The 56,599-nt window shown below is 72.5% G+C and carries 51 protein-coding genes and 1 pseudogene (2 of these 52 only partly in view); 30 read left to right on the top strand and 22 right to left on the bottom strand.

The window, feature by feature from the left end:
* Positions 1-649, top strand: the 3' portion of a protein-coding gene (locus tag G3I77_RS10505; RefSeq protein ID WP_248502436.1) for a xanthine dehydrogenase family protein molybdopterin-binding subunit. Its footprint begins 1,451 nt before the window's first position; the window shows 649 of its 2,100 coding nt (coding positions 1,452-2,100); its start codon lies off the left edge, out of view; it ends in the stop codon at positions 647-649.
* A gap of 119 nt (positions 650-768) precedes the next feature.
* On the opposite strand, the gene G3I77_RS10500 is transcribed toward G3I77_RS10505, so the two are convergent.
* On the bottom strand, positions 769-2,427 hold the full coding sequence (locus G3I77_RS10500; RefSeq protein WP_248502434.1) for a hypothetical protein: 1,659 nt from the start codon (positions 2,425-2,427) through the stop codon (positions 769-771).
* 247 nt (positions 2,428-2,674) lie between these two features.
* On the opposite strand from G3I77_RS10500, the gene G3I77_RS10495 reads away from it, so the two are divergent.
* From G3I77_RS10495 to tgmB, 3 genes are all read left to right on the top strand, one after another.
* A complete protein-coding gene (locus tag G3I77_RS10495; protein ID WP_248502433.1) occupies positions 2,675-2,986 on the top strand; it encodes a YkvA family protein in 312 nt (103 codons plus the stop codon).
* 132 nt (positions 2,987-3,118) lie between these two features.
* Entirely contained in the window at positions 3,119-3,310 is a 192-nt protein-coding gene (tgmA, locus tag G3I77_RS10490; protein ID WP_033312495.1) for a putative ATP-grasp-modified RiPP, read from the top strand.
* 16 nt (positions 3,311-3,326) lie between these two features.
* A complete protein-coding gene (gene tgmB / locus G3I77_RS10485; RefSeq protein WP_248502432.1) occupies positions 3,327-4,310 on the top strand; it encodes an ATP-grasp ribosomal peptide maturase in 984 nt (327 codons plus the stop codon).
* Positions 4,311-4,361: 51 nt separating this feature from the next.
* On the opposite strand, the gene G3I77_RS10480 is transcribed toward tgmB, so the two are convergent.
* The 4 genes from G3I77_RS10480 to G3I77_RS10470 form a co-directional block, all read right to left on the bottom strand.
* Positions 4,362-4,565, bottom strand: coding sequence for a hypothetical protein (locus G3I77_RS10480; RefSeq protein WP_248502431.1), 204 nt, complete (start codon positions 4,563-4,565; stop codon positions 4,362-4,364).
* Between the two features lie 141 nt (positions 4,566-4,706).
* Positions 4,707-4,838 carry a hypothetical protein gene (locus tag G3I77_RS40630; protein WP_282572676.1) on the bottom strand — a complete coding sequence of 44 codons (132 nt, stop codon included), beginning with the start codon at positions 4,836-4,838 and terminating at the stop codon, positions 4,707-4,709.
* A gap of 107 nt (positions 4,839-4,945) precedes the next feature.
* Positions 4,946-5,197: a DUF5133 domain-containing protein gene (locus G3I77_RS10475; protein ID WP_248502430.1), complete on the bottom strand. Its 252-nt coding sequence runs from the start codon at positions 5,195-5,197 to the stop codon at positions 4,946-4,948.
* 326 nt (positions 5,198-5,523) lie between these two features.
* A complete protein-coding gene (locus G3I77_RS10470) occupies positions 5,524-6,381 on the bottom strand; it encodes an aldo/keto reductase (RefSeq protein ID WP_248502429.1) in 858 nt (285 codons plus the stop codon).
* A gap of 264 nt (positions 6,382-6,645) precedes the next feature.
* Between G3I77_RS10470 and G3I77_RS10465 the strand changes: the two genes are divergently transcribed.
* From G3I77_RS10465 to G3I77_RS10440, 6 genes are all read left to right on the top strand, one after another.
* The gene (locus tag G3I77_RS10465) at positions 6,646-8,208 is read left to right on the top strand and encodes an acyl-CoA carboxylase subunit beta (protein ID WP_248502427.1); all 1,563 of its coding nucleotides are present in this window, start codon (positions 6,646-6,648) and stop codon (positions 8,206-8,208) included.
* 60 nt (positions 8,209-8,268) lie between these two features.
* Positions 8,269-10,026, top strand: coding sequence for a fatty acyl-AMP ligase (locus G3I77_RS10460; protein WP_248502425.1), 1,758 nt, complete (start codon positions 8,269-8,271; stop codon positions 10,024-10,026).
* A complete protein-coding gene (locus tag G3I77_RS10455) occupies positions 10,023-13,988 on the top strand; it encodes a type I polyketide synthase (protein WP_248502423.1) in 3,966 nt (1,321 codons plus the stop codon). Before G3I77_RS10460 ends, G3I77_RS10455 begins: the two co-directional genes overlap by 4 nt.
* Positions 13,989-14,010: 22 nt before the next feature.
* A complete protein-coding gene (locus G3I77_RS10450; RefSeq protein WP_248502420.1) occupies positions 14,011-14,964 on the top strand; it encodes an alpha/beta hydrolase family protein in 954 nt (317 codons plus the stop codon).
* 122 nt (positions 14,965-15,086) lie between these two features.
* A complete protein-coding gene (locus tag G3I77_RS10445; protein ID WP_248502418.1) occupies positions 15,087-16,307 on the top strand; it encodes a CdaR family transcriptional regulator in 1,221 nt (406 codons plus the stop codon).
* Between the two features lie 151 nt (positions 16,308-16,458).
* Positions 16,459-17,100 carry a cutinase family protein gene (locus tag G3I77_RS10440; protein ID WP_248502416.1) on the top strand — a complete coding sequence of 214 codons (642 nt, stop codon included), beginning with the start codon at positions 16,459-16,461 and terminating at the stop codon, positions 17,098-17,100.
* A gap of 67 nt (positions 17,101-17,167) precedes the next feature.
* Here the strand turns inward: G3I77_RS10440 and G3I77_RS10435 are convergent, their stop codons facing one another.
* The gene (locus G3I77_RS10435) at positions 17,168-18,889 is read right to left on the bottom strand and encodes a hypothetical protein (protein ID WP_248502414.1); all 1,722 of its coding nucleotides are present in this window, start codon (positions 18,887-18,889) and stop codon (positions 17,168-17,170) included.
* A 172-nt stretch (positions 18,890-19,061) separates the two neighbouring features.
* Here G3I77_RS10435 and G3I77_RS10430 point away from each other — a divergent pair, with 172 nt between their 5' ends.
* Positions 19,062-19,292 carry a hypothetical protein gene (locus tag G3I77_RS10430; protein ID WP_031110190.1) on the top strand — a complete coding sequence of 77 codons (231 nt, stop codon included), beginning with the start codon at positions 19,062-19,064 and terminating at the stop codon, positions 19,290-19,292.
* A 24-nt stretch (positions 19,293-19,316) separates the two neighbouring features.
* Here G3I77_RS10430 and G3I77_RS10425 read toward each other — a convergent pair whose 3' ends face one another.
* A complete protein-coding gene (locus tag G3I77_RS10425; protein WP_248502412.1) occupies positions 19,317-20,168 on the bottom strand; it encodes an aldo/keto reductase in 852 nt (283 codons plus the stop codon).
* A gap of 174 nt (positions 20,169-20,342) precedes the next feature.
* Between G3I77_RS10425 and G3I77_RS10420 the strand changes: the two genes are divergently transcribed.
* Both G3I77_RS10420 and G3I77_RS10415 read left to right on the top strand, forming a co-directional pair.
* Positions 20,343-20,753 (top strand): VOC family protein, encoded by a 411-nt coding sequence (locus tag G3I77_RS10420; protein WP_248502411.1) that lies wholly within the window; start codon positions 20,343-20,345, stop codon positions 20,751-20,753.
* Between the two features lie 305 nt (positions 20,754-21,058).
* Complete coding sequence (locus tag G3I77_RS10415) at positions 21,059-22,060, top strand: substrate-binding domain-containing protein (protein ID WP_248502410.1); 1,002 nt, start codon at positions 21,059-21,061, stop codon at positions 22,058-22,060.
* Between the two features lie 27 nt (positions 22,061-22,087).
* Here the strand turns inward: G3I77_RS10415 and G3I77_RS10410 are convergent, their stop codons facing one another.
* Positions 22,088-23,095, bottom strand: coding sequence for a LacI family DNA-binding transcriptional regulator (locus G3I77_RS10410; protein ID WP_248502409.1), 1,008 nt, complete (start codon positions 23,093-23,095; stop codon positions 22,088-22,090).
* 254 nt (positions 23,096-23,349) lie between these two features.
* Here G3I77_RS10410 and G3I77_RS10405 point away from each other — a divergent pair, with 254 nt between their 5' ends.
* The 3 genes from G3I77_RS10405 to G3I77_RS10390 all read left to right on the top strand — a co-directional run bounded on the left by G3I77_RS10405 (position 23,350) and on the right by G3I77_RS10390 (position 26,507).
* Complete coding sequence (locus tag G3I77_RS10405) at positions 23,350-24,369, top strand: Gfo/Idh/MocA family protein (protein ID WP_248502408.1); 1,020 nt, start codon at positions 23,350-23,352, stop codon at positions 24,367-24,369.
* The gene (locus tag G3I77_RS10400; RefSeq protein WP_248502406.1) at positions 24,366-25,256 is read left to right on the top strand and encodes a sugar phosphate isomerase/epimerase; all 891 of its coding nucleotides are present in this window, start codon (positions 24,366-24,368) and stop codon (positions 25,254-25,256) included. Before G3I77_RS10405 ends, G3I77_RS10400 begins: the two co-directional genes overlap by 4 nt.
* A gap of 357 nt (positions 25,257-25,613) precedes the next feature.
* The gene (locus G3I77_RS10390; protein ID WP_248502404.1) at positions 25,614-26,507 is read left to right on the top strand and encodes a Gfo/Idh/MocA family protein; all 894 of its coding nucleotides are present in this window, start codon (positions 25,614-25,616) and stop codon (positions 26,505-26,507) included.
* Here G3I77_RS10390 and G3I77_RS10385 read toward each other — a convergent pair.
* Both G3I77_RS10385 and G3I77_RS10380 read right to left on the bottom strand, forming a co-directional pair.
* Positions 26,504-26,845: a hypothetical protein gene (locus tag G3I77_RS10385; protein WP_248502402.1), complete on the bottom strand. Its 342-nt coding sequence runs from the start codon at positions 26,843-26,845 to the stop codon at positions 26,504-26,506. The genes G3I77_RS10390 and G3I77_RS10385 overlap by 4 nt on opposite strands.
* 71 nt (positions 26,846-26,916) lie before the next feature.
* Entirely contained in the window at positions 26,917-27,804 is an 888-nt protein-coding gene (locus tag G3I77_RS10380) for a GNAT family N-acetyltransferase (RefSeq protein ID WP_248502400.1), read from the bottom strand.
* Positions 27,805-28,149: 345 nt separating this feature from the next.
* Here G3I77_RS10380 and G3I77_RS10375 point away from each other — a divergent pair.
* Together G3I77_RS10375 and G3I77_RS10370 are read left to right on the top strand one after the other, a co-directional pair.
* A pseudogene (locus G3I77_RS10375) lies at positions 28,150-28,490 on the top strand (beta-1,3-glucanase family protein); the annotation flags it as partial.
* A gap of 73 nt (positions 28,491-28,563) precedes the next feature.
* Complete coding sequence (locus tag G3I77_RS10370) at positions 28,564-29,673, top strand: PP2C family protein-serine/threonine phosphatase (RefSeq protein WP_248502398.1); 1,110 nt, start codon at positions 28,564-28,566, stop codon at positions 29,671-29,673.
* A 69-nt stretch (positions 29,674-29,742) separates the two neighbouring features.
* Here G3I77_RS10370 and G3I77_RS10365 read toward each other — a convergent pair whose 3' ends face one another.
* Entirely contained in the window at positions 29,743-29,979 is a 237-nt protein-coding gene (locus tag G3I77_RS10365) for a chaplin (RefSeq protein WP_248502396.1), read from the bottom strand.
* A 219-nt stretch (positions 29,980-30,198) separates the two neighbouring features.
* On the opposite strand from G3I77_RS10365, the gene G3I77_RS10360 reads away from it, so the two are divergent.
* Positions 30,199-30,405 (top strand): hypothetical protein, encoded by a 207-nt coding sequence (locus G3I77_RS10360; RefSeq protein WP_248502394.1) that lies wholly within the window; start codon positions 30,199-30,201, stop codon positions 30,403-30,405.
* A gap of 103 nt (positions 30,406-30,508) precedes the next feature.
* Here the strand turns inward: G3I77_RS10360 and G3I77_RS10355 are convergent, their stop codons facing one another.
* Positions 30,509-31,000, bottom strand: a complete 492-nt coding sequence (locus tag G3I77_RS10355) for a DUF5709 domain-containing protein (protein WP_248502650.1) — start codon at positions 30,998-31,000, stop codon at positions 30,509-30,511.
* Positions 31,001-31,403: 403 nt separating this feature from the next.
* Between G3I77_RS10355 and G3I77_RS10350 the strand changes: the two genes are divergently transcribed.
* Entirely contained in the window at positions 31,404-32,873 is a 1,470-nt protein-coding gene (locus G3I77_RS10350; protein WP_248502392.1) for an APC family permease, read from the top strand.
* 11 nt (positions 32,874-32,884) lie between these two features.
* Positions 32,885-33,856 carry a hypothetical protein gene (locus G3I77_RS10345; protein WP_248502391.1) on the top strand — a complete coding sequence of 324 codons (972 nt, stop codon included), beginning with the start codon at positions 32,885-32,887 and terminating at the stop codon, positions 33,854-33,856.
* A gap of 48 nt (positions 33,857-33,904) precedes the next feature.
* Here G3I77_RS10345 and G3I77_RS10340 read toward each other — a convergent pair whose 3' ends face one another.
* The 3 genes from G3I77_RS10340 to G3I77_RS10330 form a co-directional block, all read right to left on the bottom strand.
* Positions 33,905-35,383, bottom strand: a complete 1,479-nt coding sequence (locus G3I77_RS10340) for a hypothetical protein (protein WP_248502390.1) — start codon at positions 35,381-35,383, stop codon at positions 33,905-33,907.
* Between the two features lie 103 nt (positions 35,384-35,486).
* On the bottom strand, positions 35,487-37,841 hold the full coding sequence (locus G3I77_RS10335) for a glycoside hydrolase family 65 protein (protein WP_248502389.1): 2,355 nt from the start codon (positions 37,839-37,841) through the stop codon (positions 35,487-35,489).
* Entirely contained in the window at positions 37,838-38,575 is a 738-nt protein-coding gene (locus G3I77_RS10330; protein WP_248502388.1) for a beta-phosphoglucomutase family hydrolase, read from the bottom strand. Before G3I77_RS10330 ends, G3I77_RS10335 begins: the two co-directional genes overlap by 4 nt.
* 103 nt (positions 38,576-38,678) lie before the next feature.
* Between G3I77_RS10330 and G3I77_RS10325 the strand changes: the two genes are divergently transcribed.
* Together G3I77_RS10325 and G3I77_RS10320 are read left to right on the top strand one after the other, a co-directional pair.
* Positions 38,679-39,335, top strand: a complete 657-nt coding sequence (locus tag G3I77_RS10325) for a nucleoside/nucleotide kinase family protein (RefSeq protein ID WP_248502387.1) — start codon at positions 38,679-38,681, stop codon at positions 39,333-39,335.
* 1 nt (position 39,336) lies between these two features.
* A complete protein-coding gene (locus tag G3I77_RS10320; RefSeq protein WP_248502384.1) occupies positions 39,337-39,942 on the top strand; it encodes a hypothetical protein in 606 nt (201 codons plus the stop codon).
* 75 nt (positions 39,943-40,017) lie between these two features.
* Here the strand turns inward: G3I77_RS10320 and G3I77_RS10315 are convergent, their stop codons facing one another.
* The 5 genes from G3I77_RS10315 to G3I77_RS10295 all read right to left on the bottom strand — a co-directional run bounded on the left by G3I77_RS10315 (position 40,018) and on the right by G3I77_RS10295 (position 46,514).
* Positions 40,018-41,850, bottom strand: coding sequence for a hypothetical protein (locus G3I77_RS10315; protein WP_248502383.1), 1,833 nt, complete (start codon positions 41,848-41,850; stop codon positions 40,018-40,020).
* 2 nt (positions 41,851-41,852) lie between these two features.
* Positions 41,853-42,755, bottom strand: a complete 903-nt coding sequence (locus G3I77_RS10310) for a carbohydrate ABC transporter permease (RefSeq protein WP_248502382.1) — start codon at positions 42,753-42,755, stop codon at positions 41,853-41,855.
* Positions 42,752-43,663, bottom strand: a complete 912-nt coding sequence (locus G3I77_RS10305; protein WP_059421278.1) for a carbohydrate ABC transporter permease — start codon at positions 43,661-43,663, stop codon at positions 42,752-42,754. Before G3I77_RS10305 ends, G3I77_RS10310 begins: the two co-directional genes overlap by 4 nt.
* Positions 43,664-43,804: 141 nt before the next feature.
* The gene (locus tag G3I77_RS10300; RefSeq protein WP_248502381.1) at positions 43,805-45,118 is read right to left on the bottom strand and encodes an extracellular solute-binding protein; all 1,314 of its coding nucleotides are present in this window, start codon (positions 45,116-45,118) and stop codon (positions 43,805-43,807) included.
* Positions 45,119-45,392: 274 nt separating this feature from the next.
* Positions 45,393-46,514 carry an ROK family protein gene (locus tag G3I77_RS10295; protein WP_248502379.1) on the bottom strand — a complete coding sequence of 374 codons (1,122 nt, stop codon included), beginning with the start codon at positions 46,512-46,514 and terminating at the stop codon, positions 45,393-45,395.
* 238 nt (positions 46,515-46,752) lie between these two features.
* Here G3I77_RS10295 and G3I77_RS10290 point away from each other — a divergent pair, with 238 nt between their 5' ends.
* The 3 genes from G3I77_RS10290 to G3I77_RS10280 all read left to right on the top strand — a co-directional run bounded on the left by G3I77_RS10290 (position 46,753) and on the right by G3I77_RS10280 (position 51,498).
* Entirely contained in the window at positions 46,753-47,652 is a 900-nt protein-coding gene (locus G3I77_RS10290) for a BadF/BadG/BcrA/BcrD ATPase family protein (RefSeq protein ID WP_248502377.1), read from the top strand.
* Between the two features lie 222 nt (positions 47,653-47,874).
* Positions 47,875-49,791 carry a phosphatase PAP2 family protein gene (locus G3I77_RS10285; protein ID WP_248502376.1) on the top strand — a complete coding sequence of 639 codons (1,917 nt, stop codon included), beginning with the start codon at positions 47,875-47,877 and terminating at the stop codon, positions 49,789-49,791.
* A 36-nt stretch (positions 49,792-49,827) separates the two neighbouring features.
* On the top strand, positions 49,828-51,498 hold the full coding sequence (locus G3I77_RS10280) for a phospholipid carrier-dependent glycosyltransferase (RefSeq protein ID WP_374385375.1): 1,671 nt from the start codon (positions 49,828-49,830) through the stop codon (positions 51,496-51,498).
* A gap of 19 nt (positions 51,499-51,517) precedes the next feature.
* Here G3I77_RS10280 and G3I77_RS10275 read toward each other — a convergent pair whose 3' ends face one another.
* Both G3I77_RS10275 and G3I77_RS10270 read right to left on the bottom strand, forming a co-directional pair.
* Complete coding sequence (locus G3I77_RS10275; protein ID WP_248502374.1) at positions 51,518-51,919, bottom strand: DUF3662 domain-containing protein; 402 nt, start codon at positions 51,917-51,919, stop codon at positions 51,518-51,520.
* Positions 51,920-51,977: 58 nt separating this feature from the next.
* On the bottom strand, positions 51,978-52,139 hold the full coding sequence (locus tag G3I77_RS10270) for a hypothetical protein (protein WP_248502372.1): 162 nt from the start codon (positions 52,137-52,139) through the stop codon (positions 51,978-51,980).
* Between the two features lie 151 nt (positions 52,140-52,290).
* On the opposite strand from G3I77_RS10270, the gene G3I77_RS10265 reads away from it, so the two are divergent.
* From G3I77_RS10265 to G3I77_RS10250, 4 genes are all read left to right on the top strand, one after another.
* Positions 52,291-53,208 carry a MurR/RpiR family transcriptional regulator gene (locus G3I77_RS10265; protein ID WP_248502370.1) on the top strand — a complete coding sequence of 306 codons (918 nt, stop codon included), beginning with the start codon at positions 52,291-52,293 and terminating at the stop codon, positions 53,206-53,208.
* Positions 53,209-53,466: 258 nt separating this feature from the next.
* Complete coding sequence (locus G3I77_RS10260) at positions 53,467-53,847, top strand: hypothetical protein (protein ID WP_248502368.1); 381 nt, start codon at positions 53,467-53,469, stop codon at positions 53,845-53,847.
* 43 nt (positions 53,848-53,890) lie between these two features.
* Positions 53,891-54,457 carry an antibiotic biosynthesis monooxygenase gene (locus G3I77_RS10255; protein ID WP_248502367.1) on the top strand — a complete coding sequence of 189 codons (567 nt, stop codon included), beginning with the start codon at positions 53,891-53,893 and terminating at the stop codon, positions 54,455-54,457.
* A gap of 107 nt (positions 54,458-54,564) precedes the next feature.
* On the top strand, positions 54,565-56,599 hold the 5' portion of the coding sequence (locus tag G3I77_RS10250; RefSeq protein ID WP_248502365.1) for a SpoIIE family protein phosphatase. The gene runs 362 nt beyond the window's last position; the window shows 2,035 of its 2,397 coding nt (coding positions 1-2,035); the start codon lies at positions 54,565-54,567; its stop codon lies off the right edge, out of view.

Raw genomic sequence — 56,599 nt, 5'->3', positions numbered from 1 at the left:
CGGCAGCACGGAACTCCCGTCGGCGCCCCTGGCCGGCGGCTCGTCCGGCACCGCGTCCTGGGGCTGGGCCGTGCACGACGCCTGTGCCCGGCTGGCCCGGCGGCTGGCCGAGCACGCCGGGCCACTGCCCGAGCAGGGCCTCGACGCCCGCGCCGACACGCAAGGCGCGGCGGACGCCGAGAGCGACTTCGCGCGACACGCCTTCGGGGCGCACTTCGCCGAGGTCGCCGTGGACACGGTCACCGGCGAGGTCCGGGTCGGCCGGCTCCTGGGGGTGTACGCGGCGGGCCGTATCCTCAACGCCCGTACGGCGCGCTCCCAGTTCGTGGGCGGCATGACGATGGGCCTGGGCATGGCGCTGACCGAGGGCAGCACCATGGACGCCGCGTTCGGTGACTTCACCGAGTCGGATCTGGCGTCGTACCACGTGCCCGTGCACGCCGACGTCAAAGAGATCGAGGCGCACTGGCTGGACGAGGAGGACTCCCGCCTCAACCCCATGGGCAGCAAGGGGATCGGTGAGATCGGCATCGTCGGGACGGCCGCGGCGATCGGCAACGCGGTCCATCACGCCACGGGCGTCCGCCTGCGTGAACTCCCGCTCACGCCGGACCGGGTACTGACCGGATTGCTCGACCGCCGGGCCTGAAACGCGGCAGCACACTCGCCGCGAGCCGAGCTGCCCAATTGCCGAGTGGACCGGATCGGCAGGCGACAGTCAGGCGACAGCGCCTCGATCCGGTCCGACCGAAGGAAGCCCTCCGGGCCTCACTCCGCCACGCCGCGCGCCTCGGACGCCGGGGTGGCCTCCCACTGTCTGGCGGCGATGGGTGCCAGCACCCGGAAGACCAGCGCGACGAGGGCCAGCAGGGCCGCGCACCCGGCGACTCCGGCAGCGAGCCACGGCGGGGCGAGCGCCAGGTCGACGGCCCGGGACAGGGACGCCGACGGGAAGGAACTCCCGTACGCCTGGGCCCCGGCCAGCACCGTGGGCACCAGCACCGCCCCGGCCAGCACCAGCGCGACGGGGCGCAGCGCGAGCAGCAGCGCCAGCACCGTGCACAGCACCGACAGGCCGAGGGCGAACGCGTGCAGACGCAGGGACGCGTCGCCGCGCTCCAGCGGGAAGTGGGCCACCGCGCACACGGCGAGAGCCAGGGCGGCCAGCCAGCCCGACCAGGGCACGGAACGGGCGAACGGGTCCGTCGCACGCTCGCGCTCCGGAGGTGCGTCGTCGAGTGTGCGGTGGGTCTCGCGGGCCGGGCCCGGGCGTGCCGCGCGGCGCTTGCCCTGGCGGCCGGGCGTCTCGGGCTCACCCGTTCCGCCCTCGGGGCGCGAAGTCGCGTTCGGGCGACGGCCGTTGCGGTCCAGCCGTTCCAGGCCGAGGCGGTCGATCAGCTCGACCAGCTCCCCGACGGACCGGCCGGTGGCGGCCGCGCGGAGTGCCTCCTCGCGGACGTGGGGCTCCTGCGGCTCCTTGTGCAGCAGGGTGACCAGCCGGGTCACCTCCTCCACCGGCCGGTGGGCGGCCGCGGCCCGGATCGCCTCGTCCGCGCACTCGGCGTCGCGCGGGGGCTTCGTCAGCAGCGCGATCAGCCGGGACACGTCCTCCACGGACCGGCTCACCCCGGCGGTGCGGAGCGCGTCCACCCTCGCCTGCGTGTGGTCGGGCGACTCCTCCAGCGAGACGATGAGGTCGACGGCCTCCTCCAGCGGCCGGTCCGCCACGGCGGCGTGCACCAGGTCGCTGACGGCGTCGCCGTACGGTGCGCCGGATGCCGGTCCGGTGCCGGGCCGGAGCTCCACCGGGTTGTCGTCGAGCGACCGGATCACGAACGGCCGCGCGCCCGGCTGGTCGGCGTCGCCCGGCCCGGGCCCGGCGGGCGGCTCGGCCTCGTCCTCACCGCGCGCAGGGGGCTCAGCGCCCTCGTCCGTGCCGTCGGTGTCCACGTGGGCGGTCCGGGTGGGCTCGTCCGCGGGGTCCGCCCGGTCGAGGACGGGAGGGGCGGGCCGCGCCTCGGCGGGATCCAGCCAGTCCTGAACGGGCGGGGCCGGCTGCGCGGCGGCCCGGTCCTGGGCGTGGGCGGCGGACGTGTCCGTCTCGTCCGCGCCGGGGGCCACGGGCCAGGCGGCGCTCCGGTCCGGCTCGGGGGTCGACGGCTGCGTTCCCGCCCCGGCCGCCGGGTGGGAGCCGAGGGCGACGGGCTCGGCGGCCGCCCGGTCGGCCTGGTGGGGACCGGCGACGGCGGGTTCGGAGTGTCCCGCCCGGTACGTCTCGTACGGGCCGGCGTCGGGCTGCGCGCTCGTCTGCTCCACCGGATGCGTGCCGGTGGCGACGGTGGTCTCGGCGGACGGCTGGGCGGACCCGTTCGGCTCGTTGGGTATGGCAGGTTCGTTCGGGCGGGGTGATGAAGAGCAGGTGGTCATACTCGCCTCCATGGGGAAGAGTGCGGCCGCTCCTGCGCCCCCGTCGTCTGACGAGCGACGTTACGCTGACCATTACTAGGCGCCCCCGTCACCCCGTGCCACTCGGGTGAGCCACCGGGATGACCACCCGCACGGGAAAATCCGCCGACTCGCCGACATGTCGGGCCCCAGCCGCAATACAGCCGCCGGAAACGGGAATCCAGCTAAGGACACCCCGTGTCGCGGCATGCCAGGAGGAGGGCAACCCGTGGATACGACCACAAAGGTGATCATCCTGGCCGCGTCTCTCGCGGCCGTCGTCCTCGTCTTCGCCGTCGTCGTCCTCGTGCGGCTGGTCCGCACCCGGCGCGATCTGCGGCGCGCGGGACTCCCCACGGGCCCGCGCTGGGTCTTCTGGGGCGCGGTGCTCTATTTCCTGCTGCCCGTCGACCTGCTGCCCGACCCGGTGTACCTGGACGACATCGGCGTTCTGCTGCTCGCTCTGCGCACTGTCCGCGGCTCCCTCGGCGAACGGGAGCGCAGTACGACACACCGGCCGGACCGGCAACCGGCCCGATGACTACGGAAAGTAAGGAAACCAACCACCCGTTCGATTCGTATAAGTCTCTGGAAGCCGAAAACGGTCGGCGGTCCGGGCGGCTGCGCCCCCGGGCCGCCGCCTGATCGGCGCAGTACCGACGAGGGAGAGACGATGCAACCGTTCGCGCTCAACTACGCGCGCCCGGCAGTGGAGTTGGAAGCTGCCATTCCGTACGTGTACGACGCCGGTCTGCAATTGAACGTGCTCCGCGACGGACGGGTCGCGGCCTCCGACTTCGCCCTGTTGAGAGAGTTCGGCACCACGACGTCCACCGCCGGCTCCAAGACGCACTTCGACGACTGACTACGGGCCGCCGAAGATGACCGTACTGATCCTCACCTGCGAGGAGGACGTCACCGCGGACATGGTGGTCGTGCACCTGAACGCGACGGGGGTTCCGGTGGTCCGGGTCGATCCCGCGGACCTGACCGGTGGTGTCGCGCTGTCGGGGGAGTACGTGCACGGCCGGTTCCGCGGCCATCTGTCCGCCGGGGGGCGGCTGGTGAGCATCGGGGGGCTCCGGTCCGTGTGGGTGCGTCGGCCCGGTATCCCGGCCGCGCGGGCGGCCCAGCCGTCCGCATGGCTGACCGAGGAGGCCGCGCAGGCGCTCTACGGCATGCTGCGGGGCTCGGACGCACGCTGGATGAACCAACCCGATGCGGCGCGCCGGGCCCGGCACAAGCCGTGGCAACTGCGTCTCGCCCAGAGATGCGGCCTGCCCGTGCCCGCGACGCTGATCACGACCTTTCCACGTGCCGCCCGGGAGTTCGCGGAGCGCTACCCGGAGTTGGTGGTCAAGCCGGTGTCGGGCGCGCATCCGCAGGACCCGCCGCGAGCCGTGCCGACCAGCCGGGTCGCCCCGGACACGGACTTCTCCGCCGTCGCGTTCGGGCCGACGCTGCTGCAGCGGCGGATCACCAAGCGGGCCGACATCCGGCTCACCGTCGTGGGCGAGCGGATGCTGGCCGCCCGCAAGGCGACCGCCGAGGACGCGGACTCGGACGAGGTGGACGTGCGGTTCGCCGCGCCCGGCTCGCCGTGGCTCCCCGTCGAGGTGCCGTCCCGCATCGCGCCGGGTGTCCTGTCCTATCTGCGCGAGGCCGAACTGGCGTACGGGGCTTTCGACTTCGTGGAGGACTCCGACGGGACCTGGTGGTTCCTGGAGTGCAACCAGTCGGGGCAGTTCGGGTTCGTCGAGGTGGAGACGGGTCAGCCGATCGCCCGGACCATCGCCGAGTGGCTGGTCCGGCCCATTCCGGTCCAGCCGTCACATGTCAATGGCTCGAACACGACGGTCCGCTGAGTACCGGGCCCGGCGCAGACCGGGCCCGATCCCGGGCCCGCCGCCCGGATTTCACTGCGGGCGCGGGCCGGGGAGCATGCCCGCGCGCTGCCAGCCCGCGCCGGGGGAGTGCGGACGGTCGTAGCCGAGGGACTGTGAGGGCCGCATGACCAGCTCCAGTTCCCTGCTCACACGTTCGGCCTCGCGGCGCACCTGTGTGGGGATGTCACCGCGCTCCGCGATGAGCCGGTCGTAGATGGGGGAATCCTGGAACACCCGTCAACGTGCCTTTCTGCTCGTCGGCCCCGTGCGGGGGCGAGACTGCGAGTGTAGGCGGCGCGGTGTCCCGGAGTGTGAATTCCTTGGGATGACTTGACGCAGACCGGACATGCGTGACAGGCGAACGCCTGGCTTTCCTCAGACTCCCGTGGAACCCGGCCGGACGATCATCAGCACGGTGTCCCGGTGGTCGAGGGCCTGCTCGTCCTTCAGTTGGCCGAGAAGTTCCTCCTGGCGGGGCAGGCGGTTCCGCAAGGTGGTGGGCACCACGCCGTACGCCTACCGCACGGTGCTCCACGGGCGGACGAACGCCTCGGCGGCCCCTTCCTAGAGCCGCCGAGGCGCGGCGCCCGGTCGTGCCGGGCCTCATGAAACTCTCAGCCGACCAGCGTCAGGCCGTTCTCCCCGTCCGCGTCGGCGGCATCGGGCCGTCCCTCGGTGAGCAACAGGACGTCCGCCTTGGCGATGGCGTCGCTGATGTCGGACGTCCCCATCATCACGCACAGCGTGTAGCTGACGTCCTCCAGCTTGCGTGCCGCCGTCGGCACGTGCCTCTCCGACTGAGCGATCCTCAGCGACGCGTACCGCGTCAGCAACTCCCTGACGATCTTCCGGTCCGGTACAAGCACGTAGCGCCCCTCTCTGTTTTCGCTGCGTATGCCCGAACCACGCGGAAACATTCACACGCTTTTCTCACCTGGGGCGTATTTGACGAGAACTGATCGGATGTGACCGGTCTTAGGTCAACTGACCGCTGTGCAGTGCCGTGTAGGCCCCGCCCCGGCCCAGGAGCTCCTCGTGCGTGCCGTGCTCCCCGACCAGGGTGTCGAGCCCCCCTCGGGAGGCAGTCGACGAACTCCAACGCGTTGGCGTCCCGCAGCGCCGCCCGTACCGTGCTCGTCGGCAGCAGGAGACCCGGGGCGGCGTGCGGCCGTCCCCGGGTCTCGTGGTCTTCTCAGGCGGCGTCCAGCTCCGCCAGTTCCCCGGCCGTCAGGGCGAGGTCGGTGGCGGCGAGCGAGTCGCGGATGGTCTCGGGCCGGCTCGCGCCCGGGATCGGGACGACCACCGGCGACTTGGCGAGCATCCAGGCCAGGCACACGCGCTGCGGGCTCACGCCGTGTGCCTCGGCGATGCGGGCGAAGGGGGCGTGCCCGGAACCGAGTTCACCGGCCTTCGAGATCCCTCCGAGGGGGCTCCAGGGCAGGAACGCGATACCGAGCTCGTCACACAGGCGCAGTTCCGGCTCGCTGGAGCGGAAGGCCGGGGAGAACTGGTTCTGCACGGAGACCAGACGCCCTCCGAGGATCTCGCCGGCCTGCCGGATCTGCTCCGGGTTCGCGTTCGAGATGCCGGCCATGCGGATCTTGCCCGCGTCCAGCAGGTCCCGGATCGCGCCGACGGACTCGGCGTAGGGGACGCGCGGGTCGGGGCGGTGGAACTGGTAGAGGCCGATGGCCTCGACGCCGAGCCGGCGCAGGGACTCCTCGCAGGCCGCCTTGAGGTGGCCGGGGCTGCCGTCGAGCGTCCAGCTGCCGTCGCCGGGGCGGAGGTGGCCGCCCTTGGTGGCGACCAGGACGTCACCGCCGCGGTCGTGGGAAGCCAGGGCCTTGGCTATCAGGGACTCGTTGTGACCGACCTCGTCGGCGTCGCGGTGGTAGGCGTCCGCGGTGTCGATCAGGGTCACACCGGCGTCGAGGGCGGCGTGGAGGGTGGCGAGGGAGCGTTCCTCGTCCGGTCGTCCCTCGATGGACATGGGCATCGCGCCCAGGCCGATCGCGCTGACCTCGACGTCACCGATGCGGCGGGTGTGCATGGGTCGTGACCTCTTCCGGCTGTCGGGCGATGGTGCACTCCAGCCTGGACGGCGCGCGGCCGGGGGTCCAATAGAAGAAGGAGAACGCATTCAGCACTCGGGCCACTGAATCGTGCCCGTGCACTCGAAGGCCCCTTGTCACACCTGGATGAAACCCCGCGCCGGAGGACTCAATTCCCCCACACAGACCGGCGATCTGTACGGCACTCCCCCACCTCGCTGCCATATTCGAGGACCACTTCGGAGGTGGTTGTGAGCACAGAGGTGACAGCATCCGGTCCGGGGGAGACCGCCACGCACCCGCCCGGGAGCACCACGGAGCGCGTCGCTGGCCTGGAGCACCGCCGGGAGCGGGCGGTGGCCCCGGGCGGGCCGCGCAGACGCGGGGAGTTCTCGGCCCGGGAGCGGATCGAACGGCTCGTGGACAAGGACTCCTTCACCGAGACCGGCCTGTTCGTCCGGGCCCGGCCCGCCGGGCACGACGCCCGCCGTCCCTACGGCGACGGCGTGGTCACCGGGTACGGCACGGTCGACGGCCGCCCGGTGTGCGTGTTCGCGCAGGACTCCACGGTCTTCGGCGGCAGCATGGGCGAGGCCTTCGGTGAGAAGACCGTCGCCCTGATGGAGCTGGCCCTGAAGACGGGCTGCCCGGTGATCGGCCTGAACGACTCCGGCGGGGCCCGGATCCAGGAGGGTGTCGCCGCCCTCGCCCTCTACGCCGAACTGGTCCGGCGCAACGTCAAGGCGTCCGGGGTGATCCCGCAGCTCTCCGTCGTCCTGGGCCCGTGCGCGGGCGGCGCCGCGTACTCGCCGGCGATCACCGACTTCACGGTGATGGTGGACGGCGCCTCGCACATGTTCGTCACCGGCCCCGACGTCATCGAGACGGTCACCGGCGAGCGCACCACCGCCGAGGAGCTGGGCGGCGCCCGCACCAGCAACACCGTCAACGGCAACGCCCACTTCCTGGCCGCCGACGAGGAGGACGCTCTCGACACCGTGCGCGACCTGCTGTCGTACCTGCCGGCCAACAACCTGGAACGGCCCCCGGAGTACGCCCCCGGCCACGCCCCGTCCGGGGCCGGGCTCGACGAGGTCGTCCCGGACCGGCTCGGCGAGGCCTACGACATGCGGGACATCCTGCACGCGGTCGTCGACGACGGTGAACTGCTGCCGGTGCAGGAGCTGTTCGCGCCGAACATCATCTGCGCCCTGGCCCGCGTCGAGGGCCGCTCGGTGGGCGTCGTCGCCAACCAGCCGCTGCACGCCGCCGGGGTCCTGGACATCGACGCGTCCGAGAAGGCAGCGCGGTTCGTGCGGTTCTGCGACGCGTTCGGCATCCCGCTGCTGACCTTCGCCGACGTGCCCGGATATCTGTCCGGGGTGCGGCAGGAGCAGGCCGGGATCATCCGGCGCGGCGCGAAACTGCTGTACGCCTACGCCGAGGCGACCGTCCCCAAGGTCACGGTCGTGGTGCGCAAGGCGTACGGCGGCGGATACGCGGTGATGGGCTCCAAGCACCTGGGCGCCGACGTCAACCTCGCCTGGCCCACCGCCCGGATCGCCGTCATGGGCGCCGAGGGGGCCGTGGGCGTCCTGCACCGGCGCGAACTCGCCGCGTCCGGCGACCCGGAGGCGCTGCGCGCCCGTCTCCTCTCCGCGTACGAACACACCCACGGCACCCCGTACCTCGCCGCCGAGCGCGGCTATGTCGACGCCGTCATCGCGCCGCGCGAGACCCGGGAGCAGATCTGCCGCGCCCTGCGGGCGCTGCGCGGCAAACGCGCCCCGATGCCGGAACGCCGGCACGGCAACATCCCCCTCTAGCCGCCCCCTCCCCCTTTTTACGAACCGTAGGCCGATCCGCGCCGTGAGGAGCCCCGCCTGATGGACAGCCGCCGCCCCCCGCTCGCGCCCGCGTGTCCCACCCTGCCGGAGTACGTACGGCACTGGGCCGAAACCACCCCCGACCGCCGGGCCTTCACCTTCGTCGAGCACCCGGCACAGCACTCGCGCGGCGTGCACCGCACCCTGACCTGGCGCCGCCTGGACGTGCGGGTGCGGGCACTCGCCGCACGCCTCGCGGACGGGACGGGCCCCGGGGACCGGGTCGCGCTGCTGTGCCCTCAGGGCACGGAGTACGTGACGGCCTTCCTCGCGGCGCTGACCGCCGGACTGGTCGCCGTCCCGCTGTACACGCCAGGCCTGCCCGGGCACGCCGACCGGCTCGCGGGCGTCCTGGCCGACGCGCGTCCCACGGTGGTGGTGACCACGAGCCGGGCCCGGGACGAGGTGCGGGACTTCCTGGGGCCAGGCGGGCCGCGGATCGTCGTCGCGGACGAGGTGCCCGACGACGAGGGCCGGGACTTGCAACCGGTCGCCCCGGACGCCGGGGCGACCGCCTACCTCCAGTACACGTCCGGTTCGACCCGTGCCCCGGCCGGCGTGGAGATCAGCCACGGCAACGTCGTCGCAAACGCCCGCCAGGCACTGGCCGCCTACGGCCTCGACACCCGCCCGCTGACCTGCGTGGGCTGGCTGCCGCTCTACCACGACATGGGGCTGGTGCTCAGCGTCGCGGCCCCGGTGGCGCGGGGGGCACTGTCGGTGCTGATGGACCCGGCGGCGTTCCTGCACGAGCCGGTGCGCTGGCTGCGGCTGCTCGCCGCGCATCCGAACGCCGTGAGCGCCGCCCCCAACTTCGCCTACGACTACTGCGTCGCGACCGTCACCGCCGACCAGAAGGAGGGGCTGCGGCTGGACAAGGTGACCGCGCTGATCAACGGCAGTGAGCCGGTCCGCCCGGGCACGGCCGACCGATTCCACGCCGCGTTCGCGGGCCAGGGCCTGGCGCCCGGGACACACTGCCCGTCGTACGGGCTGGCCGAGGCCACGGTGTTCGTGTGCGCGGCCCGGCCGGGTGAGCCGCTCAGCCGGTTCGCGCTCGATCGCGACGCCCTGGCGGCCGGAAAGGCCCTGCCCGCCCGGCCCGACGACCCGAGGGCGGTGCTGCTGGCGGGGTGCGGCACTCCGGCGGGTCAGCGGGTGCGGGTCGCCGACCCGGTGTCACGGGCCCTGCTGTCGGAGGGGGAGGTCGGGGAGATCTGGGTGCAGGGGCCGAACGTGGGCCGCGGCTACTGGAACCGCGACTCGGAGGAGGCGTTCGGCGCGGAGTTCGCGGACGCGGCGGCCGGTCCGGGACGCTGGCTGCGCACGGGTGATCTGGGGACAGTGCTGGAGGGGCAGCTGGTCGTCACGGGACGGCTGAAGGACCTGATCATCGTCGACGGGCGCAACCACTATCCGCAGGACGTCGAGGTGACGGCCCAGGAGGCGCACGAGTCGGTGCGCCGGGACCGGCTCGCCGCCTTCGCCGTGCCGGGTGGCGCCGGTGGCGAGTGTGCGGTCGTCGTGGCGGAGCACGCGCGGACCGCTCGGCTCACCGAGCTGGACGTACCGGCCGTGACGCGTGCCGTGCGCGGTGCCGTCTCCGCCCGGCACGGGCTGCGGCTGGCGGATGTCGTCGTGGTGCCACCGGGCACGGTGCCGCGTACCTCCAGCGGCAAGGTGTCGCGGGCGCTGACGCGCGCCCGGTATCTGGAGGGTGCCTACGGCGGGCCTGCCCGGGCGGGTGCCGCGGGATGAGGCCTGTCGACGAGGCCGCGCTGCGCCGGCTGATCACGGAGCGGGTGGCCGCCTGGAACGGCATGTCCCCGCAGGACGTCCCGATGGACCGGCCGCTCACGGACCTCGGCATGGCCTCGCGCGATGCCGTCGCCCTGGCCGGTGAGCTGTCCCGCGCCACGGGCCGGGAGCTGCCGACGACGCTGCTGTGGGAGGCGCCCACCGGCCAGGCTCTGCTGGCGCGGCTGTGCGGTGCAGGGGGCCCGGGAGCCGAGGTGGCACCGGTGCCACGTGCCGCGGTGCCGGGCGGGACGGCCGAGCCGGTCGCGGTCGTCGGGGTCGGCTGCCGCCTGCCCGGCGGGGTGCACGGCCCGGACGGCTACTGGCGACTGCTCGGCGAGGGCGTCGACGCGATCCGCCGCGTCCCGGAGGACCGCTGGCGCGACTTCACGGCGTTCCCGCCGGCCGACGCGCATCCGTACGGCGGCTATCTCGACGACATCGCCGGTTTCGACGCGGACTTCTTCCGCATCACTCCGCGCGAGGCGGCGGTGATGGACCCCCAGCAGCGGATCCTGCTGGAGGTCGTCCACGAGGCACTCGACCATGCCGCCGTGCCCGCCGGGTCCCTGGCGGGCACGGCCGCCGGTGTGTTCGTCGGCATCTCCGCACCGGAGTACGGGCAGTTGACGGGCGCCGACCCGGCGGCCGTCGACCCCTGGGCTCCGGCCGGGGGCGCCCTCAGCGTCGCCGCCGGACGGCTCGCCTACGTCCTGGACACCCGGGGGCCGAGCCTCGCCGTCGACACGGCCTGCTCCTCCTCGCTGGTCGCCGTGCACCACGCCTGCGTCAGCCTGCGCACGGGCGAGAGCGACACGGCGATCGCGGCCGGGGTCAACCTGCTGTTGTCGCCGGCCGTCACGGTCGCGTTCCGGCGGGCGGGCGCCCTCGCTCCGGACGGGCGGTGCAAGCCGTTCTCGGCGGCGGCGGACGGCATCGGGCGCGGCGAGGGCTGCGCGGCCGTGATCCTCAAGCGGCTGTCCGACGCGGAGCGGGACGGCGACCGTGTGCTGGCCGTCGTCCGCGCCACCGCCGTCAACTCCGACGGCCGCTCGAACGGACTCATGGCGCCCAACCCGGCCGCCCAGCAGGCGTTGCTGGAACGGGCGTACGCGCAGGCCGGGCTCGCCGCGGAGCACGTCGACTACGTGGAGGCGCACGGCACCGGCACCCCGCTGGGCGACCCGATCGAGGCGGGCGCGCTCGGCGCGGTGCTGGGCGCGGGCCGGGACCCCGACCAGCCGCTGCTGCTGGGGTCCGCCAAGGGCAACCTCGGCCATCTGGAGTCCGCTGCGGGCATCGCGGGCCTGGTGAAGACCGTGCTGGCCCTGCACCACGACGGCATTCCGCCGTCCCTGCACTGCGAGCGGGGCAGTTCTCTCACCGATCCCCGGCTGCGGGTGGTGACCGAGCCCGAGCCCTGGCCCCGCTACGGCGGCACCGCCCTCGCGGGGGTCTCCGGGTTCGGCTTCGGCGGCACCAACGCCCATGTGGTGCTGGAGGAAGCACCGCCCGGCCTGGTCCCGGTGCGACCGGCCGAGGAACCGGCCGTGCGCCTGCACCTGCTCTCCGACCTCGACACCGAGCGCCTCCGTGACACGGCGGGCAGGCTCGCCGGCCGGCTGCGCGACAGCCCCGCGCACCCCGCCGACGTGGCCCGGACCCTGGCCGGGCGCACGGGCCGAGGTCCCGTGCGTGCCGCTGTGGTCGCCCCCGACCGGGCCGAACTGGCCGACGCGCTGGACGGGTTGGCGTCCGGGCGCCCGGACGCACGGGTGACGACCGGTGACCGCGACCGCGTGGGGCGCGGCACGGTGTGGGTCTTCTCCGGCTACGGCAGCCAGTGGCCCGGTATGGGGCGCCGGCTGCTGGCCGAGGAACCCGCGTTCGCCGCCGCCGTCGAGAAGCTCGACCCGCAACTCGCCCCGGAGTGCGGCCTGTCCCTGTACGACCACCTGGCCTCCGGTGACGGTCTCGACCGGCTGGAGGTCGCCCAACCGGTGCTTTTCGGCCTTCAGTTGGCGCTCGCCGAGCTGTGGCGTTCCTACGGCGTCGAGCCCGCCGCAGTGATCGGCCACTCCATGGGCGAGGTGGCGGCGGCCGTGTGTGCGGGCGCGCTGGACGTGGCGGACGGGGCGCGTGTCCTCGCCGTACGGGCCCGGCTGCTGAGCGGGCTGCGGGGCGGCGCGATGGCCGTGGTGGACCTGGACGACGCCGAACTGGGCTGGCTGGAGAGGGACTTCCCGGAGGTGCATGTCGCCGTGCACTCCTCTCCCCGGCAGAAGGTCGTCACGGGTGAGGAGGCGGCGGTGACCGGGCTCGTGCGCCGGCTGGAGGGGCAGGGCCGGGCTGCGAGGGCCATGCGGGTCGTCGGCGCCGGGCACTCGCCGCAGGTGGACGGGCTGTTGCCGGAGCTGGTGAACGCCCTGTCCGGCATCCGGGGACGGCGGCCGCGGGTCCCGGTCTACTCCACGGTCCTCGACGATCCGCGCGGAGACTGCCTCTTCGACGCCGCGCACTGGGCGGCCAACCTGCGCAGGCCCGTACGGCTGGACCGGGCGCTCGCGTCGGCCGCGGCCGACGGCCGCACGGCCTTCGTCGAGATCTCCCCCCACCCGGTGCTGACGGGAGCCGTCGCCGACACCGTGCCCGGCGCCCTCGCCCTGGCCACGCTGCGCCGGGACGCCGACGGGTCGGAGGCGTTCTCCGGGCAGCTGGGCGCCCTGTACGCCGCGGGACAGCGACTGCCGGTGCCGCCGGGGCGGGTCATCGACCTGCCGCTGCCCCGGTGGCGGCACGTACGGCACTGGTGGACGGACGGACGGGCGCGCACCGAGCCCGAGCCGGAGCGACCCCGCACCGAGGTGCCGGAACCCTCTTCGGTCCTGGCCCGCCTGACCCACCACATAGCCGCCGTCACCGGCCACTCCCCCGCCCGTATCATCCCGGGCACCGCGTGGGCCGACCTGGGACTGGACTCGCTGATGGCCGTCCGCGTCCGCACGGCGGTGGAGCGCGAGTTCGGCATCGAACTGCCCCTGCGCGACCTGTTCACCGCCGTCACCGTCGAGGACGCCGCCCTCCGCATCCAGCGGGCCCTGCCCCGCGACGACTCCCCGGTGCGGCCACTGCGCGCCACCGGCTCGCGGCCCCCGCTGTTCCTCGTCCACGCCGCGGGCGGCCCGGTCGGCGTCTACCGGACGCTCACCGAACGCCTCGGCGACGACCAGCCGGTGTACGGACTGGAGCGGATCGAGGAGGCCCGGACCGTGCCCGAGAAGGCGCGGCGCTACGCCGAGGCGATCAACGCCGTCCACCCCGACGGGCCCTGTGTGCTGGGCGGTTGGTCCTTCGGCGGCTTCGTCGCCCAGGAGACCGCACGGCACCTGACCGCCGCCGGGCGGGAGGTACGGCTGGTCGTGCTCATCGACTCCGTACGGCCTCTCCCGCGCCCGGGACTGACGCGGGCGGACCGGATCCGGGCGCACTTCGAGGGCTTCGCCCGCCACGTCGCCGACGCCTACGGCGTGCGGCTGGAGCTGCCGTACGACGAGCTCGTGGCCATGGACGACGACACGGCCCGGATCGACACCGTGCTGCGGGCCCTGCGCGAGGCCGCCGACGTGCCGCCCGCGGCACTGGAGCACCAGCGCGCCTCCTACCTGGACATGGGCATCGGCGAGTCGCACCGGCCCGGCGGCTACGCCGGGCCGGTGGTCCTCTACCGGGCCACCGAACCCGCACCGCACACCGTGCGCGACCCGGCCTACGAGCGGGACGACCCGGCGCTGGGCTGGGACGAGGTGTGCCCACGTCTTCAGGTGGTGCCGGTGCCCGGTCACCATCTGTCGCTGCTCGATCCGCCGCACGTCGACGAGATCGCCACCCATCTGAGCCGCCTGCTCGCCGAGCCGGCCCCCTGACCTTGGAACCCGAGGAGCCGTCATGCCCCACCTGCCGAACAAGCCCGCTGCCGGAGTGTCCCGGCGCACCGTCGCCAGAGCGACGGCCGCCGCCGGTCTCGCCGCTCTGTTCGGCGCCGCGACCGGCACGGCCCCGGCCCGGGCGGCCACCCGGCTCGGCCCGCGCACGCTGGACGTGTCCGTGCCCTCCGCCGCGCTCGGCCGCAGCGCACCCGTCCGGCTGATCCTGCCGTCGGACTTCGGTGCGCGCCCGGAGCGGAAGTACCCCGTGCTGTACCTGCTGCACGGCGCCCACGACGACTACACGTCCTGGACCCGCGAGACGGACATCGAGGCGTTCACCGCCGGCCGCGATCTGATCGTGGCGATGCCGGACGCGGGCCCCACCGGCATCCCCAGCGTCTGGCGCGGCGGCCCGGACTACGAGACGTTCCAGGTGAAGGAGGTGCCGGCGCTGCTCGCCCGGGACTACCGGGCCTCCGGCGTACGGGCGGTAGCCGGGGTCTCCACCGGCGGCTACGGGGCCATGGCGCACGCGGCCCGTCATCCTGGGGCGTTCGCCGCGGCGGCCTCCTACAGCGGCATCCTCGACACCACGGCCCCCGGTGTTCCCGCCATCATGGACGCGATCGTGGCCCGCGAGAACCTGCCGGCCGCGTCCCTGTGGGGCAATCCGGTGTTCAACCTCCTGACCTGGCGGGACTTCAACCCCCGGGCCCGCGCCACCGGGCTGCGCGGCACCGCCCTGTACGTGTCGCAGGGCAGCGGAGTGGGCGGCGGCGGCGATCCGCTGCCGGGGATTCTGGAGAGCGCCCTGTGGCCCTCGGCCCAGGGCTTCGCCCGCACGCTGGCCCTCATGGGGGTCCCGGCCACCACGCACTTCTACGGGGGCGGCGGGCACGACTGGGCACACTGGAAACCGGAGTTCACAGCCTCGTGGCCTATCCTCGCCCGTGCACTGGGTGTGCCCGAGTGACGGGGGTGCCGTCGGGGCACGGAACGGAGCGGAGGGGTCGTCCGTCCAACACAGGACTTCCCACTCGTCCCACAGGCATCAGCCCGCGGGTGAGCCGCTTCCGGTCGAAAGGAGGGTCCGTGATGGCTGTGCCCACCCCGCACGGCGTGCCGGACCGCCCCACCGCGCCGCAGGTCCCGCCCGAGCTCGCGGAGCTGCTGCGCGCCAATCTGGCCGCCGTCGCCGACGAGGTGGAGGAGGAGGTCCGCCGCCAGGTCCCCGAGTACGCGCGGCCCGCCGACGGCACCTACCGCCAGAACCTGCGGTCCGGGGTGGTGCAGGCGCTGACCCTGTTCGTCGACCACATCGCCGACCCGCGCGACGACGGGGGCGCGATCGCGGCGACGTATTACGAACTCGGGCGGGGTGAGGCCCTGGAGGGACGCAGCCTGGACGCCCTGCAGTCCGCGCTGCGGGTCGGCGGTATGCGAGCCTGGCGGCAGATGGGCCGCACCGCGGAGGAACTCGGGCTGGACTCCACGGTCGTGGCCGCCCTGGGGGAGCTGGCGTTCCGGACGGTGCACGAGGTCGCCCAGGCGGCCGCGTCCGGCTACGCGGAGGCCCAGCTGCGCAGCTCCGACGAGCTGGAGCGGCGCCGCAAGCGGCTGCTCGACCTGCTGCTGGAGGACGGGCCGGTGGCGCTGGAGGCCGTACAGGACTTGGCGCACAGCGCGCGCTGGCCGGTGCCCCGGACGGTCGCCGTCGTGGCGCTCGCGGCGGCGCCGGACCGGCGGGAGGAGGACCGGCCGCTGGCGGCATCGGGTGCGCTGGTGGACATGGGGTCCCGCCCGCCGCGCATGCTGGTGCCCGACCCGGACGGCTCGGGCGGCATCGGCGGCCGGGCGTTCACGCTCGCGCTGCGCGGCCGGCCCGCCGCGATCGGCCCGACGGTCGCGGTCACCGAGGCCGCGCAGTCGCTGCGCCTGGCCACCCGGGCGCTCGGGCTGATGGGCCGTGGGGTGCTCCCCCGCCAGGGCGTGGTGCGCTGCTCGGAGCATCTGTCGACGCTGCTGCTGCACGGCGACGAGCCGCTGCTGGAGCGCCTCCGGGCGCGGGTCCTCGCGCCCCTCGAGACGGCCTCGGCCGGGCAGCGCGACCGGCTCGCCGAGACACTGCTGGCCTGGCTGCTCAGCGGCAGCAACGTGCCGGACGTGGCCGCACGGCTGCACATCCACCCGCAGACGGTCCGCTACCGCCTGCGTCAGCTGGAGAAGCTCTTCGGTGACGCCCTGCACGACCCGGAGACCCGCCTCGACCTCATTCTCGCGTTGCGCGCGGAATCACTGCACACGCGGCAGAACTGACTCCCTGCATTCAGGCGGCGTACTCAATCCGCGACAAAAACCGGCGGGCTTTCCATAATCCCGTCCATAACAGCAGCCGAGAGAAAGCCCATACGTTCGGGGCGTCCTTTTTCGCAGGCGCTTAACGCGCCTCCCACGCGGAGGATCCCCCATGCGTATCCGTATGTGTCTCGCGGCGCTCTCGCTGACCGGCGGGGCCGGACTTGCCACCCTCGCGGCTCCCCCGGCCATGGCCGCGGCCTGCTCGGACGTCGAGGTCGTCGCGGCCCGCGGTACCTTCGAGCCGGGCACGCTCGGCTTCATCGTCGGCGACCCGGTGTTTTCCGCGCTGCAGAAGAAAGCAGCGGGCAAGAACCTCTCCAGCTACAAGGTGAACTACCCCGCCGACCTCTCCCCCACGTCCGCGGCACAGGGCAATCTGGATCTGGTGAACCATGTGAAGAGCCAGGCAGCTGCCTGTCCGAGTCAGAAGTTCGTTCTCGTCGGCTATTCGCAGGGCGCGAACGTGGTCGACAACTCGATCGGCATCAGCAGCGCCGGTGCGGTGGTCGGCAGCCCCATCGTGGCCACGCTGCCCGCGGCGGTCGAGCCGAAGGTCGCCGCGGTGCTGCTGTTCGGCAACCCGATCCGGGCGCTCGGCAAGAGCGTCACCGGCACCTACCAGAGCCGCACGCTCGACCTCTGCGCCCAGGGCGACCCCGTCTGCGAGAACGGCGGGGGCGACGTCGGGGCGCACCTGAGCTACCGGGACGACGCCGAGGAGGCGGCCACGTTCGCCGCGGGCAGGCTCTGAGCCCACGTCACGCGAAGGGGCCCGGGAGGATTTCCTCCCGGGCCCCGGGCGTGCGTACCGGCACGACCTAGCGCGGTGACCGCGCGAAGCCGGCGAGGCTGGTGGAGACGGGCTCCGGCCGGCCGTTGTTCTGCACGGGCGCGGCGGTCAGGACATCGAGGTGCTGGTAGCCGTCGGCGACCACCGGATGCAGTTCGGCCGGGACACGGCCGGCCAGCAGTCCCTCACCGGCGAGCACGGTGAGCACCGGGTTGGCCTTCAGCCCGTCGGGGTGGACGACGAGCTTCTTCACCTGCGGCGAGGTGGCCAGCTCAATGTCCGTGACCAGCTTGGTCGGGAAGTACTGCTCGGTGAAGTCCAGCGGCTGCTCGGCGAGGCTGCGGGCCAGTTGCCGCACATCGGTGACCTCCTCGCCGGCGCCGGTGAACGGGGTGCCGTCGGCCGACCGGTAGCCGGGGTCGTCGGGATCGCCGACGCGGTCGTAGTTGCGCCAGGTGTAGAGCGGGCCCTGCGGCCGGTCCGGGATGGCCTTGTACGCGGTGCCGTACAGCCCGGGTTGACCGTCACCGCCGTTGGCGGCGGGGAAGCTCTTGTCGGCGATCGGTCCGCCGTCGAAGAAGCCCACGCTGGTCTGGAGGAACGCCAGCGGTACGGAGTTGTCGTCCAGCAGCGCCCCGAGCACGGCCCCGTTGGTGAGCCGGAAGTCCTTCACCGAGGGCTTACCCGTGAGGAAGGTGGCGGTGTCCTTGGAGAACAGGAAACGGTTGGTGGCCTCGATGTTGAGGTTGGCGGGCAGGTAGCGGGGCAGGTCGGCCTCGCCGTCCAGGTCGTCGAGGGCGCCGAGACCGGCGATGCCGAGCAGGGTCATGGTCTCGGGGTTGAGCAGCACCGGCGCGGACAGCGTGCGCGGCAGCACCCCGCTGTCCAGACCGGCCTGCACGACGCCGTACCCGAGGCCGATGTCGGGCAGGTTGGTGTCGTCCGGGAGGCTGCCGCTGAGGTCGGCCAGTGACGTGGAGACGGTCGTGTCGAGAGCGAAGTAGCCGGCGCACTGGTTGTACCCGGCGTCCGCCGTGGTGGCGCGGTTGCCGTCGAAGTCGGCTGCGGCGAAGTACCCGGTGATCACACCGCCCAGCGAGTGCCCGCCGCACAGCACCTTCCGCTTGCGTTGCGCCTGGGAGGGCAACTCGGCGGTGAGCAGGTCGTACTGGTCGCGTACGGTCTGCTCAATCCCGAGCTTCGCCATCCAGCCCAGCTGCGCGTTGCCGGCGTAGCCGCCGAAGGTCCGGCCGCCGACCTGCTTGCCGCGGTAGTAGTAGTCGACGGCGGTGTGCTGGTCGCCGGAGGCGATGCCGGTGCGGTCCTCCAGGCAGTTGGAGCGCCGGTCCAGCGCCCAGAACTCGATGTGCAGCCCTTGTTCGGCGGCCCGTGTGACGGTGTTGCGGGCGACGCTGTCGAACGCCCCCGCGCCTTCCAGGATGCCGGGCTGGGCGATGAGGATCCGGTCGGCGTCGGCCGACGCGGCCGGCCCGTCGGCGGAGCGGTAGCGCAGGTACGACAGCCAGTCGCACGCCGCCGGACGAGGCCCGGCGGACTCCGGCAGCGGCACCTTCACCCGCACCGTCGACTCCGACACTCCGGTCACCGGCGATGTCGACTTCACGGGCGTCTCGGTGCGCGCACCCTCGGCACGGGCGCCCGGGGCGGCGGCCGTGAGTGTTCCGGCGGTCAGCAGCACCGCCAGCACGGCACCGCGCCACTTCCCTCTGCTCGTACGATTCATGTCCATGCCACGGACGCTAGGGCCGGGGCACCACCCCTCTCAGGGAGTGCTGATGAGAACTCAGCTTCCGGATCCCGGCTTGTCACCGGCGCACAGCGCGCCCGCCCCCTGGACGGGTCGTACCGCTTCTGGACGCCACCGAGCTGCGAAGCGGCCGTTTCGGGAGCATGGTGGGGCTATGGACGGTCAACCCCCTGTGGTCGTGCAGCCGCCCGCGACGGACGGCGGACGGCTGGTGACCATCCGCGGCGAGCGCATGGGCGTCGCCTACAGCCTCTTCGACGTGCTGGACCTGCTGCACCGCGAGGGCCTGCCCACCGCGGACACGGCCGTCGACGACACCGAGCTGATCGAGTGGCAGGGCGGCGGCCCGTACGACTGGAACAACGGGGCGTCCGACGAGGCGTGAGGCTTCGTACGCCGGCCCCGCTCCTCAGCCCGACGCGGCCTGTGCACCCTCGGCAAGCCGGTCGAGGCGGTCGCGCTGGGCGGGGGTCAGTCTCAAACCGGCCGCGGCGAGGTTCTCCTCCAGATGCCCGACCCGGGCCGTTCCCGGGATCGGCAGGACGACCGGCGCACGGTCGAGAAGCCAGGCCAGCGCGACCTGCGTGGGCGTGGCCCCGAGCTCGGCCGCCACAGCCGCGATCTCGCCCTCGGCTCCCGTCCGCCCCCAGGCCACGGGCCGCCAGGGCAGGAAGGCGATGCCGGCCGCCGTACAGGCGTCGAGCACCGGCTCGTGCTCCCGGTCGAGCAGGTTGTAGCGGTTCTGCACGCTCACGATGTCGACGAGCTCCCGCGCCCGCTCCAGCTCGTCGACGGTGACCTCCGACAGCCCGATCCGGCCGACCAGGCCCTCGGTCTGGAGCTCCCGCAGCGTGCCGAGCTGGTCGGCGAGCGGCGTGTCGGGGTCGATGCGATGCAGCTGGAGCAGTTCGATCCGCTCGGTCCGCAGCCGCCGCAGGGCTTGCCGGACCTGGTCGCGCAGGACCTCCGGCCGTCCGTCGAGCTTCCAGTCGCCGCCGGGGCCGGTGCGCGCGACACCGACCTTGGTGGTGATCAGCAGGCCTTCCGGGTAGGGGTGCAGGGCCTCGGCGAGGAGTTCCTCGTTGGCTCCGCCGCCGTACAGGTACGCCGTGTCGATCAGCGTGACGCCCAGCTCCACGGCCCGCCGGGCCACCGCGAGGGCGTTCTCCCGGACGGGGCCGGGCTCGGTGGGCAGATGCATGGCTCCGAACCCGAGCCGGCGTACGTCCAGATCCCCGCCGATGCGGAACGTCGATGCCATGAGCCGCTGTCTCCCCCTCCGCTCAAGGGGCAACGCTAGCAGCGCAGTCGGCGAGGGCACCGGCTTCGACGGCACCTCGTCCCGCCCAGGGCGCGGCACGCCCGACGAGCCGTTGTCGGTGCCTGGCTATACGCTGCGCGGAAAAGACCCTTTGCCCCCTTCTGGGAGGTTTTCATGGCCTCGCGCCTCAACCCGTACCTCAGATTCAACGGCGACGCCCGGCAGGCGATGGAGTTCTACAAGGACGTCTTCGGCGGCACCCTCAACCTCAACAGCTACGGAGATTTCGGGCAGGCCGACGCCCCGAACGCAGACAAGATCATGCACGGCATGCTGGAGACCCCCAGCGGCTTCACCCTGATGGGCGCCGACGACCCTCCGGGCATGGAGTCCGAGCAGGGCAGCCCCTACTCCGTGAGCCTGAGCGGCGATGACGACGCCGAGCTGCGCGGCTACTGGGAGAAGCTCTCCGAGGACGGTTCGGTGTCGGTGCCGCTGGAGAGGCAGATGTGGGGCGACGTGTTCGGCATGTGCACGGACCGCTTCGGCGTTCCCTGGATGGTCAACATCAGCACGGAGAACTGAGCGGAGCAGGACGGCCCAGGAGCGTCCGCCCGAGGCCGCCCGTACCCACCTTCACCACCGGTGCGTACGGGCGGCCTTCTTTTGTTGGTACGTCCTGACAAAGCTGTTGACATCCCCCGGGGGCGCCCGCATAGTACCTGCCACTAGAGCGCGCTAGTGACGCGCTCCAGTCCCGAGTACGCAGCGGTCCGCACCCAGGACCGCCGCATCTCCCATGACCGCCGCCGCCCCGGGCACCCACCCACCGCCCGCCTCCCCGACCGGGCGCGGCCCCCCTCGTCCCAGCACAGTGAGGTGCACCCGAGATGCGCAGACATCACAGAGCCGCCGCCCTGACCACCGCCGCCGTCGTCACCCTGCTCGCCGCGGGCTGCTCCAGTGGCTCCGGCGGGAAGAAGTCCGAGGACGGAGGCACCGACGCCGCCGCGGGCAAGGCCACCACCCCGCGGATGACCGTCGCCCTGGTCACCCACGCGGCGCCGGGCGACACGTTCTGGGACCTGATCCGCAAGGGCGCCCAGGCCGCCGCCGCGAAGGGCAACATCAAGCTCGTCTACTCCAGCGACCCCGTCGCCGGGAACCAGGCCAACCTCGTGCAGAACGCCGTCGACCAGAAGGTCGACGGCATCGCCCTCACCGCCGCCAAGCCGGACGCGATGAAGGGCGTGGTAGCGAAGGCCGAGGCGGCCGGTATCCCCGTCGTCGGCTTCAACTCCGGCCTGGACAACTGGAAGGAGCTCGGCATGCTCGAGTACTTCGGCCAGGACGAGAACATCGCGGGGCAGGCGTTCGGCGAGCGCCTCAACCAGCTCGGCGCCAAGCACGCCGTCTGCGTCATACAGGAGCAGGGCCAGGTCGCGTTGGAGGCCCGCTGCTCCGGGCTGAAGAAGGGCTTCGAGGGCACGACCGAGAACCTGTACGTCAACGGCACCGACATGCCCTCGGTGAAGTCGACGCTGACCGCCAAACTCCAGAAGGATTCCTCCATCGACCAGGTGGTCACGCTCGGCGCTCCGATCGCCCTGACCGCCGTGCAGTCGGTGAAGGACGCGGGCAGCAAGGCGAAGGTCGCCACGTTCGACCTCAACAAGGACCTCGTCGGAGCCATCCAGGACGGCAGCATCGGGTTCGCCGTCGACCAGCAGCCCTACCTCCAGGGCTACCTGGCCGTGGACGCGCTGTGGCTGTACAAGACCAACGGCAACGTCAGCGGTGGCGGCACCGCTCCCGTGCTCACCGGACCGGCCTTCGTCACGAAGGACAACGTCGACAGTGTCGCGGAGTTCGCCGCGAAGGGCACGCGCTGACGGAACCGGGCGGCGGGGTCATCCGCGTCAGGCCGGCCCCGGCTCCTTCGGGGCCGGCCCGCTCGTGCCCCGCACCACCAGCTGGGGATCCAGCACCGCCTCCCTCGGCTCCAGTTCCCGCTTCTCCAGCCGCTCGACGGCGAAGCGGACGGCGTGCTCGGCCATCAGGAGGGCGTCCTGGCGGACGGTGGTCAGGCCGATCGGCATCAGGTGGGAGAGGTGACTGTCGTCGTAGCCGACGACGGACAGGTCGCGAGGAACCTCCACGCCCGCCCGGGTCAGGGTCATCAACAGACCCATCGCGCAGCGGTCGTTGCCGGCGAGGACGGCCGTCGGCAACGGCCGCCCGCCGTCCCGCTCGGCCAGGAGCAGACGGCCGGACTCGATGCCGGACTCCTCGGTGTGATGACCGGGAATCACCCGTGCCCCGGCCGCCAGCCCGTGGCGGCGCATCGCGGCTCGGTAGGCACGCCGGCGCTCCGCCGAGCCGGGACCGCGTCCGCCGTCGATGTGCACGATCCGGCGGTGCCCCAGCTCCACCAGGTGGTCCATGGCCTGCCGGACGCCCTTGCCCTCGGCCGAGTGCACGGAGTCGACCCGGGCCCGGGGCGCACGGCGGCTGACCGAGACGGCGACCGTACGCTGCCCGAGTTCGTCCAGGAAGGCGGACTCGGCATCCGGGCCGAGCAGGATGACCGCCTCGCAGCGGTGGCTGAGCAGCGCCTCGACCGCCTTGGCCTCGCTGCGGCCGTGCGTCGCCCCGCTGAGAAGCACGTCGTAGCCGAGCCGTTCGGCCTCGGGGTAGATGCCCGTGATGAGGTCCGTGTGGAAGGTCTGCTGCACGGTGAACATGACGCCGAGCGTGCGACTGCGGCCACGGGCCAGCAGCCGGGCCGCGCTGTCGGGCCGGTAGCCGAGCTCGTCGGCCACGCGCAGGACCCGTTCCCGGGTCTCCTGGCCGGCTCCGGCCTGGTTGCGGAAGATGATCGAGACGAGCGCGCGGGAGACGCCCGCCTTCTCCGCGACGTCCGCCATCGTGGGCCGCTGCCTGCCCGATGCATCCACCTGTGAACCCACCCTCCGACGCCGCACACCCTACGGGGTGCCTGGTGCGGAACCCCTGAGGGGAATCCCGCGATCTCCCGCCACCAGCTATTGACATGACATTTGGACTGGGGTCATCGTACTCGCACTAGAGCGCGCTAGTAGCGCGCGACAGCCTGGTGGGTCCCCGAGACCAGGGGCCGCACGGGCGCGGTTCTCCTGATCACCTTTCGAGGAGTTGCACCATGACCGTACGTGTAGGCGTCATCGGCGCCGGAATGATCGGCCAGGACCACATCCGGCGGCTCACCGAGGTCGTCACCGGCGCCGCCGTCACGGCCGTGGCCGATGTGGACACCGAGCGCGCCGCCGAGGTGGCCGCCCGGCTCGGTGCCACCGCGCTGCCCACCGGCGCGGACCTGGTCGCCGCCCCCGACGTGGACGCCGTCCTCGTCACCTCCTGGGGCCCCGCCCACGCCGAACACGTGCTGAACGCGATCGCCGCCGGCAAGCCGGTGTTCTGCGAGAAGCCGCTGGCCACGACCGCCGAGGACGGTCTGCGGATCGTCGAGGCCGAGCGGGCGCACGGCCGCCGGCTGGTGCAGGTCGGCTTCATGCGCCGCTTCGACGCCGGCTACCGCCAGATGAAGGAGGTCCTGGCGACCGGTTCGCTCGGGGCTCCGCTGATCGTGCACTGCGCGCACCGCAACCCGACCGTGCCGGAGTCGTACCACTCGGCCATGGCCGCCCAGGACACGGCCGTGCACGAGATCGACGTGCTGCGCTGGCTGCTCGACGACGAGATCGTCTCTGCCCAGGTGGTCACCCCGCGCGCCACGAGCAAGCGGTTCGCACATCTGAAGGACCCCCAGATCATGATCTTCGAGACGGCATCGGGCGTCCGTATCGACCTGGAGGTCTTCGTCAACTGCCAGTACGGCTACGACATCCAGTGCGAGGTCGTCGGCGAGGACGGCCTGGTCCGGCTGCCCGACCCGGCGGCGGTCGGGATCCGCACCGCGGCCCGGCACCGCACGGGCGTGCCGCAGGACTGGAAGGACCGGTTCGCGGAGGCCTTCGACACCGAGTTCCGCGAGTGGGTCGCGGCCGTGGCGGCCGGCACCGAGCCCACCGGCCCGTCCTCCTGGGACGGGTACGCCGCCACCGTCATCACCGACGCCGCCGTCCGGTCCCTGGAGGCCGGCGGCGCGACCGTCACCACCGACATGAAGCCCCGCCCGGCGTTCTACGGAGGCGCCGCGTGAAGATCGCCCTCGACCCGTACATGCTCCGCTCCCTGCCGATCGACGACATGGTGCGCACGGTCGCCGAACTCGGCTACGAGTACATCGAGTTGTCGCCGCGCGAGGACTTCATGCCGTTCTTCCTGCACCCACGTGCGGACGACGCGCGAGTGCACGAGCTCAAGCAGTCGCTGCGTACGCACGGCGTGCGGTTGTCCTCGGTGCTTCCCCTGTACAGGTGGTCCTCGCCGGACGAGACCGAGCGGCAGGCCGCCGTCCGCCACTGGAAGCGGATGATCGAGATCACCGCAGAGCTCGAATGCCCCTTGATGAACTCGGAGTTCAACGGCCGCCCCGAGCGCGCCGCCGAGAGCGAGGCCGCGTTCTGGCGCTCGCTGGAGGAGCTGCTGCCGGTCTTCGAGCGGGAGGGCATCGCCCTCAACCTGGAGGCGCACCCGGACGACTTCTGCGAGGAGAACACCCCGGCCGTCGATCTCGTCCGCGCGATCAACAAGCCGTGGGTGAACTACCTGTACTGCGCGCCGCACACCTTTCACCTGTCGGGGGCCGATCCGACGGCGGACATCGCGGCGATGATGCGCTACGCCGGGGACAGGCTCCAGCACGTGCACATCGCGGACTCCTTCAACCACAAGGGTTCCAGCGGCCTGCGCTACATCCTCAACCCGCCGGGCACCCCGGCCCGGATCCACCAGCACCTCGACATCGGCCAGGGCGAGGTCGACTGGGACGCCTTCTTCGGCACTCTGCGCGAACTGGGCTTCGACGGGGTGGCGACGGCCTGTGTGTTCGCCTGGGAGGAGCGGGCCCGGGAGTCGTCGGCGTTCATGCTGGACCGCATCCGCAAGGAGCTCGCGGCCCAGGATGCGCCCGTCAGGGACTCGTGAGGACGACGAGTTGCCGCGTCGCGCGGGTCATCGCGACATAGCGGTCGACCGCTCCTTCGATGCCCGTGCCGAAGTCCTCCGGGTCGTCGAGGACGACCAGGTCGAACTCCAGCCCCTTGGACGGCTCCGGGGTCAGCGACCGGACGCGGGGCGAGGCACCCGGCGATCAACGCCGGGGCGGCCTTGTGCGCGAGGCGGTCGGGAAGATCGAACGCGCTCGTGGTCGCAGGGGTCACGTCATGCTCCGTTTCCGCAGGTGCAGGCCCTGGTCCGGACATTTTCCCTGCCTTTCTCGATGCCCGGCGGCCGTTTCCGTGTGGCACGCTCGTCGTCCCGACAGCGTGGAGAGGCGGCGGCATGCGCATAGGACTGCTCGGCACCGGACCCTGGGCGCAGATGGCCCACGCACCCGCGTTGAGCGGGCATGAGGAGCTGGACTTCGCGGGTGTGTGGGGCCGTCGCCCCGAAGCCGCGAAGGAGCTGGCCGAGCGGCACGGCGTCCGCGCCTACGACGACGCCGACGAGCTGTTCGCCGACGTGGACGCCGTCGCCGTGGCCCTGCCGCCCGAGGTGCAGGCCTCACTCGCCGCCCGGGCGGCGCGGGCCGGGTGCCATCTGCTGCTCGACAAGCCGCTCGCGCCGACGGTGGAGCAGGGGCGCGCCGTGGTCGAGGCCGCCGAGGAGGCCGGTGTCGCCTCGGTCGTGTTCTTCACGACGCGCTTCCAGCCCGAGCCGGCGGCGTGGATCGCCGAGCGGGCGGCGGTGCCGGGCTGGTTCACGGGGCGGGCCGAGTGGCTCGGGGCGGTGTTCACCAGCGAGAGTCCCTTCGCGACGCCGTGGCGGCGGGAGAAGGGCGCCCTGTGGGACGTCGGCCCGCACGCCCTGTCCGTGCTGCTGCCGGTCCTCGGCGACGTGCGGCGCGTGACGGCGGCGGCGTACGGGTCCGGTGACACGGCCCATGTCGTCCTCGATCACGCCGGTGGGGCGTCGAGCACCCTCACGCTGAGCCTGACGGCACCGCCCGCCGCGGCCGGTGCCGCCGTGGAGCTGCGGGGGGAGGCCGGGGTCGCGACGCTGCCGGACAGCTCCGACGGAGCGGTGCACGCGCTGAAGCGGGCTGCGGACGCGCTGCTCGACGCCGCCCGGACCGGCCACCCGCATGCCTGCGACGCGGCGTTCGGCCTCCGGGTGACCGAGATTCTCACGGCGGCCCAGGACCTGCTGAACGACAACTCCCAGTCCTCGTCCTAGTCCTCGTCCTGGTCCTCGTCGAAGGGCTCGTCGCTCCAGCGGAACCAGGCCCGGTCCTCCTCGATGTGCAGGAGGAACTCGGGGACGGGGCCGTCCGGGGAGGAGAGGGAGACGTGGCGCCTGATCTCGCCGTAGGCCCGCTCCCACTCCTCCCAGTGGCCCTCGTCGTCCCGTTCGGCCAGGGCGAGTTCGCGGGCGAACAGGTCCCGGACGGCGGCGAATCCCGGTCCTGGGGTGAAGCGGCCCGAGAGCCACGGGAAGTCGCTGTCGTCGATCAGGATCTCCCCCACCGGCTCCGCGGCCCCGCGCACCTGCCAGACCTCGCCCTCGAACCCCACGGCCCCTCCGTCTCCCGCTGCCGGTCACTGTCCCGGACAGCCTGCCACCCCGGCCGGGGACGACCCGGTCGTCACGCCGGGTCGAAGTTGAGCCGCTCCTTCACCACCGGGTATCCGGCCTTGGTGAAGTTCGCCGCCATGGGGAAGTTGCCCTGGTCCGTGGCCGCGGCGACGAACTCCGCCCCCTCTGCGACCAGGAAGTGCGTGCACTCGGCCAGAAGGTCGTAGGCGTAGCCGTGCCCGCGCTGGTCCGGCAGGACGCCGATGAAGCCGATGCAGGGGCCCGACGGATTGTGGGCCGGGATGTGGATGCCGGCCATGTCGCCCTGCGGCGTGTGGGCCACCTGCCACCACTCCCGCGGCGACGGGCACCAGTGGAAGAAGTCGAGTTCCTCCTGGGCCGCCCGGTCGAGTCCGCCCTGCTCGATGGCCTTGAGCGCATGGGCGTCCAGGGTGACGGAGTGGATGCGGCGCAGCGCGTCGAAGAACACGGCGTCGTCCGGTTCGGCGCGGAACTCGAGGCGCCCGGGCCGCTCGGGCAGGCCGCGGTCGGGGGTCCAGCGGTACACGAGGCGGTCGACCAGGAGGTCGTAGCCGGCCTTGCGGGCGGCGGTGAGGCAGGGCTGGGCGGCGGCGCGCAGGGCCGGGTCGTCGCGCCAGCCGACGGGCAGGTTCAGCTCCAGTTCGACCTGCCAGGGGGCGGAGCGCAGGAGTGCGGCGCCTGCTTCCTCCTCGCCTTCGGCCACGTCGAACCAGTTGACGTTGACGGGCTCGGTGGCGTCGGGGCCGCCCCACCAGGCGCCGCGGGCGACGACACGGCCGTCGCGCAGGGCCACCCGTTTCCAGTCCGGGCGGTGCCGGGTCTGCCGGTGGCCCTCACCGGCGCCCAGCGAGTCGGGCAGGGTGTCGAAAAGCTCGGCGTCGCTCGTGTCGAGCGCGCGGATGACCACATCGGTCATGGGGGGGGTCCTCCGGGACGATGCTGCTCAGAGCGCTCCCGGTCGGTCAGTCGAGGCACGCCGGGACAAGGGGGAGGGAGCGCGGGAACGGTGTGAACTGCACGGCTCTGCCCTCCTTCCGCAGGTCTCGGGGCGTGGCGCGCCACACGCTACGCGATCTCCCGCGGGCCGTCCATCGGTTTCCCGGCACGGGTCAAGGGCCCCTGAAGAGGTGGTCAAGCGACGCATGGCGCACCAAGTGGGGGCGGTGCCACGGGATTTCCGCGTGACGGACGGGTTGGCGGGGGCGGGGGCGGGGCCCGTCCGTAGCATCCGTGACGCGGTCAGCCCTGAGAACGCTCTCAGACCGACGCTCTCAGACCGGGCCACCCGGACTACGTCGCGCCCGCCGTCGACGAGGTGTGGAGCACGTGCACCGGCCGGGACCTGAAGGTGACCACCTACGCCGGTGCCGCGCTCCCGGGCGCCGGCTTCAACCGCTCGACGCTGCTGAGCTCCGCCGCCCAGCCGGCGACAGAGCGGCGTCCTTCTACCGGACCGGCGTCACCAACCACTATGCCAAGGCCATGCACGCGGCGGCCCGGGACGGCAAGGCGTACGGCTTCGCCTTCGACGACGTGGCCGACTTCGCCTCGTACCTCCAGGACACGCCCCCCACGGGCATCCGGCTGACGCTGACGCCCTTCCAGCCGGGCGCGCGGCCGCCCGCGGCGATGGGCCCGGCGTGCGGCGGCCGGTCGCGCGTAGCAGCGTGGTGGTGTGAGCAGTGTGCGCGGCCGGCTGGCGCGCAGGGACCCGGACCGGCGGGGCTGGCTGCGCGGCGCACCGCCGCCCGGCTGGGCCCGCGTGCTGCCGTCGGCACTGCTGGTGGGCGTGTGCGCGGCCGAGCTGATCAGCCCGGAGCCGCTCGACATCGGCTTCCTGCTGGGCGCCATCCCGCCGCTGGCCGTGCTGGCCCACGGGCCGGTGGTGACGGCGGTGCTCGGCGGGCTGGTGGTGGTCGTGCTGACCGTGCCCGTCTTCGGCCTCAACCATCCCGGCAGTACCGACCTTCTGACCGTGTGCTTCGTCTCGGTGCTGAGCGTGCTGCTGGCGTACGTCCGCTCCAGGCGGGACGCCCAGCTGGTCACCGAGCGGACCGTCGCCGAGGTCGCGCAGCGGGCCGTCGTGCCGCCGCTGCCGGAGCGGGTCGGGCCGGTGCGGTGCGCGGGCCTGTACCGGGCCGCGCAGCACGGGACGCTGGTCGGCGGTGACTTCTTCGACGTACGGGCGGGTCCCTACGGCGTACGGGCCGTGATGGGCGATGTGCAGGGCCACGGGCTGTCAGCCGTGGCCACGGTCGCGTCGCTGCTGGGGGCGTTCCGGGAGGCGGTGCTGGACCAGCCGGACCCGGAGGCGGTGGCGGCGCGGCTCGACCGGAGGCTGGCGGTGGACTCGGCCGGTGACCCGCACGCCGAGCTGTTCGCGACGGCGGTGCTGCTCGACTTCTCCGCCGACGCCCGGGTCGTGCGGATCGTGGCGTGCGGGCAGGCCGGACCGCTGCTGCTGCGTGACGGCCGGGCCGTCGAGCTGGACGTCGAGCCGTGCACGCCGCTCGGTCTCGGCCTCGCCGACGCCGCCCCGCCCCGGGTCGTCTCGGTGCCGCTGAGGGCCGGTGACCGGCTCTTCCTCGCCTCCGACGGCGTGACCGAGGCCAGGGACTCCGGCGGGGCCTTCTACCCCCTGGCCGAGCGGCTGCCGGGCTTCGCCGCCGAGGACCCCGTCGCGCTGGCCGAGCAGGTGTGGACCGACCTCGTCCGGCACTGCCCGGACGTCCAGGACGACGTCACGATGCTGGTGCTCGCGCCGCGTCCGCGGGACGGGCCCTGACCACAGCGACCGGCGGCGGCCCGCGATGTTTCGCGGGCCGCCGCCGGCGGGGCCGTACGACCGGGTACGTCAGTCCTTGATCTCGCACTCGTTGCCGAACGCGGGGTTGAGCAGCCCGATCACGTTGATCGAGTTGCCGCAGACGTTGGCGTTGACGTCGATGGGGATCTGGATGACGTTGCCGGAGAGAAAGCCGGGGCTGTCGGTGGCGATACCGACGGGGCCGTCGTTCGCGCTCGCCGTACCGGCGAAGGCCAGTACGGCGGCACAGGCCAGGCCGGCCGCGGCAGTCACATGTGTGCGCATGGGTAAAGCTCCCGTCAGGCGCAGGGACACGTGTCTCCACCGTCACCCGGGGTGCGCCGACGCGACATCGGTGAGCGTCCGAACGGGGTGCGCGCGGTCCGGCGGGTCCGGGTTCGCGCTCTCCGGATGCACGCCGCGCTCCCGCGGGGAATGGTGATAGCGGACCCGTTTTTCAGCACCGGGGCCGCACCAGCGATCCGGACCCTAGGAGCAGAGAACATGTCGACGTCAGAGCCCGCCGCATCCCGGCCGCCCGAGGACCGCACCACCCCGGACCGCCTGCTCCACACCAGCACCGGCACCGACGTGTCGCCGGAGGACCTCGTCCTCGCCTCGGGCAAGGACCTCAATCCGCACACCATCGAGTGGGCCAAGCGGAAGCTGGCGGCGGAGGGGCCCGCCGCCCTCGAGAAGCTGCTGCCCTGACCGAACCCCTTCGGCACATACGGGAGGCCACCGGCCCGGCGCGGGTGCGCCGGGGTGCGGTGGCCTCGCGCGTGCCCGGCGTGACCTCATGCCGGCGGGCGGGTCACGCCCTGCCGCCGTCCTCGGGCAGGGCGCTGTCGTCCTCCACCACGTGCACGGCGGCCTCCTCCGCGCCCGCGGCTCCGCCGTCGATACCGACGTCGGACGCGACGGTCTCCTTCGTGGTGTCGGCGTGGGCGCCCTCGTCCGGGGCGACCAGGCGGCCGGCGCGGGCGGTGCCCGCCTCGGGGTCCACCGGTTCGCCGTCGCCGTCCGGGGTGTCCCCCACGCCGTCCCCGCCGGGCTCGGCGGACACCTCGGGCACCTCCTGGGCCAGCCGTTCGTCGAGGGTCTCCCCCTCGTGCTGCTCGGCTGCGGTGGTGCCGCGCTTGGTGACGCCGAGGGGCTTCTCAGGCGGGGAGTAGCCCTCGTCGAGGGTGTCGTCGTACGTCCGTTCGTCGAGGGCGTCCTGCAGGTCCAGCGGCGCGGCGTCCTCCTGCTCCTCGTTGGTCCCGGTGGGCTGGTACACGTCGTCCGCCATCGGTTCGGGGCGCATCGGTTCCGTGCCCATCACTCCTGCCTTCCTGTCGCGCTGCTCGACTCGTTCGTCTCTGCTGTCCGTTCCGCGTTTCCCGTTACGCGGGCTCTAACCTCGGCGGACGTCCCCCGGCCTGGAGGGTGCCGGAGCGTCGGGCGGACCAACAGGAGCCAAAACCCTGGGCGGCCCCGGACATTACCAACCGGTCAATCTTGAAAGATCAAGGAGCCGGACTATCATCACTCGCACACACGGTGTGACCGGCTGCCGACGCGGCGGCAGCACGCTATCCACGACCCCTGTTTCATCGCCCCCGGGCCCGAGGCCACCCACCTCCGTCCGGCGGCGCGCTCCACCCCCCCCAACGCCGCCGGAACGGCCTGCCCGCCTCCGGTCGTGCACAAGTGAAAGCAGCGCATCCATGAGCTACAGCAGGGGCAGAGGGCTGCAGGCCAATGTCCTCAGCACGTTCGACACCGTGGTGATGGCGGTCGCCGGCAGCGCCCCGGCGTATTCGCTGGCCGCGACCACCGCCGTCCTGGTCGGCGCGGTGGGGCTGGCCAGTCCGGCCGCCCTGCTGTACTGCGCGATACCCATGCTCGGCATCGCGCTGGCGTTCAGCTACCTGGGCCGGATCGACGTCAACGCGGGCGCCAGCTACTCGTGGGTCGGGCGCACGCTCCACCCGTTCCTGGGCTTCATCAGCGGCTGGGCGCTGGTGATCTCGGCGACGATCTTCATGGTGGCCGGTTCGCTCCCCGCCGGGTCGATGACGCTCGCGCTCTTCGACGACGAACTCGCCGACAACACCGCGCTGTCCACGGTGGTCGGCGCGGCCTGGTTCCTCATCATGCTGTGCGTGGTGCTCGGCGGCGCCCGGCTCACGGTCCGGGCCCAGCTGATCATGTCCGGTGTCGAGCTGGTCATCCTGGCGCTGTTCGCGGTGCTCGCCTTCTTCCACACGGGCAACGCCCGCGCCTTCGACTGGTCCTGGCTCGGCTTCTCCCAGTTCGACGGCATGGCCGGCTTCGCGTCGGGCGCGCTCATCGCCGCGTTCTACTACTGGGGCTGGGACGTCACCAGCAACCTCAGCGAGGAGACCCGCAACAGCCGCCGTACGACGGGCCTCGCGGGCCTGATCGGGGTGGGCATCGTCTTCCTGCTGTTCGAGGTGTTCACCATCGCGGTGAACGTGATCCTGTCCTCGAAGCAGATCGAGGAGAACGACGCGAACGTGCTGGCGGTGCTCGGCGAGGAGATCTGGCCGGGCTGGGGCGGCAAGCTGCTGATCGTGGCCGTGATGCTCTCCACCATCGCCACGCTGGAGACGACGCTGATCCAGGTCACGCGCTCGCTGTTCGCGATGGGCCGGGACCGTACGATGCCGTCGGCGCTGGGCCGGGTGCACCGCCGGTGGAACACGCCCTGGGTGGCGATCGTGGTGGTCGGCTCGGTGGCGCTGGTGATGTTCATCGCCTCCAACGCCCTGGGCTCGGTGGGCGACATCCTCTCCGACGCCATCTCGGCGATCGGCCTGCAGATCGCGGTCTACTACGGTCTCGCGGGACTCGCGGTGGTCGTCGCGTACCGGAAGATGCTGCTGAAGTCCCCGGCCAACTTCCTCTTCGGCGGCCTGTGGCCGCTGTGCGGCGCCCTGTTCATGTTCTGGGTGTTCGTGGAGTCGCTGGGCGAACTGAGCGGCACCGCGGTCGCGATCGGCATCGGCGGACTCGCGGTCGGGCTGATCCCGATGCTCTGGTACTGGAGGCAGGGCAGCGACTACTACCGGCCCGCGAAACTGGACGCCTCCCGCGCCGTCGAGACGGACTACGTCCCCGACGAACAGGACGCGCGCGCCCTGGTCCACCAGGGTCTCTCCACCGACTTCTGAGGAGAACCCCGATGGCACGAGGCAGTCTCAGACGTGGTTTCACTCCCGACTTCGACCCCGACTGCGGGGACACCGACCTCACCTCCGCTCGCCAGGACGTCGTGATCGGCCGCTGGCAGGGGCTGCGGGACCTGCTGGGCGCCACCGGCCGCGACTGGGCCGCCCGGGGGCACCGGATCCGGCAGCTCGCGCAGGTGTGCGCGGGCAGTTCGACGGTGGAGTCCTGGCTTTCGGCGGACGCCCACAGCGCCGACGCACTGGTGCTGCGGGCGGCGACGGAGACGGTCCGTACCTTCAACGTGGCGATCGCGGCGGGGCGGGGCGTGCCGATCGACCAACGCCGCGTGGACGCCGCGGTGCTGGCCTGCCTGACGGCGGCGGAGGCGTACCCGGAGGATCCGACGCCGTGGGTGTCGCTGATCTCGGTGGCGCGCCTGTACCCGTCGGGGGTGCGCCGGCAGGAACTGGGGCGCTGGTGGGACGAGTTGCACGGGCGCGACCCGTACAGCGTCGAGGGGCACCTGCAGGTGCTGCACTACTACTCGGCGCGCTGGCACGGCACGCACGGCCTGATGTACGACTTCGCCCGGGACGCGGCCGGGGTGGCACCGCCCGGCTGTCCGCTGCCGGTGCTGGCCCAGTACGCCCGGGTCGAGGAGTACCGCTTCGCCCTGGACGCGGCACGGGGCAGGCACTCCGCCGTGGGGCTCTCGCAGCACTGGAACCACGATGGTGCGGCGAGCGACCTGCGGCGGACCTGGCAGCGCTGGGTCATGGGCCGGACGGAGAGCTCGATCGCGCCCGCCGAACTCCGCGACTTCAACTACCTGGCCCACGCGGCCTGTTCCGCCGGCGCCAAGGACATCGCGGGCATCCTGCTGGGCATGCTGGGACCCCGCGCGACCCGGACGCCGTGGTCGTACACGGGCGACGCGGAGAAGCAGATCGTCAAGTGGCGCGAGGAGCTGCGGCCGGAGGCATGAGCAGCCGGCCGCAGCCTCCCTGCCGGGAGGGTGTCGCCGCATGAGGTGTCAGGGGCCCGGTGCGACGCGGACGTCCAGGTCCGAGATCCGGTGGACGGGCCAGGAGCGGGCGTAGCGGGGCGGGGTGCCGCCGGCCGGTGCGAGGTGGGCGACCGGGATACGGTCCGCGGTGCGCAGGATGCCGGCCACGGTGATGTTCTCGTTGTTTCCGGAGGTCGCGCCCGAGGAGCAACCGGTGTAGTAGCCGATGGGGATGGCCTCGTGACCGGTGAGCAGACAGGGCGGGCGGACACCGAACCGGTGCAGGGCGCCGGCGGTGCGGTCCCAGTCGCGTCGGCTCTCGGTGTTGCGGGACACGGCACCGTGCAGAACGGCGAACTGCGCCGCGAGATGCCCGGCCAGGGCGAGCGCGACGAGGGGGGCGGCCACCGGGCGCCATGCTCCGCGCGGGCCTCTGACCAAGTGCCACAGGGCGTCGGCGACCGGGATCGCGAGCAGCGCGTAGGCCGGCTGGAGGAAGCGCGGCGCCGCGTAGCCGATCATGAAGAGGTACGGCAGCGCGGCCGTGGTGGCGCAGGCCAGCGGGATCAAGGTCCGTCCCAGGCGCCCGGCCCCGGCCGCGACGACCAGCCCGAGACCGGCCAGGACGGGCAGGGCGAACCACCAGAGGGTGACCAGTGGGGTGGGCATCGGCCCGGTGCACGGCCGGCACAGTGCCCGTCCGCCCAGGCTGCGCAGCTGGTCGTCGACGGCGATCTGCCAGCCCAGTCCGCCCTGGATCCGGGACGCCTCCGCGAGCCGCGCCCCCAGGCCGCCGTGGCCCACGTACGCCTCGATCACCCACGGCACGGCGCCCGCCGCGAGGCCCGCGGCGAGCACGAGGAGGAGCCGCCAGTGGCGGCGCACCAGGGCGAGAACGAGCAACGGCACGGCCACGTAAACCGCGTCGGTCGGACGCATCCACGCCATGAGCGCGGCACCCGCCGCGAGACCCCACAGAACCGCCGAGGCGGAACGTTTCGCCCGGGCCCTCAGGAAGCAACCGACGCTGATCAGGGCGCCGATCGCGACCCAGTAGTTGGGCATGGCCTGCGGACCGTAGAAGAGGGTCATCCACAGGGATGCGAAGAGGGCCCCGCCGACGACCAGGACGCGGGTCGGGAAGAGGCCCCGCCAGGCGCGCAGGGCGAGGTAGAGGGCGAGGCCGGACAGCAGGGCGAGGTAGACGCGCAGCAGCGGGACGGACGACGACCAGGACGCGACGGGCGCGACCAGCAGTGAGACGCCGCGGGAGCGGGGAGCGCTGAAGAAGGCCGCGGGGTGGTGGGAGGTGACCTGGCTGACGTAGACGATCTCGTCCCAGCCGAGGCCCAGGACGGGCCGGACGAGGGCGAGCTGCGCGAGGGTGAAGACGGCTGCCAGGGCGGCGAGGGGCAGGTCGCCGCGCGGCCCGCGGATGGTACGCGGCCCGGCCGCCTGTTCGCGTTTTCGCCGTCGCGTGAGGATGGCGTTCGCGCCATTGGCCATGTTCCGCCCCTAACCCCGTTGGTCGAGAACACGATCAAGCTAACCCGCGGGGCGGGGGTGTGCAGGGCGGAACTCGGCCAAGTGCCTGACCCGGGAGTGTGGGTCAGCGGGCGTTCGGGGCGCGGTGCGGGGGCTGGCTCGGGGCCGGGCGGTGGGTCAGCTCGGGAATGGACCGGGAGACGGGCGCGTCCTCGCTCACCGTGAGCTCGGTGCCGTGGTGCCGGATGGTCAGGGGCAAGCCGGAGTTCAGGGTGTACGTAGCCCGGTCGGCGGTCAGTTCCACGCGCAGGCACCGGTCGAGGAAGCCCACCGTGAAGGCGAGCCGGCTGTAGCGCTCGGGCAGGCGGGGTGCGAACCGCAGGGTGCCGTCGCTGCACCGCATGCCGCCGAAGCCGGCGACCAGCGCCATCCAGGTACCGGCCAGCGAGGCGATGTGCAGTCCGTCGCGGGTGTTGTGCTCCAGGTCGCCGAGGTCCATCAGCGCGGCCTCGGCCGTGTAGTCGACGGCCAGGCCGAGATGGCCGGCCCGGGCGGCCATGACGGCCTGGACGCAGGCGGACAGGGAGGAGTCGCGGACGGTCAGCGGCTCGTAGTAGGCGAAGTTGCGGGCGATCTGCTCCTCGTCGAAGTACTCCTCGAAGAAGCTGCCGCCGGTGTACATCGCCAGCACCAGGTCGGCCTGCTTGATGACCTGCTTGCGGTACAGGTCGAAGTAGGGGAAGTGGAGCATCAAGGGGTACTGGTCCGGGCCGGTGCGGTCGAAGTCCCAGCGCTGGCAGCGGGTGAAGCCGGCGTGCTGCTCGTGCACGCCGAGTTCCTCGTTGTAGGGGATGTTCATGGCCTCGGCGGCGTCCCGCCAGGCGGCCCGCTCCTCCTCGTCGGCGCCGAGCCGCGCGGCCTCGTCGGGATGACGTTTGCAGGCGTCGGCGGCGGCCAGCAGGTTCGCCCGGGCCATGAGGTTGGTGTACGTGTTGTCGTCGGCGATGGCGCTGTACTCGTCCGGTCCGGTGACGCCGTCGATGTGGAAGGTGCCCCGGTCGTCGTGGTGGCCGAGGGAGCGCCACAGGCGGGCGGTCTCCACCAGCAGCTCCACGCCGACCTCGCGTTCGAAGGTCTCGTCGCCGGTGACGGCCACGTACCGCACGACGGCGTCGGCTATGTCGGCGCCCACGTGGAAGGCCGCGGTGCCGGCCGGCCAGTACGCGGAGCCCTCCGAGCCCTCGATGGTGCGCCAGGGGAACGCGGCGCCCCGCAGGCCGAGTTGGACGGCGCGTTCCCTGGCGGCCGGCAGGGTGGCCAGGCGCCAGCGCAGGGCCTCGGCGGCGGACTTCGGCGCGGTGTGGGTCAGCAGCGGCAGCACGAACGCCTCGGTGTCCCAGAAGGCGTGGCCGTCATAGCCGGAGCCGGTGAGTCCCTTGGCGGGGATGGCGCGCTGCTCGGCGCGGGCGCCGGCCTGCAAGACGTGGAACAGGGCGAAGCGGACGGCCTGCTGGATCTCCCCGTCGCCGTCGATCTCGACGTCCGCGCGCGCCCAGAAGTCGTCGAGGTAGGCCCGCTGGTCCTCCAGAAGCCCCTGCCAGCCGCTGTGCCCGGCCGCAGCGAGGGCCGCCTCGACCTGGTCGCTCATCGCGGGCCGGGAGCGGACGCCGGACCAGCCGTGCGCGACCAGCTTCTCCACGCGCAGCCGCTCCCCCGGTTCCAGGACGGAGGTGATGGTCAGCCGGGCCACGTCCACGTTGCTCTCGCTGCTCGTGGTGGTCCGTTCGGGGCCGGTGACCATGTGGTCGGCGGCCACGGCGACCCTGAGGCCGCTGCGGCGGGTGCGGTGGACCAGGCGCAGCCGGCTGCCCGAGGCGAGGTCCTCCTCCGGCTCCAGCGGTGACTTCAGCGCCCTGGCGGCACGCGGGTCGCCGTCCGGCTCGGGCAGGCTCTCGTTGGTGACGAGTTCCGACTGGACGACCACGCGGGTCCGGCTGTCGACGGGCTCCACCTCGTACGCCACGGCGGCTATCGCCCGCTGGGTGAGGGACACCAGCCGTGTGGAGCGCACCCGGACGGTCGAGCCGGCCGGGGAGGTCCATTCGCAGACCCGCTCCAGGACTCCCCGCCGCAGGTCGAGGGTCCGCTCGTGGGTGACGAGCCGCCCGTAGCGCAGGTCGAACGGCTCGTCGTCGACCAGGAGCCGCAGCACCTTGCCGTTGGTGACGTTGATGGAGGTCTGGCCGGACTCCGGGTAGCCGTAGCCGGCCTCGGCGTAGGGCAGCGGGTGCAGTTCGTGGACTCCGTTGAGGTAGGAGCCGGGCAGGCCGTGCGGTTCGCCCTCGTCGAGGTTGCCGCGCCAGCCGACGTGGCCGTTGGACAGGGCGAAGACGGACTCGCTCTGCGCCAGGACGTCGAGGTTGAGTTCCGACTCGCGTACGGTCCAGGGCTCGACGCTGTAGGCCCGCTGTGTGATCACTCCGTGTCCCCCAGTTCGGCGAGGTCCTGCACCACGATGTCGGCGCCGTGCCGGTAGAGCGCGTCGGTCTGTCCGACCCGGTCGACTCCGACGACGTACCCGAAGCGGCCGGCGCGGCCCGCGTCCACGCCGGCCAGGGCGTCCTCGAAGACGGCCGCTTCGGACGGCTCGACACCGAGGTCCTCGGCGGCGGCCAGGAACGTGTCGGGGTGCGGCTTGCCGGGGAGCTTGCGCTCGGCGGCGACGACGCCGTCGATGCGGACGTCGAAGAAGTGCTCGGCGCCGATCGAGCGGAGCACGTCACGGCAGTTGGCGCTGGAGGAGACGATCGCGGTGCTGAGTCCGTGGGCGCGGACGGCCTCCAGATAGCGCAGGGTGCCCTCGTAGGCCTCGACGCCGTCGGTGCGGATCTTCTCGAGGACCAGCTCGTTCTTGCGGTTGCCGAGTCCGTGCACGGTGTCGGCTCCCGGTGGGTCGTCCGGGTCGCCGTCGGGCAGGTCGATGCCGCGGGAGGCGAGGAAGGAGCGCACCCCGTCGGCGCGTGGCAGCCCGTCGACGTACTCGTCGTAGTCCGCCGCGTCGAACGGCCGGTAGTCCGCGCCGTCGCGCTCGCGCAGGAAGGCGTCGAACATCTCCTTCCAGGCGGCCGCGTGCACGACGGCCGTCTTGGTGACGACGCCGTCGAGGTCGAACAGACAGGCGTGGATGGCATCGGGAAGACCGAGCTGCGTCATACAGGACCGGTTCCCCACCCGGAGATGTTCCAGTGAGTGGCGCACGCCACATGGGCCCGGACGCGTGAGTTCACACCCGGGCGCGGGTGACACACTCTCCACTGTGCCGCTCACCTTCGACGACCTCGTCCTGCGCGCCCGCGCCCTCCCCCGGGGCGGACGGCGCGCGATCCTCGGCATCGCGGGCAGCCCCGGCGCGGGGAAGTCGACCCTCGCCGAGCACCTGGTGCGGGAGTTGAACGGCACCGGTGCCCCCTGGGTCGCGCACGTCCCCATGGACGGCTTCCACCTCGCGGACGCCGAACTGGAGCGCCTCGGCCGGCGGGACCGCAAGGGCGCGCCCGACACGTTCGACGCGGCCGGGTACGCGGCGCTGCTGGGGCGGCTGCGCGAGGAGACACACGACGACGTCGTGTACGCCCCCGGCTTCGAACGCGTCCTGGAGCAGCCGCTCGCGGGAGCGATCCCGGTGCCTCCCACGGCCCGTCTGGTCATCACCGAGGGCAACTACCTCCTCCTGACCACCGGCGCCTGGCCCCGCCTGCGCCCTCTCCTCGACGAGGTGTGGTTCTGCGAGGTGCCCGAGCGCGAGCGCGTCCGCCGACTGGTCGCCCGCCACGAGGAGTTCGGCAAGACGCACCAGCAGGCGGTGGCCTGGGTGTCACGCTCGGACGAGCGCAACGCGGAACTGGTCGCGACGACCCGGGGGCAGGCCGACCTGGTGGTGCCGGAGCCGGCCCTGCCGCGCGCCGAGGCGTGACATGGGGTTGGACATCACGGTGCTGGCGGTCGACTGGGAGCGGCTCGGAAGGACGCCGTTCGAGGAGCGGTACGCGCTGCTGCTGGATGCCGCGGCCCCTGAGGACGAGCTCGACGGGGACGCCGAGCGGCAGGAGGGCTGGTTGTGGCCGGCCGCGTCGCACGTCCCGTGGTGCGGCAGGTACGAGTTCCACAGCACCAGTGGCTCCTACAAGCCGCACTTCTGGGCAGGGCAGGCCTGGGAGGACGTACGGGGGCACGTCGGCCGGGAGACGCGCGACCACCTGGACTCGTTCCTGCGGGGACTGATCGGGGACGGAGGCACCGAGGGCGATACGGACTCCGGCCTGTTCGCCGGGGACCCCACCCCCTGGCGCCCCCGGCTGTTGCTCGCCTGCACACCTCCTGCCGTCTCGGCCCTGGCCGGCCGCTGGGCACGAGTCGAGCCCCTGCTGGAGAGCCTGCGTGAGCCCTTCGGCGCGCATCCCACGCGCCCCGGGCGGTGGATCGAGGACTTCGACGCGTTCTCCGTACTCCTGCGGGAGTGGGGTGTGGTGGTGACCGGGGCGGAACGACGCGGTTGGGGACTGGTCGGCCTGCCCCTGTGACGCCCGGGCCCCGGTCTCGGGCCGTGGCCGACCCACCCGCCGCAGACCCCTGGGTGACGGGTACGGAAGGCCATCTCACGCGGACAGCGTGAGCTCCGGTTCCCCCGCGGCGTCGCCCGCCGGATCCCCGATGACGGCCGTGAACGCCTCGGTGCGGACCCTCAGGGCCGTACCGTCGCGTTCGCATGCCGGCGTGAAGGCGCTGTCGTGCGGGCCGTAGCGGACCGCGAAGACGTGCAGGTCCTCGGGGGCGCCGGGGGCCGGTCCGGCCTCCAGGGCCGTCGAGGCGACCAGGTGGCGCCAGCCCTCGTCGGGGTTGCCGTAGCCGCGTGGGTCGGCGGCCAGGGCGAAGGCGGCCTGCTCCTGCGTGAGGTCCCCGCGGGCGTCGAAGTGGTGCGGGTCGTCCGGGGCCGGGTGGGTCAGGCGCAGGTCACCGGCCGACGTCACCCGGGGTTCGGCGGTCCTGCGGACCCGGTCCCCGTCGTCGGCGGCGTACGGCAGGCCGGCCAGCAGGTACGGCGTGCCCGGGAGGCGTTCCACCGCGACCGTCGTCCACAGGGTCGTGCCGTCGGTGACGTACAGGGACCGGACGTGGCGCAGCACGTGGTCGCGGCCGACGACCGGCTTGGTGACCAGCTTCGCCCGCAGACCCTCCGCTGCCACGTCCCGGACACGGACCTCACCCATCGGGCGGCACATCAGGAAGCCGTCGGTGACCGGGCCGAAGCCGTGCTGGCGGTTCACCGCGGCCGGCAGGTAGTACGTGCCCGCGGCCTCGACGAGGGACGGGGTCATGCGGCTGTCGAAGGCCACCGACACCGAGCCCGCGCGGAGTTGGTGACGGGCCGGAGCCGCTGACGGGGTGCGGTGCCAGCGCGTGGTGTCCTGGATCTGCCAGACCAGCATCCACGCGAAGTGGCCGTCGACCCCGCCGTCGGCCTTGCACGCGTGCCGGGCCCAGCGGCTGTCACCCCGGTAGCGGCCCAGGTCGGAGCCGATGCGGGCACCGAAGTAGCGCAGGCCCAGCACCGACTCGAAGGCGGAGTGCTGCTCGCTGTAGCGGGGGCCGCCGTTGTCGAAACCGCCGCCCGTGAGGCGGGCGTCGAGGTAGCGGGCGAGAGCGTCGCCGTCCTCGGCGAAGATCTCCTCGCCGCTGACCCGGTGGGCCTGGGCGAGGAAGGACAGGGAGATCGGGCCGTAGTTGTTGTCGTAGGCGCCGCCGTGCTCGGGCGGCAGGAGGGCGCCGCGGTCGGCGACCCGGTGGGCGCGGATCTCGTCCTCGTACAGCCGCAGGGCCTCCCGCCGCACCCGGTCGCCCTCGGCGGGCGGCAGGTGGCGGGCCAGCATCAGGCCGCCGACGACGCAGCCGATGGCCTGGTTGCCGGCCTCCTGCGGGTTGAAGAACGTCACCTCCGTCAGCCAGCGCCAGTAGCCGTGCGCCACCTCGACGAGCCGCGTGCGCTGTGCGTCGTCGACGAGGCCGTCCGCCGCGTCCAGGACGTTGACCGCCTGGAGCAGCGCCCACACCGTGCTCGGCCAGTCGCCGATGGGGTGCGCGCCGGCCGCCAGGGTGTAACGGGCGTACGGGAGGCGGGAGTTGCGCACCCGGAGGTTGGGGTAGCCGGGGTTGTCCTCGGTGTACACCCGCTCGTCCAGGTGGAAGGCGAGGCTGCGGCGCACCGCGTCGGGCAGCCGTGGGTCCTTGCCCCGCTGCCAGGCGAGGGCCAGCAGTGAGGTGACGCCGAGGGACGTGTCACCGATGTCGTCGACGCAGTCGGGGTGTTCGAGGTTGCCCTCCGGCGTCATGCGGGCCAGGGCCTGCTCGGTGACGTCGGCGAGGACGGCGTCGTACGCCTCCGGGGTGTCCGGGAGGTCGTGCAGCGGACCGCGCTGGTGAGGGAGGTGCACGGTCAGTCCTTCAGTCCGGCGTTGATGTCGGCGTTCATGACGTAACGCTGGAACACCAGGAAGACGACGATCAGAGGGATCATGGAGATGACCGATCCGCCGAGCACCACCGACCAGTTGATGTTCTGCGCCCCGACGAGGCTCTGGATGCCGATCTGCACGGTGAACTTTTCGGGGTCGTTGAGCATCAGCAGCGGCCAGATGTAGTCGTTCCACCGCCACTGGAACGACAGGATGGCGAGCGTCAGCATGATGGGCCGGGAGATCGGCACCATGATCCGCAGGAAGATCGACAGTTCGCGGGCGCCGTCGATGCGGGCGGCCTCGATGAGCTCGTCGGGGACCGTCAGGAAGAACTGGCGGAACATGAAGCACCCGGTCGCGGTGAGCACGGCCGGGAGGATGATGCCGGCGAGCGAGTTGTAGAGGCCTAGGTCGCGGACCACCAGGAACTGCGGGGCGAGCATGACCTCGGACGGCAGCATCGTGGTGGCCAGGATGCCGACGAAGAAGACCTTGAGCCACTTGTTGTCGTACTTGGCCAGCGCGTACCCCGTGCAGCAGCTGACTCCCACCGTGAGGAGCGTCGCGATCACACACACGATGGTCGTGTTGATGAAGTACTGGGAGAAGTTGGCGCTTTCCCACGCCGCCTTGTAACCCGAAACGGTGGGGTCTTCCGGAAACAGCGTCAGCGGAAGGGAGAACAGGTCTCCCGCCGGCTTGAAGGAGCTGAGGACGAACCACAGCACCGGCAGCCCGTAGAGGGCCGCCAGGACCCAGAGCAGTGTCGTCGCGGGCACCGCGCGCCGGAACCCACCACTGGCCGCGCCGCCGAGCCGCTTCTTGGGAACAGCCCGCCCGGACCCGGCGTCGACCTTGCGTGGCATGTCTGTGGTTGTCATCGGTTCTCCACCCGCCGGTTGACGATCAGCTGCATGAACGCGACGGCCATCAGGATGAGCATGAGCACGAACGACGCGGCGCTCGCGTAGCCGATCTGGCCCGACTTGAAGCCGGTCTGGTAGATGTACTGGACAAGCAGGTTGTTCGACGTTCCGGGTCCGCCGTTGTTGAGGGAGGCGAACAGCGGGTATTCCTTCATCCCGTGGATCGTGTTGAGCAGGATGACGATGAAGGACGTCGGCGCGATGCTCGGCAGGGTGATGCTGAAGAACTGGCGCCACGGACCGGCGCCGTCGAGCGCGGCCGCCTCGTAGTACGACGTGGGTACGTTCTTGATCGCCGCGATGAACAGCAGCATCGAGAAGCCCGTCCAGGCCCAGGATGCCGCCACCACGACCACGATCAGTGACAGGTCCGCGTTCGACTGCCACGGAACGGCGCTTCCGCCGACCTTCTCGATGAGGTAGTTGACCAGTCCGAAGTTCTCACCGAACAGCCACCGCCACAGGACACCCACGACGATGGGCGACAGCAGCCACGGGATGAAGAAGAAGACGCGGGCGACCGACACGCCCTTGGCGTGCTTGCTCACCAGCACGTTGGCGATGAGCAGCGAGAACACGAAGTTCAGTGGAACGAAGAGCACGGTGTACAGCAGCGTCCGGGTCAGCGCGTCGAAGAAGGTGGAGTCACCGAACAGGTTGCTGTAGTTGTCCAGTCCGACGAACTGGAACGCCCCTACGCCCGTGTAGTTCGTGAAGGAGTAGACGAGCCCGATCACCGCCGGCCAGAGGAAGAACAGCGCGAAGAGCACGACATTGGCCGCGATGAGGACGAGCGGCGCAAGGGTGTACTTACTGCGGCTCCTGGGCGGGCTCGCGGACACGTCCGGGGCGCGTTTGGTCATCTTCCTGACTCCGTGCTGGTGGAATGGGTTCCTACAGGGCTCAGGCCATGAGCCCGGCATCGCGTGGGTCTCGATGCGTCAGACAGGCCCTGGGCCGGGCGGCGGTGTCTCGACCCCGCCGCCCGGCCTGTCGGCCTGCGCTCAGCCGCCGACCTGCTGGTTGTAGCCGGCCACGATGTTGTCCAGCGCCTTGTCGGCCGACTGCTGGCCGTTGATCGCCTTGCCGAGCTCCGTCTTGGTCGGGTCCTCGGTGAGGCTCTTGCCCTTCAGCACCCAGTTCGTCTGCGCGGTGTTGAAGTAGCCGGAGATCGGGTCGTAGAGCGGGATCGACTCGTTGTACAGCTTGAACGCCGCCTGCGCCGCCTCGGACTTGAAGGGGTACTTCGGGGTCAGACCGCTCTCGACCGGCAGGAATCCGGACGCCTCGCACAGCGCCTGGTAGTGGGCCGGCTCGTACAGCCAGGACAGGAACTTCGTCGCGGCGGCGGCCGCGTCGCCGTTGTTGTTGAAGCCCACCGTCATGCCGCCGCTGTTGACGTCGCTGGCCTGCACCGGCTCGGCGGGAGTCGGGACGCTCGCCCAGTCGAACTTCTTGATGCTCTCCGCGAAGGCGGGCACCTGCCACACGCCGGACCAGTAGGCGACCACGTCACCGCTCTGGAACATGGCCGACGGGTCGGCACCGCTGGTCCACACCGACTTCGGCATGGTCTTGTCGTCGTTCATCTCGACGAAGCGCTTCACGGCCTTCTTGGTCGCGGCGTCCACCGAGAACTTGCCGGAGGAGTCGGCGTGGACGTACTTCCCGCCGAGCTCGTACACCATGGCGCGGAGCCGGGAGGGCGACTGGTCGAACGTGAGGGAGTACTTGGCGCCGGTCTTCTCCCGGACCTTGTCCGCCGCCTTGACGAATTCGGTCCAGGTCCAGGTCTTCTGGGGCGAGGCCGGGACGGAGACGCCGGCCTTCTTGAACAGCGTCTCGTTGATGAACAGGCCGGAGGCGGTGATGTCCGAGGGGATGGACAGCACCTTCCCGGACGAGTCCTTGGCGATGAAGTTCTTGTTGATCTTGTTGCTCTTCTTGTTGGCGATGGAGCCGAGGTCGATCAGCTTGTTCGCCCAGATCGGGTCCAGCTTCGGCACTGCCGCCACGTCGGGCAGGGAGTTCGCCTGCGCGGCGTTGCGCAGCTTCGCGTCGTAGCCGTCGTAGGGGATGTTGACGAGGTTGACCTTGACGCCGGTTTCCTTCTTGTACTGCGCCACCATCTTCTTCCAGCCCGCGTCCTGCCCCGGAACCGTGGAGATCCAGAACGTCAGCGACTTGGAGGTCCCGCCCGAGTCGCCACCCGACCCACAGGCGGAGAGGAGGAGGGCAGCTGCCGTGGCCACGGCCGCGAGAGGAACTACGCGGCGTATGCCGCTGCGGCGGGAGCGCCGCACACCCAGACTGGTCATCTTCAATCCCTTTTCGTCGTAGCGGAAGAAGCACGGCGCCAGCCGAGGCGGCACGGGTGCATTTTGCAGGAGATTTCGCTTTCCGGGGGCACGGCCTCGCCCGGCCGCGTCGCCCTGACGGGTGGCGTCCCCGGCCATGACGGCCGGCACCGCACAAGCACGCCCTCGTGCGGCTGCCGTACTTCACGTACGGGCGGGAGGCTCACCCGGAGTCGGCGTCCCGGCCGACTCAGAAAGCGCTTGTCCGGACATTGGCAGACCGATGGCGCAGCCGTCAATGCTTCGCCCGCACAGCTCCGGTCACGGTTTGAATTCCATGGGCGACCGCGAGCCTGCTGGCGCCCGCCACCGTGCCGGCGTCCCCCACCACGCTGCTGACCACCTCGGTGGGCCAGCTCAGCCGGTCCAGCTCGGCCCGCACCCCGGGCAGGAGCTGCGGATCCGCTCCGGTACCGCCCCCCAGGACGATCAGGCCGGGGTCCAGTACGGCGGCGACGGCGGCGGCGAGCCGGCCCACATCGGCGGCGTGCTCGTCGATCACGGACCGGGCCGTGACATGCCCCTGCCCGGAGAGGGCGAGGAGCCGCTCGGCGGTGCGCGGGCGGGGGCCGTCGGTGTCCCGCCAGGCCTCGGCCGCCCGGCGCAGCAGCGTGCGCGACCCCATGCGCTGCTCCAGGCCCTCGTGGCGCGGGGCGCGGCTCTCGTCCCAGGGGTAGGGCAGCCGGGCCACCTCACCGGCGGCGCCGTTCGCGCCGCGCAGCACCCGGCCGCCGATGACGACGGCGAGACCGATGCCGACGCCGATGCGCAGGTAGCCGAAGGTCTCGCGGCCGACGGCGGCGCCTTCGTGCAGTTCGGCGAGGGCGGCGCAGTTGACGTTGTTCTCCAGGTGAACGGGGACGCCCTCGGGCAGCGCGACGGCCATGGCGTCGAAGACGGGACCGGCCTTGGCGGTCGCGGGGCGTTCCCCGGCGCCCTCGCGGTCCCGGGTGGTGACGTCGCCGACGGCGACGACGACGGCCCGCAGCGGGGCCCCGGCGGGCAGCGCGTCGAGGACCTTGCGGACGGTGCCGGCGGCCTCCGGCCGGGACCCGGTGCCCTCGGCGAGCAGTGTGCCGTCCAGGGCGCAACCGCGCACCCGGGTCCTGGCGGGGCCCAGGTCGACGGCGAGCACCGCGCCGGAGGCCGGGCCGAGCCGGTAGACGGCGGCGCTGCGGCCGGTGCCGCCGGAGGCCCGCCCGGAGTGGGCGGCGAGCTCGACGGCCTCGAGTTCCGCCACGGCGGTGGAGACGGTCGGCTTGGAAAGGCCCGCACCGGCCGCCAGCTGGGGGCGGGTGGCCGTGCCCGACCCGGCCAGTACGTCGAACACCACACGGGCACTCTCACTCAGGTGCATGGTCTCCCCAGGTCGTGCTGCGGCCGAGCGGGACGGCCGCAAGGGTCGCGCGGCATCGGGAATTCCGTGCCTCTTGACGCACCCTACTTCGTTAGTTAACTTCCTAACGAACTTCACGGTACTCGCCTGCCGTGTTCCGCAGAAGCCCGTCCCGGGGCTTCCCTACCTCTTCAACTGCCGTGGTACGACGGGCGGTTCGCCTGCCGTCGCCGTGCCGCGCAACGACGAAAGAGGACCCGTGCAGGACTCCACGCCTTACGCGGTCGGTATCGACGTGGGCGGCACCAAGACGCAGCTGCGCGCTGTCGCGGGCGACGAGGACACCGTCGACCGTGTGCGCAGCAGTACGGGATGGCGACCGCACGACCCCGGGGCCGCCGCCGACTGGCTGGCCGCCCTGGTCGCCGACGCCCTGCCGTCTCACGCACGACCGTCCGCGCTCGCCGTGGGCGGTCACGCCTGCGAGACGCCACGCCAGTGCGCGGGCATCCGGGCCGCCCTTCAGGAGCGGCTCGGGGTGCCCGCGCTCGTCGTGGGCGATGCCGAACTGCTCGTACCGGCCGCGGGGCTGGACAAGGGTGTCGGTCTGGTCGCCGGTACCGGTTCGGTCGCGGTGGGGCGGCTGCCCGACGGTGCCGCGGTCCAGGTCGGCGGCTGGGGCGCGGTACTCGGCGACGAGGGCGGCGCGGCCGGCCTCGTCCGTGAGGCCGCGCGGGCCGTCTGGGCCGCGCACGACCGCGGTGAGGAGCCCGACGCGCTGGCGACCGGGCTGGTCGCCGCGTTCGGGGTGGCCGAGGTGCCCGCGCTCGGAGCCGCCCTGGAGTCCGCCACGGACGTCTCCGCCGAGTGGGGCCGCCGCTCCCCCGCCGTGTTCGCCGCCGCCGAGGCGGGCTCGCCGCCGGCCCGGGCCGTGATCGCGGACGGCGGCCGGGCGCTCGCCGGGCTCGTCGTACGGCTCGCCGCCCGCGGGGTCCCCGTGGACGACGTGGTGGTGGCGGGCGGCACGGTGCTCGCCCAGCCCGCGCTGTACGAGGCGTTCGCCTCCGCGCTGGCCGAATCCCTGCCCGGGGCCCGGCCGCAGCCGCTGCGGGTGCCGCCGGTCGCGGGCGCGCTGGCCCTGGCCCGTTCGCTCTTGTGAGGCGAGCTGCCGCCGTTCACCTTCCGGACACCGGCCGGTGGCCGACCTCTCTTCGAAAGGTCACACCACGGCCGTAGATCTTCGCTCGTACACAACAGGTGCCACAGAAGCCGTCAGAGGCACCAGAAGTCGCACACGCCGCATCTCCCCGGCCGCACGGCCGAAGCACCGTCGCGCAACGCCAACGACATCTTCTTCGCAGAACTCCAGAGAGGCGCACCCATGCCGTCATCAGCCGGGCACCGCTCCGCCGCCACCGTGAGCAGGCGGGGCTTCCTCCAGACCTCCCTCGGCGCCTCGGCGGGCCTGCTCGCCGCACCGACCCTCGTCTCGTGGCTCGGCGCCGCGGACGCGAAGGCCGCCACGGGCTTCGCCGCGTTCGTCGACGACTACAAGTCGAACGTCCTCACGAACCTGACCCCGGAGACCAACGCCGTCGTCCGGGTCCTGGGCTGCATGTCGAAGGTCTGGAAGACCGGCGACGCCTGGAACACCGGCCGGGTCCTGGACCGCGAGGTGCTGCGCGCCAACATGCGCTACTGCGCCCGTCTCACGCAGGCCCGCACCGAGGCCCAGGCCAAGGAGGCCTTCCTCTACGACCGCCAGCACCAGAGCTACGCCATGATCGCCGCTCTCGGTCCGCTGGCCGAGCTCTACAAGGAGGGCGCCAAGGCGGTCACGTCGATCACCACCGCCCCGGACGGCACACCTGACGGGAAGGTCCACGACACCCTGCCCGACGACGCCCCGGCCGGATCCGCCCTCGGGGCGGGCTCGTACGAGTCGGACCTCGGCCAGGTGGCCAAGCTGGTCGACACGGTGCGCGGGCCGTTCGCCTCGGGCAACCCGGGCAAGTTCGCCTTCCAGTACCCGCGCCCGTGGCGGATGAACGAGGACAGCGAGGTCGTCGACACCGGGAAGAAGGACGCGCTGGGCTACCCGGTGTACGACTCGGACGTCGTCGTCGCCCCGCAGCTGCTGCGCCAGCGCTCCGAGAACGCGCAGGAGGACGGCGGCTTCCCCAGCGGCCACACCAACGCCTTCCACCTGGCCGGTCTGGCCTTCGCGTACGCGGTGCCGGAGCGGTTCCAGGAGCTGGTGACGCGGACGTTCGAGCTGAGCCACACCCGGATCATGGCGGGCATGCACTCCCCCGTCGACGTCATCGGCGGCCGGATCATGGCCACCGCCCTGACGGCCGCGGCCCTGGCCGACCCGGCGAACGCGGAACTCAAGGCCGCGGCCCGCGCCCAGGCCCTCGCCTACTTCACGGAGCGGACCGGCACGACGGCGGACACGCTGTACGGCCACGCCCACCCGGGCGACGGGGACGCCTATGCCGACCGCGAGGCCAACGCCCGCGCGGTCGGGCCCAAGTTGACGTACATCCTGCCGCGCCGCGGCCGAAAGGACCCGCTCACCGTGCCGAAGGGCGCGGAGGTGCTGCTGGAGACGCGGCTGCCGTACCTGACCGCGGCCCAGCGGCGCGAGGTGCTGCGGACGACCGCGCTGCCCTCCGGGTATGTCCTGCTGGACGGCTTCGAGCAGTGGGGCCGGCTGAACCTGTTCGCCGCGGCGGACGGCTACGGCGCCTTCGACCGGGACGTCACCGTGACGCTGGACGCGGCGGCCGGCGGCTTCCACGCGGCCGACAGCTGGCGCAACGACATCGACGGCGACGGCGGTCTGACCAAGCGCGGCTCGGGCACGCTCACCCTGACGGGCCACAACCGCTACCACGGCGGGACCGTCCTGGAGGCCGGCACGCTGGTCGCCGCGTCGCCGGGCGCCCTGGGCGAGGGCGACGTCCGGGTCACGGGCGGCACCCTGCGCGCGGACAAGGTGCTGCGGGTGTGCGGCTCGTACGTCCAGGAGGGCGAGTCGACGCTGGAGCTGCTGCTGCGCCGGAACCACGGCCCGGCCCTCACGGTGGACCGGCGGGTGCTGCTGGGCCGGGGCAGCGTGCTGTCGCTGCGGCTCGACGCCGAGCGGCCGCCGGTCGCGGGGACCACCGTTCCGGTCCTGTCCGCCGCGCAGCTGCGCGGCCGGTTCGACCGTGTCGAGCTGGACTCGAAGACGCTGCGAGCCGTGCCCGTCCACACGGCTGACGGTCTGTCGGTGCGACTCGTGAGGCGGTAGCGCTTTCCACGGCGGGAGCTGATGCAGAGTGGGTCCATGAGGGACCTCCGGATCGCTCCCGCCGTTCCCCGGCCCGTGTCGCTCTCGCCCCCGGCACCGGCGGACGGCGCGCGCCGGCCCGGCAGACGGTGGCCGGTGCCGCTCCTCGTGGCCGTGCTGCTCGCCCAGATGGCCTTCGCGATGGTCACGACCGCCGTGCAGCAGACCCCGACCATCGACGAACCGGTGTACGTGGGCGCGGCCTCGGAGTACGTGCACGAGCACCGGCTGCGGCACAACCCCGAGCACCCGCCGCTCGGCAAGCTGGTCATCGGTGCGGGGGTCGCCCTCGCGGATCCGCAGGTCGACCCGGGCTTCGCCGGGGACCAGGGGCAGACGGGCCGGCATCTGCTGTACGAGTCGGGCAACGACCCCCGGCGGCTGATGCTTTGGGCCCGCCTTCCGGTGATCGCCCTGACCCTGTCGTTCGGGCTGGTGGTGTTCGCCTTCGCCCGTGAACTGGCCGGGCCCGTCGCGGCGTTGGCCGCGCTCGCGCTGTACTGCTTCTCCCCCGACGTCATCGCCCACGGTTCGCTCGCCACGCTCGATGTGCCGGCCGCCGGTTTCGTGCTGACCTCGGCGTGGCTGGTGTGGCGGGCGCGCCGGAGTCCGCGGCTGTATGTGCCGCTCGCGGGGGTGGCGCTCGGCGCCGCACTGGCCACGAAGATGAGTACGTTGCCCGCTGTGCCGGTGCTGACGGTGCTGGCCGGGGTATCCGTGTGGCGGGCGTCCGCGGGAGGCCGGCGCCTCCCGCGTGCGGTGGCCGGCGCCGGCGGGGTGGCCCTGGCCGCGATCGCGGTCGTGTGGGTCACGTATCTGATGGTCGATCCACGGCTGCGCTGGACTCCGGAACAGCATGTGCCCGTGGTGCACGGCCTGCGGGGGCTGCTGGTTCGGCTCCTGCCCTTCCCGGAGGCGTACCGGGACGGGATGCGGGTGCAGTTCGGGCTGGAGAACCGGCCCTGGCAGGGCTTTCTGTTCGGGCGGCTCTACGACGGCTCGCTCTGGTACTACCTGCCGGCCGCGCTGCTGGTGAAGACCCCGCTGGGGATGCTCGCGCTGTGGGCCGGGGGTGCCGTGGCCGTGGTCGCGGTCCGGCGGCTGCGGCCCGCCGCGCCGTATGTGCTGGCCGCTCCCCTGGTGCTGCTGGCGGCGGCCATGCAGGGGGCGCGGGACTTCGGGACCCGGTACGCCGTGTTCCTGCCGCTGTTCCTCGCGGTGGCGGCGGGGTGCGTGCTCGTGGCGCGGCGACGGTGGGTGTCCGTGGGAGCGGCCGTGCTGGTGGCGTTCACCGCCGTGAGTTCGGTGCGGGCCTGTCCCTACTATCTGCCGTACTCCAACGAGGCGTTCGGGGGGCCGGGCCGGACCCGGGAGTGGCTGCACGACTCGAACGTGGACTGGGGGCAGGATCTCGGGCGGCTCTCGGACCGGCTGCGTGAGCGGTACCGGGGTGAGCGGGTGTGGCTCGTGTACAAGGGGAGCGGGGTGCCTGCCTTCTACGGCATCGAGGCCTCGGATCCCCGGCGGGTGCCGGTCCGTGAGGTCCGGGGACTGCTGGCCGTGTCGGACTCGGCGGCCGCGAAGGCCACGGGGCGGCTGGCCGAGTTGATCGGCAGCAGCCGCCCCGTCGATGACGTCGGGCACTCGATCACGCTGTATCGCCGTTGAGTGCTGTGGCGCGCCTTCGTCAGTGCGTGGCGTAGAAGAAGCCGTCCGCACTCACGTTCCGCATGACCCGCCCGGCCACCCGATAGCGGCCGTTGGGCACGTCGGGGCACCTCGCCACGTGGACCGCCAGCGGGCCGGCGAATTCGTAGCCGCGGCGTTCCGCGTGGCGGGACAGGCTGTCGGTGAGGGCCTGTCCCACATCGGTGCCGGTGCGGGTCAGGTGGTCGTGTACGTCGTCGGGCAGTTCCACGTCGTAGGCGTTGGGGACCATGACGCGGCCCTCACGGCACACGACGGCGTTGTTGTCGCACTCGCGTCGCAGGGCGTCGAGGACCTCGACCGGTTCCTTGTCGAGGAGCCGCGCCCACAGCGCGTCCAAGCGGTTCTCCAGGGTCTGTTCCAGCGCACTCAGCGCGCCCATGCCGTCTCACCTGCCGCAAGCGTCGTCGGTTCGGTCGGGGTGCCGGGGAGGGGAGGCCCTACCGGTCGTCGTAGTCGTCGGGGCGCACCTCGGCCTCCTCCAAGGCCTCGCGCATCGTGCGGCCGGTCCCGCCCGGCGGGCGGGTGCGGTTCTCGTCCTGGTGATCCAGCAGGTCACCGGTGGTCTCCGTCTTGGGCCGGTTCTCCTCGGGGACGGTCATGACGCTCCTCTCTGCATCGTGTGAGGGGGCGGGTTCCCGCCGGGCGTACGGGTATCCCAGCTCCGGGCCGCTCATGCTGCCCGATGACGCCCTGGTCACTACGGTGCGTGAGCTATGTTGAACGTCCGTGGGAGACGAAGGAGGCGCACCGGTGCCATCGCCGCAGCAGGCACGCGCACAGGCATCCGCGATCACCTCGGGGAAGGCCGCCCCCGAAGCGGAGGTCTCCCCGTCCGCCCAGCTCAGGTCGCTCTTCGACCGGCCCCGGCTGTCCCCGGGGCAGCGGCGCATCGCGCAGTACCTGATCGAGCACATCACCGAGGCGGCGTTCCTGTCGATCACGGATCTCGCGGACCGGGTCGGCGTCAGCCAGCCCTCGGTGACGCGGTTCGCCTCGGCGGTCGGCTTCAGCGGTTACCCGGCGCTGCGGGAGAAGCTCCAGTCGATCGCGCTGGGCACCCTCGCCGTCGGCCCGGCCGAGGAGAACCGGGGCAACGAACTGCAGGCGGCGGTCGACACCGAGATCGAGAACCTGGAGAACCTGCGGCGGGACCTGGCCGACCCGAGCGTGGTCATCGACGTCGGCCGCAAGCTCTCCTCGTCCGCCCCGCTGACGGTCCTCGGGCTGCGCATCTCCGTCTCGCTCGCCGAGTACTTCGCCTATGCCGCCCGCCGGATCCATCCGGACGTACGGCTCGTGACGCGGGGCGGCAGCGTCGCCTACGACGCGCTGCTGCAGTCGCGTGAGGCGGGCGGTACGTGGGTGCTGGCGTTCTCCATGCCCCGGCACGCCCAGGAGACCCTGACCGCGGTGCGGGTCGCGCGCGGAGCCGGGCTCAAGGTCGCCCTGATCACCGACCTGGCGCTCGGGCCGCTGGCGGACGAGGCCGACGTCGTCTTCGCCATCGGGACCGGTTCGCGACTGGTCTTCGACTCCTACGCGGCGCCGGGTGTGATGTGCTCGGCGCTGCTGCAGGCCATGACGGACGCGGATCCGGAGCGGACGCAGGCGCGGCTGGAGGAGTACGAGCAGGTCGCCGACCAGCACCAGTTCTTCCTCAGGGACTGAGCGGCGCGCGGCGGACCCCACATGGGAGCCATCCGCAACAAAGCGCGCATGAATGTTTTCATGCTCCTTGCAAACCGGATGGCATATATAAATACTGCTCACGGATCGCGACCCGGTAGTTCCGGATCCGTTCCGCACCCGTGGAGCCGGGTCCTACCCACTCCGGGTCCCGGGTGTTCGTGGCGGCCCCGGCCATCCCCTAGGCCGGGGCCGCCCCGACCCGTCGTTCACCCTCACGACGCCGCACACCCGGAAGCGATGATCATGCACCTGACGACCACGCGCATCAGCCCGGACTGGCCCTGCCAGGTCAAGACCCCCGGGAGCTACGACTGGGAGCGCTCGGCGGCCAAGTGGCTGCGCGAGCTGGTCCCCACGCGCTACGCCGGATACCCCGTGTTCATCCGCCACCCCGTCCTCCTCGCCCGGCACGCCCAGATCCAGGTCCAGAACGAGATCCGGGTCGCCCGCACCGCCCTGCAGACCGCCCGCGCCGACCTGCCCGGACTCGGCCTGCACGAGGGGGTCATCGAGCACACGATCAAGCTGTACGCGGCCGAGGTCATGCAGCTCCAGCACATCGCCCGCAGCGTCAGGGCGGTCACCCAGGCCCTGGTCGAGGCGAACCGCCACCCGTGAGCCGGAGGGCATGACCCGCGCCGCGCGTGGCACACGTGGAGGAATGAGCACCACCGAAGCCCGGCGCGGCGAGCCGGTCACCACGGTCCTGACCTGGCAGGTGCGTCCCGGCCGGGAGCGGCGGTTCGAGGAGTGGACGCACGGCATCACCCGCTGCGCCAGACAGTTCCCCGGCAACGAGGGCGTCTCCTGGCTGACACCCGAGGACGGCCACCGCTACCACGCGGTGCTGCGCTGGTCCGATCAGCACCGGCTCGCCGCCTGGCTGGAGTCCGAGGAGCGCGCGCACTGGCACCGGCGGATCGAGGACATCGCCGCCGAGGTCAGCAGCGAACGCCAGTCGACGACCGGGATGGAGACCTGGTTCAGCCTGCCGGGCACCACCGTGCAGGCCCCGCCCCGGTGGAAGATGGTCCTCACGACCTTCCTCGGCGCCTACCCCTTCACCCTGCTCATCCAGTGGCTGGTGGCGCCCCGCACCACCGGCTGGCCGCTGCCGCTGCGGGCCGCCGTCTTCCCGCTGGTGCTGCTGCCGGTGCTGACCTATCTGGTGATGCCGCGGCTGAGCCGGCTGCTGCGGCTGTGGCTGTATCGGCACGACGGCGGCTGACCGGTCCCCCGCGGGGCTGATGTGACCGACGGGGCGCCTGGGGCGAGCGCACAGTCCGCGCGCACAAGGCGGTCTTCGAATCGGGCCTGGTGTGCAATGCTCAACGCGTGACGAGCGAGCCCGTGACGCCGGCGCAGCCCGGTGCCGCACCGGACCTGGTCGAACTGGCCAAGATCGTCGCCCGGCAGCGCGCCGAGCTGGACCGGCTGCGCGACCAGGCGGCCAGCTCCGCTGTCATGGAACGGGCCAAGGGCGCGGTGATGGCGCTGACCGGGTGTTCCGCCGACGCGGCGGGCGAGCAGCTGCTCCAGCGGGCCAAGGCCGCCCGTCGCACCCTGCTGGAGGAGTGCTGGATCACCCTGGGCCGTCTCGCGCCCACGGCGCCCGGCCCGGGCAGAGCGAGCAAGCCCGCCGGTGCCGGGGCCTTCGACTCCGAAGCGGACGCCCTGGAGCAGTCGGCCACGCCGGACGACGTCACCGCCGCCCTGGCCCGACTCGGCCAGGCCCTCGTTCGGGTGACGACACCCCACGACCTCGCCCGGTGTCTGCTGGAGCATCTCGGCCCCGACATGGCGGCGGACGCGGTCCTGATCTACGCCCGCAGGCCCGACGGCGGCCTCGAACTGATCGGGCACGCGGGCGTCGACGACAAACTGGCGGCTCAGTGGTGCCAGGTGCCGCCGCTGAGCGGAATGGCGGCGCTGGACGCACTGCGGGCGGGCGAGCCGCGCTGGCTGGAGGACTTCGCCGCGGACGAGCGGCGGTACCTGCTCATCGGCGACCCTCCCGATCGGTGGCGCTCGCGTGCCTGGCTGCCGGTGCTCGCCGCGGGCTCGGCCGAGGTCTGCATCGGCGTGCTGCGCGGCCGTACCGGGGTGTTCACCCCGCGCGACCGCGCCCACCTGCGGGGCGTCACCGGGCTGTGCGCCGGCCGGCTGCGCGCCTTCGACACCCCGCCCGAGCGGGACGGCGACGCCGCCACGGACGCGGTGCAGGCGCTGTTCGAGGCGCTGCCGGTCGCGGCGATGCTGCTCACGCCGCTGCGGGCCGCGACGGGCGAGACCGAGGACTTCCGGGTGGAGGCCGCGACCGCACAGGTGGGTGACCTGCTGGGCCGGCCCGGTGAGCAACCGGCCGGGCGGCGGCTGCTGGAGCTGCGGCCGGCCCTGACGGCCGAGCCGCTGTGGCGCGACTGTCTGCGGGTGCTGGCCACCGGAAAGGCATACGAGGGCGAGCCGTTCGCGCACGAGGAGGTCGTGGCGGGCGTCGCCGAGCTGTTCGTGTACACGGCACGGGTGGCGGGCCTGGGGGACGCCCTCGTCGTCTCGTGGATCCGGCACGGCTCCTCCGACCGGCAGGAGCAGCGGCTGGCGGACCTGCAGCGGCTGGGCAATCTCGGCTGGGCGAACTGGAACCTGGCCACGCAGGAGGCCTCCTGGTCGACCCAGGTGTTCTCCCTCGTCGGCCGGGACCCGGCGCACGGCCCGCTGCGCCTGTCCGAGGTACCGCAGCTGGCGCTGCCCGAGGACACGCCCGCGCTGACGCGCGCCGTCGATGAACTCGTCCACGACGGGCGGCCGTTCGACGTGCCGTTCCGGATCCGCGCGAGCGGCGGCATCCGGCATCTGCGGCTGGTGGCCGAGGCGGTGGCCGACCGGCACGGCACGCCCGTCGAGGTGCACGGCTTCGTGCAGGACATGACCGCCCGGCGGCAGGCGGAGCTGGCCCTGGTCGAGAGCGAGCGGGCCATTCTGACGCAGCACGACGTGCTCCGGGCGGAGCGGACCCTGGCCACCCGGCTCCAGCACGCGCTGCTGCCGATGGCCAACCGGCCGGTGCACCTGGCCGGGCTGCGCGTCGAGGTCGCCTATCTGCCGGCCCAGTCGGGTGTGCACGTCGGCGGTGACTGGTTCAGCGCCATCGAACTGCCCGACGGTGACGCACTGCTGGTGGTGGGCGATGTCGCCGGGCACGGGGTCGACGCCGTGGCCACCATGGCCCAGCTCCGGTTCACCGCGAAGGGCATGGTCATCACGGGCTCGTCCCTGACCGGCGCGCTCGCCCGGCTGAACACGTTGCTGCTGCACTCGCGCGACTCCCACGCGACCGCCACCATGGTGCTGGCCCGCTACGACCCCCGCC

Origin of the sequence: Streptomyces sp. D2-8, assembly GCF_023184515.1 — a bacterium.
GTDB lineage: Bacteria > Actinomycetota > Actinomycetes > Streptomycetales > Streptomycetaceae > Streptomyces.
The sequence above is the reverse complement of the archived record's forward strand: the minus strand, read 5'-3'. Positions and strand labels throughout refer to the sequence as shown.

Coding starts and splice junctions, on each gene's coding strand:
- G3I77_RS10450 (WP_248502420.1), top strand. CDS start 14,011: ATGCCCCACCTGCCGAACAAGCCCGCTGCCGGAGTGTCCCGGCGCACC.
- G3I77_RS10360 (WP_248502394.1), top strand. CDS start 30,199: ATGTCGACGTCAGAGCCCGCCGCATCCCGGCCGCCCGAGGACCGCACC.
- G3I77_RS10445 (WP_248502418.1), top strand. CDS start 15,087: ATGGCTGTGCCCACCCCGCACGGCGTGCCGGACCGCCCCACCGCGCCG.
- G3I77_RS10270 (WP_248502372.1), bottom strand. CDS start 52,139: ATGACCGTCCCCGAGGAGAACCGGCCCAAGACGGAGACCACCGGTGAC.
- G3I77_RS10435 (WP_248502414.1), bottom strand. CDS start 18,889: ATGGACATGAATCGTACGAGCAGAGGGAAGTGGCGCGGTGCCGTGCTG.
- G3I77_RS10305 (WP_059421278.1), bottom strand. CDS start 43,663: ATGACCAAACGCGCCCCGGACGTGTCCGCGAGCCCGCCCAGGAGCCGC.
- G3I77_RS10420 (WP_248502411.1), top strand. CDS start 20,343: ATGGCCTCGCGCCTCAACCCGTACCTCAGATTCAACGGCGACGCCCGG.
- G3I77_RS10285 (WP_248502376.1), top strand. CDS start 47,875: ATGCCGTCATCAGCCGGGCACCGCTCCGCCGCCACCGTGAGCAGGCGG.
- G3I77_RS10345 (WP_248502391.1), top strand. CDS start 32,885: ATGGCACGAGGCAGTCTCAGACGTGGTTTCACTCCCGACTTCGACCCC.
- G3I77_RS10295 (WP_248502379.1), bottom strand. CDS start 46,514: ATGCACCTGAGTGAGAGTGCCCGTGTGGTGTTCGACGTACTGGCCGGG.
- G3I77_RS10280 (WP_374385375.1), top strand. CDS start 49,828: ATGAGGGACCTCCGGATCGCTCCCGCCGTTCCCCGGCCCGTGTCGCTC.
- G3I77_RS10260 (WP_248502368.1), top strand. CDS start 53,467: ATGATCATGCACCTGACGACCACGCGCATCAGCCCGGACTGGCCCTGC.
- G3I77_RS10390 (WP_248502404.1), top strand. CDS start 25,614: ATGCGCATAGGACTGCTCGGCACCGGACCCTGGGCGCAGATGGCCCAC.
- G3I77_RS10355 (WP_248502650.1), bottom strand. CDS start 31,000: ATGCGCCCCGAACCGATGGCGGACGACGTGTACCAGCCCACCGGGACC.
- G3I77_RS10460 (WP_248502425.1), top strand. CDS start 8,269: ATGGACAGCCGCCGCCCCCCGCTCGCGCCCGCGTGTCCCACCCTGCCG.
- G3I77_RS10470 (WP_248502429.1), bottom strand. CDS start 6,381: ATGCACACCCGCCGCATCGGTGACGTCGAGGTCAGCGCGATCGGCCTG.
- G3I77_RS10430 (WP_031110190.1), top strand. CDS start 19,062: ATGGACGGTCAACCCCCTGTGGTCGTGCAGCCGCCCGCGACGGACGGC.
- G3I77_RS10350 (WP_248502392.1), top strand. CDS start 31,404: ATGAGCTACAGCAGGGGCAGAGGGCTGCAGGCCAATGTCCTCAGCACG.
- G3I77_RS10300 (WP_248502381.1), bottom strand. CDS start 45,118: ATGACCAGTCTGGGTGTGCGGCGCTCCCGCCGCAGCGGCATACGCCGC.
- G3I77_RS10330 (WP_248502388.1), bottom strand. CDS start 38,575: ATGACGCAGCTCGGTCTTCCCGATGCCATCCACGCCTGTCTGTTCGAC.
- G3I77_RS10275 (WP_248502374.1), bottom strand. CDS start 51,919: ATGGGCGCGCTGAGTGCGCTGGAACAGACCCTGGAGAACCGCTTGGAC.
- G3I77_RS10310 (WP_248502382.1), bottom strand. CDS start 42,755: ATGACAACCACAGACATGCCACGCAAGGTCGACGCCGGGTCCGGGCGG.
- G3I77_RS10405 (WP_248502408.1), top strand. CDS start 23,350: ATGACCGTACGTGTAGGCGTCATCGGCGCCGGAATGATCGGCCAGGAC.
- G3I77_RS10340 (WP_248502390.1), bottom strand. CDS start 35,383: ATGGCCAATGGCGCGAACGCCATCCTCACGCGACGGCGAAAACGCGAA.
- G3I77_RS10365 (WP_248502396.1), bottom strand. CDS start 29,979: ATGCGCACACATGTGACTGCCGCGGCCGGCCTGGCCTGTGCCGCCGTA.
- G3I77_RS10455 (WP_248502423.1), top strand. CDS start 10,023: ATGAGGCCTGTCGACGAGGCCGCGCTGCGCCGGCTGATCACGGAGCGG.
- G3I77_RS10415 (WP_248502410.1), top strand. CDS start 21,059: ATGCGCAGACATCACAGAGCCGCCGCCCTGACCACCGCCGCCGTCGTC.
- G3I77_RS10410 (WP_248502409.1), bottom strand. CDS start 23,095: ATGGCGGACGTCGCGGAGAAGGCGGGCGTCTCCCGCGCGCTCGTCTCG.
- G3I77_RS10440 (WP_248502416.1), top strand. CDS start 16,459: ATGCGTATCCGTATGTGTCTCGCGGCGCTCTCGCTGACCGGCGGGGCC.
- G3I77_RS10320 (WP_248502384.1), top strand. CDS start 39,337: ATGGGGTTGGACATCACGGTGCTGGCGGTCGACTGGGAGCGGCTCGGA.
- G3I77_RS10255 (WP_248502367.1), top strand. CDS start 53,891: ATGAGCACCACCGAAGCCCGGCGCGGCGAGCCGGTCACCACGGTCCTG.
- tgmA (WP_033312495.1), top strand. CDS start 3,119: ATGCAACCGTTCGCGCTCAACTACGCGCGCCCGGCAGTGGAGTTGGAA.
- G3I77_RS10380 (WP_248502400.1), bottom strand. CDS start 27,804: ATGACCGATGTGGTCATCCGCGCGCTCGACACGAGCGACGCCGAGCTT.
- G3I77_RS10500 (WP_248502434.1), bottom strand. CDS start 2,427: ATGACCACCTGCTCTTCATCACCCCGCCCGAACGAACCTGCCATACCC.
- G3I77_RS10425 (WP_248502412.1), bottom strand. CDS start 20,168: ATGGCATCGACGTTCCGCATCGGCGGGGATCTGGACGTACGCCGGCTC.
- tgmB (WP_248502432.1), top strand. CDS start 3,327: ATGACCGTACTGATCCTCACCTGCGAGGAGGACGTCACCGCGGACATG.